The organism is Streptomyces sp. NPDC093586 (assembly GCF_044764905.1).
Classification (GTDB): domain Bacteria; phylum Actinomycetota; class Actinomycetes; order Streptomycetales; family Streptomycetaceae; genus Streptomyces.
In genome coordinates, this window is record NZ_JBIWJA010000029.1 from 1 (window position 1) to 56,807 (window position 56,807).

Below are 56,807 nucleotides of genomic sequence, written 5' to 3' on the forward strand. Positions count from 1 at the left end.
CGACCCGCTGGGCATCGGTCACCGACAACGGCGGAATCTTCGGACCCGGACGACTCATACCGAACCAACGACGAATCTCCGACTCAGGTCACTAGCTCGGCCAGTAGGTCCGGGTCCATGAGGCCGGGCCCGGGTGGGGGAGCCGGGTGGCCGCGATGCGGGACGGGTCGGACCACGCGTCCCGTGGGCCCGGTGCGCCGGACGGCTCGGGGAGTGCCGTCGCGGCGCGGGCTCGGACCACCGCCAGGGCGGCGGCGAGCTCCTCGGGGGTCGGGTTGCCCCGTACGACCTTGATCGTCACAGCGGCTCCTTACAGGGGGATGTTGCCGTGCTTCTTCGGAGGCAGGGATTCCCGCTTGGTGCGCAGCTGACGCAGGCCGCGGACGATGTGGCGGCGGGTGTCGGACGGCATGATCACCGAGTCGACGTAGCCGCGCTCGGCCGCCGTGTAGGGGTTGAGGAGGGTGTCCTCGTACTCCTGGATCAGCCGGGCGCGGTCGGCCTCGGGGTCGTCGCTGTCGGCGATGGCGCGGCGGTGCAGGATGTTGACCGCGCCCTGGGCGCCCATGACGGCGATCTGGGCGGTGGGCCAGGCCAGGTTGAGGTCGGCACCCAGGTGCTTGGAGCCCATGACGTCGTAGGCGCCGCCGAAGGCCTTGCGGGTGATGACCGTGATGAGCGGGACCGTGGCCTCCGCGTAGGCGAAGATCAGCTTGGCGCCGCGGCGGATGATGCCGTCGTGCTCCTGGTCCACGCCGGGCAGGAAGCCCGGGACGTCCACGAAGGTCAGCACGGGCACGTTGAAGGCGTCGCAGGTGCGCACGAAGCGGGCGGCCTTCTCGGACGCGGTGATGTCCAGGCAGCCGGCGAACTGCATCGGCTGGTTGGCGACGATGCCGACGGGCCGGCCCTCGACGCGGCCGAAGCCGGTGAGGATGTTCGGCGCGAACAGCGGCTGCGTCTCGAAGAACTCGGCGTCGTCGAGGACGTGCTCGATCACCGTGTGCATGTCGTAGGGCTGGTTCGCCGAGTCCGGGACGATCACGTCCAGCTCGCGATCCTCGTCGGTGACCGCGAGGTCCGCCTCCTCGGGGAAGGCGGGGGGCTCGGAGAGGTTGTTGGACGGCAGGTACGACAGCAGCTGCTTGACGTACTCGATGGCGTCCTTCTCGTCGCCGGCCATGTGGTGGGCCACGCCGGAGGTGGAGTTGTGGGTGCGGGCGCCGCCCAGCTCCTCGAAGCCGACGTCCTCGCCGGTGACCGTCTTGATGACGTCGGGGCCGGTGATGAACATGTGGCTGGTCTGGTCGACCATGACCGTGAAATCGGTGATGGCGGGGGAGTAGACCGCGCCGCCCGCGCACGGGCCGACGACCAGGCTGATCTGCGGGATCACGCCGGAGGCGTGGGTGTTGCGGCGGAAGATCTCGCCGTACGCCCCGAGGGAGGCCACTCCCTCCTGGATACGGGCGCCGCCGGAGTCGTTGATGCCGATGACCGGGCAGCCGGTCTTCAGCGCGAAGTCCATGACCTTGACGATCTTCTGTCCGTAGACCTCGCCGAGGGCTCCGCCGAAGACGGTGAAGTCCTGGGAGAACACCGCGACGGGGCGGCCGTCGACCGTGCCGTAGCCGGTGACGACGCCGTCGCCGTAGGGGCGGTTCCTGTCCAGGCCGAAGTTGGTGGACCGGTGCCGGGCGAACTCGTCCAGCTCGACGAAGGAACCCTCGTCGAGGAGGAGGTCGATCCGCTCACGCGCCGTCAGTTTGCCCTTGGCGTGCTGCTTCTCGACGGCGCGCTCCGAACCGGCGTGCGTAGCCTCCTGGATACGGCGCTGGAGATCCGCGAGCTTGCCCGCGGTCGTGTGGATGTCAGGCTGCTGCTCTTCCGGCTCGGACATCGGGATGTGGCTCCCTGCCTGCTCAAAAGGGGGGGACGGTTACTCATCCGTAGAGTAGTGGGGGGTCCTCCGATCGGCAGTGCGGTCTTTCCCACACCTAGTGTGGGTTGCATGACTCCCCGAGACGCCTCCGACTCCTCGCACAGCCGGTGGTCCGACCTGGACCGGCCGCCCCTCAACGTCACCGCACTGCGCCGGGGACTGGTACGGGAGGGAGGGCTGTGGCGCCGGGTGGACGTGGTGCAGCGCACCGGCTCCACCAACTCCGACCTGGTGGCCCGCGCCGCCGCGGGCGAGGCGGACGAGGGCGCCGTGCTCGTCGCCGAGGAGCAGACGGCCGCGCGCGGGCGTCTCGACCGGCAGTGGACGGCACCGGCCCGCTCCGGGCTCTTCTTCTCCGTACTGCTGCGGCCCGCCGAGGTGCCCGTGGCCCGCTGGGGCTGGCTGCCCCTGCTCACCGGCGTCGCGGTGGCGACCGGGCTGTCCCGGGCGGCGGGGGTGGACACGGCCCTGAAGTGGCCCAACGACCTCCTTGTCACGGTGGACGGCGAGGAACGCAAGGCCGGCGGGATCCTGGCGGAGCGGGCCGGCGACGACGGAGTGGTCATCGGCGTCGGGATCAACGTCACCCTGCGGGCGGACGAGCTGCCCGTCCCGCGTGCCGGGTCGCTGGCACTGGCGGGGGCCGTGAGCACGGACCGGGACCCGCTGCTGCGGGGGGTGCTGCGGGCGCTGGAGGACTGGTACGGGCGGTGGCGGTCGGCCGGGGGCGACCCGGCGGTGAGCGGGCTGCAGGAGGCGTACGCGGCGGGGTGCGCGACGCTCGGGCGGGTGGTGCGGGCGGAGCTGCCGGGGGACCGGGCGCTGGTGGGGGAGGCGGTGGCCGTGGACGGGGACGGACGGCTGGTGCTGGCCACGGGGGCGGGGGTACAGGAGCCGGTGGGGGCGGGGGACATCGTGCACCTGCGGTTGGCGTGAGGGGGCGGGGGCCTGCGGCGCGTGGGCGGGGTGCCTGCGGCGGCCTGTGCGGGGTGGGTGGGGGTGCGTCATGCCTGCGGCGGCCTGTGGCGGGTTCGGTGGGGGTGCGGGTGGCGCGGTGGGTGGTCTGTGGGGCGGGGCCGCGCCGGGGGGTGTCCGTCCTCGGAACGGCGCGGAATCGGTCGGCCACAGAAGTACCGGCGTCGACGCGCCAACCGCTGCGGGCGGACACCCCCCGACACGTCCCCTTCCCGCCGTACGCGACTGACCGCCGTCACCCCGTCCCGCCGCGCCACGCCGTCCCGCGTAGCTGCGGGCCGCCGCCATGCTGCCCCAGCTGCGGGCAGTCGTGCCGCTGGGGCGGCACGGGTGGGCGCAGCGGCACCCCGGCAGCGCCGGGCCGCGCGAACCCACCCCCGCGCCGGGCGCTCTGTCAGTGCCGGGCCGGGGTACGCGCCCGCCGACGCGGGTCGCCCCCGCGCCCGCGCCGGGAGGCGGCTCGCGGGAGTGAGCTGGGGCACACCTGACGTAAAGTTGGGGCCGGTCGAACCTGACCGCGGCAGATCGGAAGGGCAGCAGGCGTGACCGTCGACGACACGGGCTCCGGCGCGGACGGGGACGGCCGGGTGGACCCCGAGCCCGCCCCGGATCCCGCCGACTCCGGCGAGGACCCGCTCGCGCTGCGCCTCGAAGGACTCATCCTGGGCGCCGAGCGTCGCTACACCCCCTTCCAGGCCGCCCGCAGCGCGGGTGTCTCCATGGAGCTGGCCTCCCGTTTCTGGCGGGCCATGGGCTTCGCCGACATAGGGCAGGCCAAGGCGCTCACCGAAGCCGACGTCCTGGCCCTGCGGCGCCTGGCCGGTCTGGTGGAGGCGGGGCTGCTCAGCGAGGCCATGGCCGTGCAGGTGGCCCGGTCCACCGGGCAGACCACCGCCCGGTTGGCGGAGTGGCAGATCGACTCCTTCCTGGAGGGCCTGACCGAGCCGCCCGAGCCGGGAATGACCCGTACCGAGGTGACGTACCCGCTGATCGAGCTGCTGCTGCCGGAGCTGGAGGAGTTCCTCGTCTACGTCTGGCGCCGTCAGCTCGCCGCCGCGACCGGCCGGGTCGTGCAGGCCGGCGACGACGAGGAGATGGTGGACCGGCGGCTCGCGGTCGGCTTCGCCGATCTGGTCGGCTTCACCCGGCTGACCCGCCGGATGGAGGAGGAGGAGCTCGGCGAGCTGGTCGAGGCGTTCGAGACCACCGCCGCCGACCTGGTGGCCGCCCGTGGCGGACGCCTGATCAAGACCCTCGGCGACGAGGTGCTGTACGCCGCCGACGACGCGGGCACCGCCGCCGAGATCGCGCTGCGCCTCATCGAGACGATGGCGAACGACGAGACCATGCCGGAGCTGCGCGTCGGCCTCGCCTTCGGCACGGTGACCACCCGTATGGGCGATGTCTTCGGTACGACCGTGAACCTGGCCTCCCGGCTGACCTCGATAGCCCCCAAGGACGCCGTGCTCATCGACTCCGCCTTCGCCGAGGAGCTGATCCGCACCCGGGACGCCCCGGCCTCCGAGGCGGAGGCGGCCGAGGAGGCCGCCGCGGCGGAGAAGGAGGGCGAGGAGCCCCCGGCGTACCGCTTCGCGCTCCAGCCGATGTGGCAGCGGCCGGTGCGTGGACTCGGCGTGATCGAGCCGTGGCTGCTCACCCGGCGGGGCGACGGCGGGGAGTAGGGCGCGGAGCGGGGGACGGCGGCGGGCGCGGGCGGGTCTTTCAGCCGTCGCCGTCCAGCAGGTCCACGCACAGGCCGAGCAGCGGCACGCACAGCCCCCGCGCGGGCTCCGGTTCCGGAGCGGGCGGTGTGGTGCGGCTCGGGGCGGACGTGGGTGCGGGGCGCGGTGCGGGAGTACCGGCGTCCGGCGGCCGCGGAGGCTGCGGCGCGGGAGGCGTCGGATCCCCGGTGCCGGTGCCCGGTGTGTGAGGGAGGTCCGGGTCGTCGGGGCGCTCCGGGGCGGTCGTCGAGACCGTCGCCGACGGGTACGGTGCGGCCGGCACCGAAGGGCGGGGCGTCGAGGAGCCGCTCGTGGACGGGGCCGGTATCAGGCCGCCCGGCCGGGGAGACGCGCTCGGGCCGCCCATGACGGACGTCGCCGACGGGCTCGCCCCGGACGTGGCACCGGTGTTCGCGCCGCCTGTCTCCCGCCCCGCCCCGGCGTGGCCCGCGCCGTCCCTGCCCGTCTCCACGCGCGGTGCGGCCTCGGCGCCGGAACCGCCGAGCCCGCCCTCCCCGGGCTCGGGGCCCGGGCGTACGAGGCTGAGGGCGCCGACCGCGAGCGCCAGGCCGCCGGCCGCGAGGAGGACCTTGCGGGGGCGCGGCCGACGGTGACGGCCCCGGATCCGGAGGAACCGCGGTGGCGGTGTGGTCGGCGTGTCCGTCGTCGTCATGGCCCCTCCCCGATGCGCAGGTGCCCCCCGCCGCTGCGCTTGGCGAGCGACCCTAGGCGCTGCCGGGCGCAGGGCGGGCGGCATCGACGGGATGTCACTCGAACGGGTGGACGGAGGCGGGGTGCCGCGGCGGCACGCGCCCGGCCTTTTCCCGCACCGCCGCGCCTGCGATGATCGGGCGGTCGAATTGTTAACCCGCGTTAACCGGAGGGTGTCATGAGCGAGGAGCGGTTCGGAGAGTTCGTCCTGGTGCGGCGGCACGGGGACGGGCACGTCGCGGAGCTCGTCCTCGACCGGCCGAAGGCCATGAACGCCGTCTCGACCGCGATGGCCCGGTCCATCGGCGCGGCGTGCGAGGCGCTGGGCGAGGACCGGGGCGTACGGGTGGTCGTGCTGACCTCGACGCACGAGCGGGCGTTCTGCGTCGGCGCCGACCTGAAGGAGCGCAACTCCTTCTCCGACGCCGACCTGCTGCGCCAGCGGCCGGTGACGCGGGGTGCGTACACCGCGGTGCTGGAGCTGCCGGTGCCGACGATCGCGGCCGTGCACGGGTTCGCGCTGGGCGGCGGCTTCGAGCTGGCGCTGTCGTGCGACGTGATCGTGGCCGACCCCACGGCGGTGGTGGGGTTGCCCGAGGTGTCGGTCGGGGTGATCCCGGGCGGGGGCGGCACACAGCTGCTGCCGCGCCGGGTGGGGGCGGCGCGCGCTGCCGAGCTGGTGTTCACGGCGCGGCGGGTGGAGGCCGCGGAGGCGCGCGAGCTGGGCCTCGTCGACCAGCTGGTGGACGAGGGCCGGGACCGCGAGGAGGCGCTCGCCCTGGCCTCCCGGATGGCCGCGAACTCGCCCGTGGGGCTGCGGGCGGCCAAGCGGGCGCTGCGGCTCGGTCACGGGCTGGACCTGCGGGCCGGCCTCGAGGTCGAGGACGCGGCGTGGCGGACGGTGGCCTTCTCCGGGGACCGGGCGGAGGGCGTCGCGGCGTTCAACGAGAAGCGGGCGCCGCGCTGGCCCGGGGAGTGACGGACGCAGGGGGCGGGGCGGGCCCCGTTCGCGTCACCCATGTCCACTTTTGGGTAGAACGTCCCTAGCCTGGAGTGATGGGTGAGGACAGACGGCTCGCGGCCGTCGTGGCGTTGGCGCAGGGCATGGCCGCCGCGCACAGTTCGCGGGAGGCGTGGCGGGCGGCGGCCGCCGGCGCGTGCCGGGCGCTGGGCGGCAGCTTCGCGGCCCTGTCGGTGTGGGAGCGCGAGCTCGGCCGGCTCCGGGTCCTGGTGAACGTGGGCGAGCGGGCCGAGGATGAGGAGGAGTTCCCCGAGGACGAGTCCTACCCCGTGCACCAGTTCGCGGAGATCACCGAGTTCCTGCACGAGCGCTGGGCCGGCGGCGGTGAGCCCGACGCCTGGGTCGAGACGGCCGCGGGACCCGCGGCGGGGAGCCCCGGGTACGTCCACCAGCGCGTCGCGGCCCTGCGCCGCCGGGGGCGCGGCTGCTGCGTGGTCGCGCCGATCGTGCTGCACGGCCGCGCCTGGGGCGAGCTGTACGTGGCCCGTCCGGTGGGCGAGCCCGTCTTCGCGCGGGGCGACGCCGACTTCGCCACCGTCCTGGCCTCGGTGGTGGCCGCCGGGATCGCGCAGACCGAGCGGCTGGAGGAGGTCCGGCGCCTCGCGTACACCGACGCGCTCACCGGGCTGGCCAACCGCAGGGCGGTCGACTCCCGCCTGGACGAGGCGGTGGAGCGGCACCGCACGGAGGGGGTCGTCGTCAGCCTCGTCGTGTGCGACCTCAACGGGCTGAAGCGGGTGAACGACACCCACGGGCACGCCGTCGGCGACCGGCTCCTGGAGCGCTTCGGGTCGGTGCTGTCGCTGTGCGGGGCCATGCTGCCGGGCGCGCTCGCGGCGCGGCTCGGCGGTGACGAGTTCTGCCTGCTCGCGGTCGGTCCGCCCGCCGACGCGGTGGTCAAGGCGGCCGAGGAGCTGTGCCGCCGGGCGGCCGAGCTGGAACTCGGCGACGGTGTGGCCTGCGGGGTCGCGTCCACCGAGGACCCGGTGGGGCCCGTCCGCTCCGCCCGCCGGCTGTTCCGGCTGGCCGACGCCGCGCAGTACCGGGCCAAGGCCGAGCGGGCCGGCCGGCCGGTCGTGGCCGGCCGCGAGGGACCCGACGACCCCGTCGTCCGGCTGGCGGACGAGCCGTCCCGGGAGGAGGACGGGGAGCGGCGGCGCTTCCGCGGGCGGCATTCGCCGTAGGGCCCGCCGTTCGGATCATCCCGGCCGGCGGCGGCCTGCCCGCCTCGCGCGTCCCGGAGGCGGTCGGCCGGGACGGCGAAGGCGGCGCCGAGGAGCGAGCCGGGCCGTCGGGTCCGGCCGGTCAGCCGTTCTCCACGGGGCCGGGCCCGGAACCGTGGTCCTGCGTCGCGAGCATCAGTGCCGAGTCCGTGTGGAGCGTGATGCGCACCGGTGTGAAGGCGGTGGCGTCCACCGGCGACTCCCCGGTGCCGGGACTGCGGGCGTAGCGCGGATGGGCGCCTCCGCTGATCTGCCAGCGTATGCGGTGACCGATGGCGAACCTGTGGGCGGTCGAGCTCATCGGCACGGTGATCCGCGACGGCTTCTGCCCGTCCGTCCGCAGTCGGCCCAGCCCGTCACAGACGTTGACGGAGCGGCCCTGCGCGTCCACGTCGCACAGGCGGGTGAAGACGTCGGCGTGACCGGTGTCCGTGGAGATGCTCAAGCGCGCCGAGACCGGCCCGAGGACCTCCACGGGCTCGGTCAGCGGGGGACCGGTGAACGTCAGTACGTCTTCCCGGGCCTCCAGGCCGCTGTTGTCGCGCGGTCCGGCGGTACGGGAGAGCAGAGGGCCGCCGAGGGACGGGGTGGGGTCGCCCGGGTCGTAGCAGAAGGACGTCAGTGGTGCGGAGTCCGTGGGGGCCTGCCGGGTGAGATGTCCCTGAGCGGTGGGAAACCACGGGTCGGCGGCCGTGGCCGGCGGCCAGTCGTCGAGGTTCCGCCAGGAGTCTTCGCCGCCGATGTGCACGCGCACCCTGGTGGGACGCAGTCCGGAGGGGTCGGCGTACAGGTGGGCGCGCAGCCAGGCGAGGCTCTCGGCGAACACCTCGGGCCATCCCCGCTGCAGAGCGGAGGTATGGGTCCAGGGGCCGACGAGCAGGGCGGTCTCACAGCCGGCCCGGCGCAGCCGGTCGTACTGCTCGAGGGTCTGGTCGGCCAGCGCGTCGTGCCATCCGGTGATCAGACTCGTGGGCACGCCGAGCCGCTCCGCCGCCTTCGCCGACGACGCGCCGCGCCAGTACGCGTCCTCGGGGTCCGGGTGCGTCATCACGTCGTCCAGCCAGGGCACCTCGCCCCCGAGGGCCGACGCGTACGCCCCGCGCAGCGGCTGCGCGGTGGTGACGTCACGCAGACGGCGTTGCAGGCGCAGCGTCGCCTTCAGGAACGGTGCCATGCCCCGGTGCTGGTAGGTCATGCCCACCCCGACGGCGAGGGCGGTCTCCAGGCGCAGCGCACCGCGCTCGTGGAACAGGGCGTAGGGATCGTGCAGGCCCATCTGCACCACCATCGCCTTCAGTTCCGGCGGTGGGTCCAGGGCGAGGGCCCATTGCACGTAGCCCAGGTAACTGGGGCCGACGGTCCCGAGCGTTCCGTCGAACCAGGGCTGCTCGCGCAGCCAGGACACCGTGGCCCGGCCGTCGGCGGCCTCGTTGCGCCACAGGTCGAACGCGCCCCCCGAACCGCCGGTGCCGCGGCAGCTCTGCAGGACCACGTGGAAGCCCTGTTCGGCGAAGAGCAGGCCGTACATGGGGGACCACGGCAGACCTCGGCCGTAGGGCGAGCGGACCAGGAGGGTGGGGAAGTCGCCCGCCGCGCGCGGGAAGTAGTGGTCCGTGATCAGCGGGCTGCCGTCGGCGGCCGGTACCACCAGCCCCGGCTCCCACCCGACGTCGTACAGCGCGGCCGGGAGGCGGCGCCACGTGGCCCTCATCATTCGTGAGACCAGCGGCGGTTTCCCGGCGGGCGGTACCCGGGCCGGCCTCGGCGCAGGACCGTGTGTGCGTGATGTCATCGTTCCCCTCCTGTATTTACGTACGCTGTACGAGAATAGAGGATGCTTGACTGGAGCCCGCAAGGGCCGCCGATCGAGGAAGGAGCGTGGACCGTGCCCCGTGACGGAGGAACCGGCGCCCCGGGCGTCGACCCTCGGCACCTCTGGCCGGTCTCCGACCAGCCCCGCAGGGGCCGCAAGCCCGCCTACAGCCGAGAGGTGATCACCGCGGCGGCCGTCGCCCTGGCGGACGCCGAGGGGCTCGAAGCGGTCACCATGCGGAAAGTCGCCGCACGGGTCGGAGCCGGCGTCATGTCGCTCTACAGCTACGCCCCCGACAAGGAGGCGTTGCTGAACCTGATGGTCGACCACGTCAGCGGCGAACTGCCGGCCGCGCACCCGCTCACCGGCGACTGGCGCGCCGATCTGAAGGCCATCGCCCACCTCCAGCGCGCCCTCATGCTGCGACACCCCTGGCTGCCCGCCGCCCTGTCCACCCGCCGCATCCCCGGGCCCCGCACCCTGGCCTTCCTGGAACACGCGCTCGCCGCCCTGCGGCCCACCGGACTGGACGGCACGGCGAAGCTGGAGGTCTTCGCCCAACTCACGGCATTCGTGGCCGGACACGTCGCACACGAGATCGCGCAGGCCGCGGCCTCGCAGTCCCCCGACCGGGCCGCGGCCGAAGCCCGCTACCTCGCCGCCGTCGCCGCGGACGGCCGCCACCCGGAACTCGCCGAGGCCCTCTCCGCCCCCGGGCGTCCCCTCGCCCCCGAAGCCACCTTCACCCGCTTCCTCGGCCGCCTGATCGACGGCCTGGACACCGGCTGATCACGCTCCGCCTTCCACCGGGCCCGTTCTCGCGGACGAGCAGGGGCGAGGGTTCCGCGAAAGCCCTCGGAGCGATCACGTTTCCGCACCGACCGCTGCGACGGCCGAACCCGCGGGACCCGTCACGCTGTGACGCGAGGGCCCCCTGTGGCGCGACCGGCACTCCCGCGGGCGCGGCGCACACGCGGGGCGGCGCCCGGCAGGGTCAAGACTGCCAAAAGAACGTCAAGTGTTCTCAAAAACCGAGGCGTTCCCGCCGCATCGAGAACGCGACGAACCCCGCGCCGAGACCGAGGCAGGCGGTGCCGCCGATGACGTACGGAGTGCTGTCGAAGCTTCCGGTGTCGGCCAGCCGGGCGCTCTCGGCACCGGCGGCCCCCGTGTCCGTCGACACGGCTCTGGCCTGCTCGGTGACCTGTGGCGACGGGCTGGCGGAGGTGGTGCCTGCGGCCGGGGTCCCGGGCGTCGCGTTCGCGGACGGGACGAACCACAGGGCACACAGCAGGCCCCCCGCGGCGGCGGCGGTCAGCAACGGACGGCGAGCGGATGACACGGAATATCGATCCCCTTGTGGCGCTGGCGAATTGGCCGTGTGGGCAGATGTTAGTGAAAGGCGCGGGTAACAGGAAAGTCACGGGAGTGTCCGGCCGTACTCTCCGGGCGTGAGCACTCCGGAGACATCACGTTTTGTGCGGCTTCGCGTGGACCTCCCCCTGGCGGTCGGGACGAGGAGGCCGTCACCGGTGCCGCGCTGCGGGCCCTCGCCGGCGGCTCCGGGCTGTCCGACCCGGAACGGGCGCACGCCGAGCGCGCCGTGGCCGAGGACGCCGCCGAGGCCCCGGCCCACCTCGTGGACCCGTTCGACCTGGTCGGCGCGGTGCCCGGGATCGAACTCCGGCAGACCTCCTGGAGCGGTGAGCGGATCGGCCACGACCCCGGTTCGCCCGACTGGGACCCGGGCGAGGATGATGACGGCCAGGACGATCCGGAAGACGGGAAACCGACGGCCGGTTGACGTGGCGTGTGGGTATGTGTGGGGGGAACGGTGATTCCCCGCGGCAACGGCCGTTTGGGGTCTCGCCGTCTCCGGGGACGCACCGACCGGCCCCCGCACCGTCACCGCCCACAGTGGACGTGGTATGTCCCACACTCATCGGCGTTATGGAACGGGACGAACCGGTCGTAGCGTTGGACGTCTTGACGGGGAACCTCGGGGTTTTCGGGATTCGGCAACGATGGAGAAGCGTGTGATGACGGACGGTAAGCGGCGCAAGGGGCTGGCGGCCGCGACCGCACTGCTCGGCGGTGTGCTGGTGCTCTCGGCATGTTCCAGCAATGACGCCGACGCCTCCGGAGGAGGGGACGGCAACACCTCGCAGGCGCAGGTCGACGAGGCGGCGGCCAAGAAGACCTCCGAGGCCCAGATCAAGATCACGCCCGCGAACGGCTCGGACAACGCCTCCATCAACAACTCGGCCACCGTCACCGTGAGCAAGGGCACGCTCACCGACGTCAAGATGACCACGACGGACGGCACCCAGGTCAGCGGCAAGATATCCGCCGACAGGACCAGCTGGAAGCCGGACGCCCAGCTCGAGCGGGCCACCACCTACAAGCTGACGGTCACCGCGCAGGACTCCGAGGGCCGCACCGCCCACGAGAACTCCTCGTTCACCACCGTCTCCAAGAGCAACAGCTTCATCGGCACCTTCACCCCGGACAACGGCTCCACCGTCGGTGTCGGCATGCCCGTGTCGATCAATTTCGACAAGGCGATCACCGACAAGGCCGCCGTCCAGAAGGCGATCACCGTCAACACCACCAGCGGTCAGGAAGTCGCCTGCCACTGGTTCAGCACCCAGCGCATGGACTGCCGGCCCGAGAACTACTGGCAGGAGGGTTCCACCGTCACCCTCAAGCTGGCGCTCGACGGCGTCGAGGGCGCCGACGGCGTCTACGGCGTCCAGCAGAAGACGGTCACCTTCAAGATCGGCCGCAACCAGGTCTCGTACGTCGACGCGCAGACCAAGCAGATGAAGGTCACGCAGGACGGCAAGACCATCCGCACCATCCCGATCTCCGCGGGCTCGCCCGACAACAAGACCTACGAGGGTCAGATGGTGATCTCCGAGAAGTACAAGGAGACCCGGATGGACGGCTCGACGGTCGGCTTCACCGACGACGACGGCAAGGGCGAGTACGACATCAAGGACGTGCCGCACGCCATGCGCCTGAGCACCTCCGGCACCTTCATCCACGGCAACTACTGGGGCAAGGGCATCTTCGGCAGCGCCAACACCAGCCACGGCTGCGTGGGCCTGGAGGACGCCAAGGGCGCCGGCGACCCGAACACGCCGGGTGCCTGGTTCTACAACAACTCCCTCGTCGGTGACGTGGTCGTCGTCCAGAACACCGGCGACAAGACCATCGCCCCGGACAACGGCCTCAACGGCTGGAACATGGACTGGGCCCAGTGGAAGGCGGGTTCGGCGGTCTGACGCCGAACCCCCCGCGGCTCACCGCGACTTCACGGCGGACGCCCGCCGCCCCTCACCGGGGGCGGCGGGCGTCCGCCGTTCCCCCCCCGGGTTCTCATCCTTCTCTTACGCGGGCCTTGTCCCTCCGTCACGGGCCGTCCCTGCCTTGCGGCCATGTTCTTCACGTACCTGAGGCGCGAGTCGCGCCGCCGCAGAAAGACGGACCTCGTCGTCGCCTCCGGCCTGGCGCCGGGCATCGCGCTGGTCACCGTCGTCGGCTCCGTCCCCTCCGGCATGGGCAGGGCCAGGACGAGGTCCTGCAGTCCCCGTACGGCCTGGGCACGGACATGACGGTCACCAAGGCCGCCTCGCCCATCCCCAGCACCTCCGAACGGCCGCGTTTCCGGTCCGACGCGCAGGGCGACGGCGCCGAGGAGGAGCAGAGCACCGACCGCGTCATGGCGCAGGGCTTCCAGACGCTGGCGAGCTCGACCGTCGGCGAGGTCGCCGGACAGAGCGGCGTCGCGGACGCGGCGGGCGGGCCGAGTATGCAAGTCGCTTAGGTCGGCGGCCAGTTGTCGCGCGGTCAGTTCCAGCAGGAGGGCGGCTCCGGCGGCCGGGGCCAGGGGCAGGGCGGTGGTCCGGGCGCGCAGCAGCAGTCGCCCGGGGGTCGCGTCCAGGGCGGCGGCGCCGGCTTCGACGTCAACGGCTGTTCCGTCTACGGCACCGACGTCACCGAGCCCGGTCTCGGCCCGCTGACCTCCTCCACGATCACCAGTGGCCGCACCTTCAGGACGCCCGAGACCAACACCGAGGTCGCCGTCGCCGACGCGGCGGCCGACCTCTACGCGCCGCTCGCCCAGGCCCGGACGCTCGGTGACGCCAAGGCCAAGGTCACTGACCGCGCAGGAGAATGTCGAGACCGCGCCGGCCCCGCTCGGCGTCAAGGCGAAGGACCGGCGCGAGAAGGCCGCCGAGGCGCTGGCGTCCGTCGGGCTCGGCGAGCGGCTCGGTCGTCTGCCCGGCGAGATGTCCGGCGTCCGGCAGCAGCGGGTCGCCATCGCCCGCGCACTGGTCGAGCAGCCGAAGGTGCTGCTCGCCGACGAACCCACCGGAGACCTCGGCGAGTCGACGCACGACGAGATCGAGGACGTGCTCGACCGCATGTGGAAGGAGCTGGGACTCACCTTCGTGATGGTCACCCACGACTCGGCGATCGCGAAGAAGGCCCCGTGCCTGGCGACGATCCGCAAGGGCCGGATCGCCGTCGAGGAGAACGCGGAGCCATGAGACCCGTGTTGCTCGAACCGGCGCACGCGTAACGGAGTTCGCGGAGGCGCGCGACCCCCCACCACAGACGGCCGCGACGGCGGGCAGGCCGCCGCCCTTCTCACCCGGGCTTCTTCACCCGAGCTTCTTCACGCAGTCACGGGCAACGGTGTCGGCGAAGGCCCGGGCGAGTGGAGGCAGCGCGTCCCAACGGCGTACGGCCCAGCCGACGGTCAAGGGCGGCAGCGCCGGAATGGGGACAAGGCGCAAGGGACTGTTCTCGGCCGATGTGGGCCGACCCGGAACTGCGGGGACGACGGCGTGTCCCAGGCCGAGTTCGGTGAGCAGCAGGGCCGTGTCCCAGTCGGCGACGCTGGTGTCGAAGCCGGCCCTGACACCCAGCTCGGCGAAGGCTTCGTCCAGCACACCGCCGGAACTGGAGTCGGGTGGCAGCCGGACGAGGGGGATGTCCGTGAGGTCGGACACGTCGATGTGCGAGCGGCTCGCGAGCGGGTCGTCGGCCCGGGCGGCGAGCACCCAGGGCAGGTCGACGACCGGTCGTTGCTCGATCCCGCGCACCGAGTCGGCGATGGTGATCCAGGCCAGGTCCAGGTCGCTGGAGAGGAGGGCGTCGAAGCAGACGCGGCTGGAGGTCCCGGTCTGGAACTCCAGGCTCACCTTGGGGTAGCGCCGGCGAAAGCGGACGATCGCCTCGGCCATGAAGTGCCGCACGGTCGTCCCGCCGGTCGTGACCCGCACCGATCCGCTGCGGCCGTTGACGAGGTCCCCGAGGCGGCGCAGCGCGAGGTCGAGCCCGGTGATCCCGTCGGCGGCGGCTTCGCACAGGATGCGCCCCGCGGCGGTGGGTACGACTCCGCGGGGTTGGCGCTCCAGCAGGCTCGCACCGATCTCCCGCTCCAGCCGCTTCACGTGCTGGCTCACCGCCGACTGGGTGCAGGCCAGGTCCCGGGCCACGGCGCTGAGACTTCCGGCCCGGCACACCGCCACGAACACGCGCAGGTCATCCAAGGTCACCCGCCCAACATACCCAAGCCATTGCTTGGGGGTTGACGAGTAATCCCCAGGATTGACTGGGGTCGACAGGGCGGTGAGGATCATCGCGTGGCTCAGGCGGCAACCCGTCCGGTGCCTTCGCCGGGATCCGGACCGGGCGGACGCGTCGTACGGGTGCCGACCTGCCACCCGTCGAAAGGACCCCGGGCCTGTGACCACTCACTCCGCTGCCGCCGACCGGACCGTCGCGTTCCTGTGCCGACTCGGCGCCGACGGCATCGCCCATCCCGGAGGGACCCTCCTCGCCCACCTTCAGCGTGTGCGGGCCCGGCTCGCCACGTGGAGAGCGCGCCCCGCCCTCCAACTCGCCGGCCTGTGTCACGCGGTGTACGGCACCGACGGTTTTCCCGCAGCGCTGCTGACTCTCGACCGTCGTACCGACCTGGCAGCCGTGATCGGTACCGAGGCCGAAGCCATCGTGTACCTGTATGCCTCATGCGACCGAGCCGTCACCTACCCGGCCTTCTCCGACGCCGTCTTCCGTGACCGGTTCACCGACCGTACGTACCGGCCGTCCGAGCGACTGCGCCACGACTTCGCCGAGCTGTCGGCCGCCAACGAGATCGACCTCGCCCACACCGACCCCGCCTTCCGTGAGAAGTGGGGGCCCGAACTCATGACCCTGTTCGCCCGGTTGCGGAACCTGCTCAGCGACGCCGCGTGGCTCGACTGCCGCACCGTCCTGGGCACCCCGTCGCAGCCGGCTCCCCGGGAACGAACGCGGCGTACGTGCTGACGTGACATCCGCCCACCGCGTCCCGACCGTCCGAAAGGGCCTTTCACCGTGACCACCCCACCCACCCGGCTCGACGAAGCCTCCCTCCGTCCCTGGACCGTGGCCGTTCTCGGCCCCGGCGGAGTCGGCGGACTGCTGGCCGCGCTGCTGACCCGCGCAGGACACCGGGTGATCTGCCTCGCGGGCACCACCACGGCCACCGCGCTGCGCGGGAAGGGGATCCACGTGCGCAGCGCGCAGTTCGGCGACTTCACCACCCCGGCCGAGGCGGACACCGAACTGCGTGAGCCTGTCGATCTGTGCCTGGTGACGGTCAAGAACACCCACTTGGAGGCGGCCCTGGAGAGGGTCCCCCGCGACCTGCTCGACGGCGGGCTCGTGCTGCCGCTCCTGAACGGCATCGAGCATCCGGCACGGTTGCGCCGGCACTTCGGGGAACGCCGGGTGGTGGCGGGCGCCGTCCGGGTCGAGTCGACTCGGGTCGCCCCGGGGAGCATCGAACACGGCAGCCCGTTCTTCGAGATCGACCTGGCCGGAACGGCCGAACGACTCGGTGGACTGGCCAAGAGGCTCCAGGCCGCAGGCGCCACCACCCGTGTGGTGGCCGACGAGACGACCCTGCTCTGGAGCAAACTCGCCTTCCTGGCCCCCTTCGCATTGCTCACCACGCGCTACGGGCTCCCCATCGGCGGGATCCGCGAGGAGCACGGCGAAGAGCTGGGCGCACTCCTCCAGGAGGCGGCGGCCGTCAGCGAGGCCTGTGGCGCGCCCGTCGACGTCACGAAGGCGGCGGCGCTGTACGAGGCGTTCCCGTCCGGCGCCAGGTCCTCGATGCAGCGGGATGCCGAGGCGGGGCGCCCGCTGGAGCTGGACGCGATCGGCGGCGCACTCCTGCGTGCCGCCCACCGGCACGGCGTGGCCGTCCCCGTCGCGGCCCGGCTCATGGACGATCTCAGGGAGTGAGGGAAGCCGCCGCGTCCGTCCCCCAGCTCGCCAGCAGCCGCAGCGCATCGGCCGACGGCGAGCCCGGCTCGGCGTGGTACGTGATGAACGCCTGCTCGTCGTCGTCGACCAGGCGGAACGTCTCGAAGGACAGGGTCAGGTCGCCGACCAGCGGGTGCCGCATCCGCTTGACGCCGTAGCTCTTCTCCTTGACGTCGTGCGTGGCCCACAGCCGCCGGAACTCCTCGCTCTTCACGGACAGTTCGCCGACCAGGGCGGACAGCCGCGGGTCGTCCGGGTGCCGGCCCGCGTCCATGCGCAGGAAGCTGACCATGTCGTACGCCTTCTGGTCCCAGTCGACGAACAGCTCGCGGTACTCCGGGTTCAGGAAGACCAGCCGCGCCCAGTTCCGCTCCTGGGCCGGCAGCTCGCCCCAGTCGCCGAAGAGGGCGGCGGCCATCCGGTTCCAGGCGAGGATGTCCGACCGGCGGCCCGTCACATAGGCCGGCACCGTGTCGATCGACTCCAGCAGCTGGAGCAGCGCCACCCGCACCGGCTGCTGCGCCCGCGCCGCCGAGCCCCGCCTGCGCTGCTGCTTCGGCCTGGCGAGATGCGTCAGGTGCGCGTGCTCGGCGTCGGTGAGCCTGAGCGCGCGGGCGATGGAGTCCAGCACCTCCGTGGACACGTTCTGCCCGTTGCCCTGCTCGAGCCGTGTGTAGTACGCCACCGACACCCCGGCCAGCTGTGCCAGCTCCTCCCGGCGCAGGCCCGGCACCCGGCGGTGCCGCCCGAAGTCCGGCAGCCCCACGTCCTGCGGCTTCAGCCGGGCCCGCCGGGTCCGCAGGAACTCGCTCAGTTCGGCACGCCGGTCCAGCTGTCCATCCATACCCTCCAGTATTCCCGGTCGTACGCACGGGAGGCTGTCCCCGCTGGTGGTAGGAACGCCGGTCGTAGGCAGAACCGTGGTCTGGGTGAGGCCCGGCGGGAGAGGCAGGGTGGAGACCGAACACCCCTCTACGAGAATTCCGGAGACCCCGGCATGACCACTGTCGCCGCGTACGCCGCACCCGCCGCCAAGGCTCCGCTGGAGCGCACCACCATCGAGCGGCGCGAGGTGGGCGAGCACGACGTCCTGATCGACATCAAGTTCGCCGGCATCTGCCACTCCGACATCCACCAGGCCCGCGAGGGTTGGGGCGAGGCGATCTTCCCGATGGTCCCCGGCCACGAGATCGCGGGCGTCGTCGAGGCCGTCGGCTCCGGCGTCACCAGGTTCAAGGTCGGCGACCGCGTCGGCGTCGGCTGCCTCGTCGACTCCTGCCGCGCGTGCGAGAACTGCGAGGCCGGCATGGAGCAGCACTGCCTCAAGGGCAGCGTCGGCACGTACAATGCCGTCGGCTACGACGGTGAGCCCACCTACGGCGGCTACTCGCAGAAGGTCGTCGTCGCCGAGGCGTTCACCGTCCGCATCCCCGACGGGCTGTCCCTCGACGTGGCCGCGCCGCTGCTGTGCGCGGGCATCACCACGTACTCGCCTCTCAAGCACTGGGGCGCGGGTCCGGGCAAGAAGGTCGCCGTCATCGGCCTGGGCGGTCTCGGCCACATGGGCGTCAAGATCGCCCACGCGATGGGCGCCGAGGTCACCGTCCTGTCGCAGTCGCTGCGCAAGAAGGAGGACGGGCTGAAGCTGGGCGCCGACCACTACCACGCGACCAGCGACGAGAAGACCTTCCAGGAGCTGGCGGGCACCTTCGACCTGATCCTCTCCACGGTCTCCGCGCCGCTCGACTTCGGCGCCTACCTCGGCCTGCTCAGGACCGGCGGCGCCCTGGTGAACGTCGGCGCCCCCGAGGAGCCGATCGCCCTGAACCTGTTCTCGCTCATCGGCGGCAACAAGACCCTCGCCGGCTCCATGATCGGCGGCATCGCCGAGACCCAGGAGATGCTGGACTTCTGTGCGGAGCACGGCATCGGCGCCGAGATCGAGCTGATCGCCGCGTCCGAGATCAACGACGCCTACGAGCGCGTCCTCGCCAGCGACGTCCGCTACCGCTTCGTGATCGACACGGCGACGATCTGACGCCGGGCGCGGTGACGCGCTGCGACGAGGTGCCGAATGCGGCAGGGAGCGCCGTCCACCGGGACCGGTGGGCGGCGCTCGCGGTTCGCGAAGAGACACGTGGGTTCACGCGAACGGGCCGGCCAGGGCGGCCGCCCATGCGTACCGGTGAGGGGGCGCATCGCCGCCACGAGGCGGCCCCGGGCCGCCCAGCCCTTTCCTCCCGGCGCGTGGTCGATGGCTGCAGCGCGTCGAACGGGTGAGGCGGAAACGGTATGCCCGCCTGTACCGATCCGGTCGCGCGACGTGCCGCGATCGGTGCGGCCAGCGGTTCCCCCTCGCTCGGGAGCCGTACTCCGGCCAGGACGGCCCCGGCGGGGAGTTCCGCCGGCCGGCGGTGTTCGTCAGCCCGTCGGCCACCGCGGACAGCGACGGTGGCACGGGCGCGCACGAAGTCTGAGCGAGGCCCCGCGGCAGGTCATACGGCCGGGACGCCCTCGGCCGGCGTGGTGGGGGCGGACAGGTGGGTCCGCCGGGGCAGCAGGAGCGGGGTGGCGAGCAGGAGGACACCCGCGACGGTGATCGCGGCGAGGGGGCCGGTGAGGGTGGCGAGGGCGCCCCAGACCCCCGTGAGCGCGGCCTGGACGAGCCTGCTGCCGACGCTCCACGTGCCGAGGACCCGCGCGGTACGGTCGGCGGGGGTCCGTCGCAGGCGTTCCGTGGCGTGGACCGGGTTGAAGACGCCCATGCAGGTGATCAGCAGGCCCTCGACGACGATCAGGATGAGGAGGCCGGGGACGCCGGGACGGAGGAACGCGAGACCGAGCGGGAAGAGGGACCGCAGCCATCCGAAGACGGCCATCACCCGGTACCGGCCGTGACGCCTCACGAGGCGGGGCGAGAGCCGGGCGCCCGCGAAGCCGCCGAGCGCCGGGACGCCGAAGGCGAGACCGTACTGCCAGGCCGGGACGTGGTACTCGCCCAGCAGGAGGACGGCCAGCAGCGGGGTCGTGGCCGTGATCAGGCCGCTGACCAGGACCGAGTTGAGGAACAGGCGCCGCAGGACGCGGTCGTGGAGGATGAACCGCCCGCCGGCGAGAAGACCGGCTCCGCCCGGTCCGGTGGCCGGCCCGCGGGGTGTCGCGACGTCGCCTCCGCGGATGCGCAGGATGCCGAGCGCGGACAGCAGGTGGCTGAGGGCGTCGGCCATGACCGTGACGACCGGGCCGAGCATCCCGGCGAGCGCGCCGCCGAGGGGCGGTCCGGCCGCGGTCGCCATCCAGGCGGTGCCCTCGAACCGCCCGTTCGCCGTGAGGAGGTCGTCACCGCGGACGAGGTGCTTCAGGTACGCGCCGGACGCGGCGGTGAAGGCGATGCCCGCGGCCCCGGAGACGACCGAGACGACCAGCAGCTGCCCGTAGGTCAGCAGGCCGAGGACGTACGCGGCCGGAACGCTCGCCAGCGCGAGGAACCGGGCCAGGTCCGTCGCGATCATCACCGGACGCTTGGCACGGTGCTCGACCCACGGCCCGAGCGGGAACGCGACGACCGCCGCGACGGCGAGCCCGGCCGCCTCCAGCAGCGAGACCGCGAACGCCGACGCGTCCAGCACGCGTACCGCGATGAGCGGGAACGCGCCGAAGGCCGCCCACGTGCCGTACGTGCTGACGGCGTAGGCCGACCACAGCCGGCGGAAATCGGGTCCCGGACTCACGCGTACACGACTCCTCGGCGACAACCGGTGCTTGGGCCCGGCCATCACACCGGTTGCGGGAGGGCGGAATCAAACAACCGTGTGACGGTGAGCCACAACCATCGGTTGTGCGCGCATAGGCTGGTCCCATGGACACCGAGGCAGTGCGCTCGTTCGTCCGGGCGGCCGAGCTCGGACAGCTGCGGCACGCCGCCGACGAGCTGGGCGTGACCCAGCAGGCGGTCTCGAAGCGGATCGCCGCCCTGGAGCGCGAGCTGGGGGTCCGTCTGTTCACCCGCACCGCCCGCGGGGTCGAACCGACACTGGACGGCCAGGCGATCCTCCCGCACGCGCGGAGCATCGTCGCGGGGGCCGACCGCGCCGTCGCCGCGGTCGGGCCGGTCTCGCGGGCCCTGAGGATCGACGTGCTCGGCCTGCGGAGCGCGCAGGCCGTCGTGCTGCACGACTACTGGCGCGCGCACCCCGGAACCGTCCTCGACGTGGTGACCCTCAGGGTCGACGATCCCCACGTGGCGGCCGCCGCCGTCCAGGCCGGCGAGATCGACGCCTCGTTCCGCAGCGTCACCGACCCGGCCACGCTGCCGCCCGGCGTGCGGATGATCCACGCCTTCGACTCCCCGCTGGAACTCCTCGTCGGCCCCCGGCACCCGCTCGCCGCCGCGCGCACCCTGAACCCGTCCCGGCTGCGCGGGCTGAGGATCTGGGTGCCCGGCATCGCGCCCCGGAGCGAATGGGCGGACTTCTACGACCAGCTCGCCGACGCCTTCGACCTCCGCATCGACGCGGCCGGCCCGCACTTCGGCGACGAGGTGCTCCTCGACACCCTCGCCGACTCCGCCGACGTCGCCACCCTCGTCGGCGCGCGCGACCGGTACGTCTGGCCGGACCGGCACGACCTGCGGCGCATCCCGATCGTGGATCCGACGCTCGCCTACCCGCTCTCCCTCCTGCTCCCGAGGACGGATCCGCACCCGGGACTCCGAGCGGTCATCGACCACGTGGCCGCCCTCGCACCGCCCCCCGGGCCGTCCTGGCGCCCGTCCTGGGCGACGGCACGGTGAACGGACGACGGGCTCGCCCCCGGGGGAGACGGGCGTCCGCCGGGAGCCGCCGGGCGGGCACGGAATCGCCCGGTGCCCTCGCGTGTTGAGGTGAGCGGGCAAGGAATGCCGGTGGTGTGCGAGCCGAGCAGCCCGAGCGACCGACTGAACGATGTGTGGAAGGGGCCGTAATGGCTGCGCAGACGCAGAGGGCCGTACTGGCGGGCGGATGCTTCTGGGGGATGGAGGAGCTGATCCGCCGCCTCCCGGGCGTGACGGCGACCCGGGTCGGCTACACCGGGGGTGACGTGCCGAACGCGACGTACCGCGACCACGGCACGCACGCGGAGGCCATCGAGATCCTCTTCGACCCCGAGCAGACCGACTACCGCACGATCCTGGAGTACTTCTTCCAGATCCACGACCCGAGCACCAAGAACCGCCAGGGCAACGACATCGGCCTCAGCTACCGTTCGGCGATCTACTACGTGGACGACGAGCAGAAGCGGATCGCCGAGGACACGATCGCGGACGTCGACGCCTCCGGACTGTGGCCGGGCAAGGTCGTCACCGAGGTGGAACCGGTCGGCCCCTTCTGGGAGGCCGAGCCCGAGCACCAGGACTACCTGCAGCGCTACCCCGACGGCTACACCTGCCACTTCCCGCGCCCGGGATGGCGGCTGCCCGCCCGCACGGAGGGCTGAGCGCGGGGCGGCCAGGCCGCGGCGGACCGGAACGGGCGGGCGAGGGCGCCCGGCCGCCCGTCGTACCGGCCCGCCCGCCTTGTGCCGCCCGCCTTGTGCGGGCCCTCGTGCGCGCTTCGCCCGCGCCGGAACGCGGCCCGGCCGGAACCCCGGCCGGGCCGTTCGCGCGAAAGCGCCCGCGCGCGGCTCAGTGGGGCAGCGTCGCCGGGCTGCCGCCGTTGGCCTCGTAGCCCGCCACCGCCAGGGCGCGGTAGACCGCGAACTCCGCCGCCGGGTCGGCCGACAGGATCCACGGCAGGGCGCCGACATGGCCGTCGACGACTATCAGCTGGTTCATGGCCTCCGCCCAGCGTTCGGCGCGGACCAGGAAGAACACCAGCAGATGGCGGACGTGCGCCTGCATGGGGTCGTCGGGACGCGCCGAGTGCACCGCGTGCAGGGCGCCGTGGATCGCCTTGGTGACGACCTCGCTCTGGTAGAAGCCGCTGACCAGATTGACCTCGGGCAGGTGCTCGAAGACCGCGAAGAGCGGCATCGCGGCCAGCAACGACCCCTGGGGCGCGCGGGCCGCGGCGGCCTCCGCGAACGAGTACGCCAGCTCGCGCGACCCGTGCCACTTCTCGCACCAGTAGTGCAGGGCCGCCAGATGCGCGCCCATGTGGTTCGGCGCCCGGTCCAGGATCTTCAGCCACAGCTGCTCGAACTCCTCGCGCGGGTAGGCCAGGCCGCGCGCCACCGACAGCTCGATGATGTACGGGACCGGGTCGCCGGGGGCCAGCAGCGCCGCCTGACCGCACGCCGCCCTCGCCTCCTCCATGATGATCCGGAACTCGTCCGTGCCCGGCGTCGCCGTCCGCCACGCCTGCTGCACCAGGAACTCGGCGTGCACGGCCGCGCCGCCCGCGTCCTTGGGGGCCTCCGTCCGCCACACCCGCAGCCACTGCCCGCCCGGCACCTCGCCGACCCCGCCCGGCCGCTGCCGCAGCTCCAGCGACGCGGCGCCCGCGAAGGACTGCACGCGCTGCCAGCGGCGCTCGCCCTCCCTCTCCGTGCCGGCGAGCAGCTGCTGCGCGCCCCGGTAGTCCTGCGTGCGCTGCACCAGGTCCAGGACGTCCAGCAGGTCCTGGTCGGGGCCCGGCATGCGGACGTCCAGCTCCTCCTCGCGGGCGAAGCCGTAGTTCGCGGGGTCCGCGGCGTCCGGGTGGCCGGGCGGCACCAGCCCCACCGCGCTGTGCCGGCGGCGCAGCACGGGAAGCAGCACGAAGCCCAGCACGACCAGGGCGATCAGGACCCAGAGAATCTCCATGCCACCAGCGAACCAGACGCCGCCGACAATTGGCCAACCTGTGCCCCGGCCTGTGGAGAACGCGCGGAGCCGTCCGCGGCACTACGCTCGGTGCCCATGAGCGACAGGCACATCAGTCAGCACTTCGAGACGCTCGCGATTCACGCGGGCAACACCGCCGATCCCCTGACGGGAGCGGTCGTCCCGCCGATCTACCAGGTGTCGACCTACAAGCAGGACGGCGTCGGCGGTCTGCGCGGCGGCTACGAGTACAGCCGCAGCGCGAACCCGACCCGCACCGCGCTGGAGGAGAACCTCGCCGCCCTGGAGGGCGGCCGCCGCGGCCTCGCGTTCGCGTCCGGACTGGCGGCCGAGGACTGCCTGTTGCGTACGCTGCTGCGCCCCGGCGACCACGTGGTCATCCCCAACGACGCCTACGGCGGCACCTTCCGGCTCTTCGCCAAGGTCGCCACCCGGTGGGGCGTGGAGTGGTCGGTGGCCGACAGCGCCGACCCCGCCGCCGTGCGGGCCGCGATCACCGACCGGACCAAGGCCGTGTGGGTGGAGACCCCGTCCAATCCGCTGCTCGGCATCACCGACATCGCGGCCGTCGCCCAGGTCGCCCGGGACGCCGGCGCCCGGCTCGTCGTCGACAACACCTTCGCCACGCCGTACCTCCAGCAGCCGCTGGCGCTCGGCGCGGACGTCGTCGTGCACTCCCTGACCAAGTACATGGGCGGTCACTCGGACGTCGTCGGCGGCGCGCTGATCGTGAACGACCAGGAACTCGGCGAGGAGCTGGCGTTCCACCAGAACGCGATGGGCGCCGTCGCCGGCCCCTTCGACTCCTGGCTGGTGCTGCGCGGCACCAAGACGCTCGCGGTGCGCATGGACCGGCACAGCGAGAACGCCGGCAAGGTCGCCGAGATGCTCACCCGGCACGCGCGCGTGACGAGCGTGCTGTACCCGGGGCTGGAGGACCACCCCGGGCACGAGACCGCCGCCAAGCAGATGAGGGCGTTCGGCGGCATGGTCTCCTTCCGCGTCGAGGGCGGCGAGGAGGCGGCCGTCGAGGTCTGCAACCGCGCGAAGGTGTTCACGCTCGGCGAGTCCCTGGGCGGCGTCGAGTCGCTGATCGAGCACCCCGGCCGGATGACGCACGCCTCCGCGGCCGGTTCGGCCCTGGAGGTCCCCGCCGACCTGGTGCGCCTGTCGGTCGGCATCGAGAACGCCGACGACCTGCTGGAGGACCTCCAGCAGGCGTTGGGCTAGCCTCCGCCCGGTCGGGGGCCGGGGCCCGCCGGGCAGGGGGCCTCCGGGCAGGTGCTCGGCCCGTCTCTGCCTGCCCGGTCGGGGGCCTCCGGGCCGGCCGCTCGGCCCGCCTCCGCCTGCCCGGCAGGGGCCCCGCAGGGCAGCCGCTCGGCTAGCCCCCGTCCGCCCGGCCAGGGCCTCACCAGCCCTCCCAGCCCGTCACGGGCGGGGTCGTCTCCGACGGCGGCTCCGCCCAGGGCCGGGCGGTCAGCGCCCACACCGTGAACGCCACGGCCGCGGCGCACAGCACCAGCCACATCAGACGGCGGGCGGCGGTCCTGCGCCGCAGCATCCGGCTCCCGCGGCGCAGGACGTCCGCGTACAGCTCCGGCGGTACCCGCGGCGGCGACTGCTCCATGATCCGGCGTACGGCGGCCTCCCGTTCGAGCCGGTTCACCGGTGCCCCCCGCAGCCCCGCGCGCGGGCGCCCGACGCGCGCGTGCCGGTCACGGCGTCGCCGCCTTCGCGACCCGCCGGGCGGGCTTCGGCGGCGGGTGCAGCAGGACGGCCACCGCCCGGTCGTGGACCGTCCGCACCCGTTCCACGGGCAGGGCCAGCAGAGCCGCCACCTGTTCCTCGGCGACCCCCTCGTACAGCCTGAGCACCAGGACCAGGCGCTCCTGCGGGGTGAGCCCGCCGAGGACGCCGCCGGGGCGCCGACGGGGCCGGCCGAGGACGGCGCGCTCGCGGTGCCAGACCTCCCGGGCGAACCGGGCGGCCAGGTACTGGCGGGCCCGGTCGTAGGGGTCCTCGCCGCGCAGCCCGTCCCAGCACGCGTACGTGTGGGCCAGGGACAGCGTCAGCAGGCGCCGCGCGCGCGGGTTGCCGTCCGGCGCCTCGGCCGTGAGCAGGGTGGCGGCATGCAGCAGCCGGCCCCCCGCGCCCGCGACGAAGGCCTCGAACTCCCGGGCCCGGCGGGCGCCTCGGACCGCATGCCGTTCTCGCACCGCGCCTCCCGCCTGATGGGCGACACCCGTGACCTCGTCGAGGAGAGGGGGACCCGTCGCGCGCGTGAGCGTGTGCCGGCCGCGTACACCGAGGGTCCGGTCTCATATCAGGCCAGGGGGCGGCCCGCTGGTCAAGAGTGGCGGCGCCGTTCGCCCGGGAAAGCGCGGGGACGGCACGGTGAGGCACCGGAAAACCCGGGACGTGCGGCTCAGGAGACCGACGGCTCCTGGCCCGCCGCGCCCTGCGGGGCCGTACGGGCGGACAGGGCGCTGTTGAAGCGCGCGAGGAGCGTGCAGAACGCCTCGCGCTCCTCCGGCGCCCAGTCGTGGGTCAGCTCGGCCATCAGCCGGCGCCGCGAGGTCCGTACCTCGTCCAGCCGCGCCACACCGCGCGGGGACAGCTGGAGCACCACCGCGCGCCCGTCCTCGGGGTGCGAGGTCCGCTTGACGAGTCCGTTGTCGACGAGCGGGGCCACCTGCCGGGTGACCGTCGAGGAGTCGATCCCCATGCTCGCGGCGAGGGCCTTGACCCCCATCGGGCCCTCTTTGTCGAGGCGGTTGAGGAGCAGATAGGCGGCGCGGTCCATGGAGTTGCGGACCTGCCCGACCCCGCCGAGCCGGGTCTGTTCCGCGCGGCGGGCGAAGAGCGCCACCTCGTGCTGGAGCGTCTCGAGAAGACCGGTGTCACCGGCGGTCGTCATGTCCATCGACATTTCAGGCGTTGTGGGCATGGCCGGGGGCTCACTTCGTGGAGGGCTGCTGATTGGGGGACAGGGTACGCGGCCGGGCGGCGAGACGTACCGGCGCTGCGCAAAGCGGGTCTCGGAGGTTGGTCACAACGGTCGCCCGCGCCCGCGAACTGCGATGCTGGGGGCATGAGCTACAGCACGGCCGCCGCTGTCCGACCCGTCACCCTCGACGACGTGCGCGGAGCCCAGAAGATGCTCTCGGGCGTGGCTCGGGTGACGGCGATGGAGGGCAGCCGGTACCTGTCACGGCTGGTCGGGGCACCGGTGCACCTGAAGTGCGAGAACCTCCAGCGGACGGGGTCGTTCAAGCTGCGCGGCGCGTACATCAGGATCGCCGGACTGCTGCCCGAGGAGCGGGCCGCCGGAGTCGTCGCGGCCAGCGCGGGCAACCACGCGCAGGGCGTCGCCCTGGCGTCGACGCTGCTCGGCGTGCGTTCGACGGTGTTCATGCCCAAGGGCGCCCCGCTGCCGAAGATCAGCGCCACCCGGGACTACGGCGCCGAGGTGCGCCTGCACGGCCAGGTGGTCGACGAGACGCTGGCCGCCGCGCAGGAGTACGCGGAGCGCACGGGCGCGGTCTTCATCCACCCCTTCGACCATCCCGACGTCATCGCGGGTCAGGGAACGGTCGGGTTGGAGATCCTGGAGCAGTGCCCCGAGGTGCGGACCGTGGTGGTCGGCATCGGCGGGGGCGGGCTGGTGGCCGGGACGGCGGTCGCGGTGAAGGGGGTCCGGCCGGACGTGCGGATCGTGGGCGTACAGGCGGAGGGCGCGGCGGCGTATCCGCCGTCGCTGGCCGCGGGGCGGCCGGTGGCCGTCGAGCACCCGGTGACCATGGCCGACGGCATCAAGGTGGGGCGGCCCGGTGACGTGCCGTTCGGGATCGTCGGCGAACTGGTCGACGAGGTCCGCACGGTCTCCGAGGACGAGTTGTCCGCCGCGCTGCTGCTGTGCCTGGAGCGGGCCAAGCTGGTCGTGGAGCCGGCCGGGGCGAGCCCGGTGGCGGCGCTGATGAGCGACCCCGGCGCCTTCGAGGGCCCGGTGGTGGCGGTGCTGTCCGGGGGCAACGTGGACCCGGTGCTGATGCAGGGCGTGCTGCGGCACGGCATGGCCGCGCAGGGCCGCTACCTGGCGGTCCGCCTGCGGCTGACGGACCGGCCGGGCGCCCTCGCCACGCTGCTCGGGGTGCTGTCGGCGGTGGACGCGAACGTGCTGGACGTGAGCCACGTCCGGACCGACCCGCGGCTCGGGCTGACCGAGGCGGAGGTCGAACTGCACCTGGAGACGAAGGGCCCGGAGCACTGCGCCGAGGTCGGCCGTGCGCTGCGGGACGCGGGCTACCCGGTCATCGGCTGAACGGACCGGGCCGGGCCCGGTTCCCCTTCCCCACTCGTTCGGGAAACTGCGTTGTGAGACGCGATACATCGCGTTATCGTGTGTCGTGCGCCACTCGGCCGCTCCGTCGCCCGGTGTCCTCCGGCACGTGCGGAGCGAACCGAGGGTGCCGGACGGACCGGCAAAAGAACAAGCGGAAAAAATCGCACGATCCTAGGCTTTCCGAAGAATCCCCGACGACGTGGAGACACATATGCCAGGCGCCATCTACGCCGAAGGCCTGGTGAAGACCTTCGGTGACGTCAGGGCTCTGGACGGCGTCGACCTCGATGTCCCCGAGGGCACGGTCCTGGGCCTGCTCGGGCCGAACGGCGCGGGCAAGACCACCACCGTCCGCTGTCTGACCACCCTGCTGCGGCCCGACAGCGGCAGGGCCGTCGTCGCCGGCCTCGACGTGCTGAAGCAGCCCGACGCGGTACGCCGCTCGATCGGGCTCTCCGGCCAGTTCGCCGCGGTCGACGAGTACCTGACCGGCCGGGAGAACCTGCAGATGGTCGGTCAGCTGTACCAGATGCGGGCCAAGGAGGCGAAGCGCCGGGCGACCGAGCTGCTGGAGCAGTTCCACCTCGCGGACGCCGGTGACCGCCCCACCAAGACCTACTCCGGAGGCATGCGCCGCCGGCTCGACCTCGCGGCGGCCCTCGTCGTCTCGCCGCCCGTGATGTTCATGGACGAGCCGACGACGGGCCTGGACCCGCGCAACCGCCAGCAGCTGTGGGACGTCATCAAGCAGCTCGTCTCCGGCGGTACGACGCTGCTGCTGACCACCCAGTACCTGGAGGAGGCCGACCACCTCGCGCACGACATCGCGGTGGTCGACCGCGGCCGGGTCATCGCCAAGGGCACCTCCGACCAGCTCAAGGCCCGCACCGGCGGCGAGCGCGTCGAAGTGGTGGTGCACGAGCGCGAGCACATCCGGACCGCGTCACAGGTGCTGCGCGGCTTCGGCAAGGGCGGCACGACGGTCGACGAGCACATGCGCAAGCTCACCGTGCCCGTGACCGGCGGCGCCAAGCTGCTCGCCGAGATCATCCGCGAACTCGACTCCCGCGGCATCGAGATCGACGACATCGGCCTGCGCCGCCCCACCCTCGACGACGTCTTCCTCTCCCTCACCGGCCACGCGGCCGAAGCCGGGGACGAGGCGCAGGAGGACGGCCGTCCGCAGGGGGACGCCGGTCACCAGCAGGAGAAGGAGGTCACCAAGTGAGCATGATGGCCGACTCCCTGGTCATTGCCCGCAGGAATCTGATCCGGATGACCAGGATCCCCGAGATGGTCCTGTTCGGGGTCATCCAGCCGGTGATGTTCGTGATCCTCTTCACGTACGTCTTCGGCGGCTCGATGCAGATCGGCGGTACCACCGACCCGGGCGTCTACAAGGACTTCCTGATGGCCGGCATCTTCGCGCAGACCGTCACCTTCGCCACCGCCGGATCGGCGGCCGGCATCGCCGACGACATGCAGAAGGGGCTGGTCGACCGCTTCCGCTCCCTGCCGATGGCCCGTGGCGCGGTGCTGACCGGCCGTACGGTCGCCGACCTGGTGCAGACGGCGATCACGCTGCTCGTCCTCGCGGTCGTCGCGCTGATCGTGGGATGGCGCACCGGCTCGGCGGAGCCGACCGACGCCGGACGGGTCCTGGCCGGCTTCGGCCTGCTGCTTCTCCTGGGGTACGCCTTCACCTGGATCGGAGCACTGATCGGCCTGTCCGTGCGGACGCCGGAGGCGGCGACCTCGGGCGGGATCATCTGGCTGTTCCCCGTGACGTTCGTGTCGAACGCCTTCGTGGACTCCAGCAAGATGACCCCCTGGCTCCGGCACATCGCCGAGTGGAACCCGTTCAGCGCCACGGTGCAGGCCTGCCGGGAGCTGTTCGGCAATCCGGGCGTCGTGCAGTCCGACGCCTGGCCCATGCAGCACCCCGTCTGGGCCTCGGTGATCTGGTCCGTCCTGATCGTCGCGGTCTTCCGGTCCCTGGCGGTGCGCAAGTACCGCTCGGCCGACGGATAGGCGCCCGCCGGGACGACGGAGCCCCCGGCGTCACCAGGACGCCGGGGGCTCGTCGAGAACGGATGGGGCCGGACACACCGGCCGGCCGGGCCGGGGTCAGCCGTTGTAGGGCTCGGCCTTGAGGATCTTCACGGAGGCCTTCTTGCCGTTCGGCAGCTCGTACTCCGCGTCCTCGCCGACCTTGTGGCCGTTGACACCGGAGCCCAGGGGGGACTGCGGCGAATAGGTCTCGATGTCCGAGCTCGCGTACTCGCGCGAGGCGAGCAGGAAGGTCAGCGTGTCGTCCTCGTCGCCGTCGAAGGCGATCGTGACGACCATGCCGGGTGCCACCACGCCGTCCGCGGCGGGGGCCTCGCCCACCTTGGCGCTCTCGAGGAGCTGGGTCAGCTGGCGCACGCGGAGCTCCTGCTTGCCCTGCTCCTCCTTGGCCGCGTGGTACCCGCCGTTCTCGCGCAGGTCCCCCTCCTCGCGCGCCGCGGCGATCTTGGCAGAGATCTCGGTGCGCGCGGGACCAGTAAGGTACGCAAGCTCCTCCTTGAGCTTGTTGTACGCCTCCTGGGTCAGCCAGGTGACGTTCTCGCTGGTCTGGGTCACAGGTGCTCCTCGTCGGTACTGGGAATACAAAGCAACGCCCTACCCAGAAGGATGTTCCTCCACGGAAGGGCGAAACCACGAGCCTAACAATTCAGTGGCCAAAGAGGGAGGACATAAGCCACCAGATTCTCGTCGGCGCAGGTCGGCGCAGGTCGGCGCAGGCGGCGCAGGTCGGCGCGGACGGATTCCCGGGGATGTCACTCGGGGTGGCAGCCGAGCAGCTCGGCCGACGTGCCGCGGGCCTTCGTGCGCAGCGTGACGACCTTGTCGATGCGCGTGGCGTCGCCGTCGAAGCGGAAGTCGGCCCGGCCGACCTCCTCGCCGTCCTCGGACCGGGAGCGCATCGTGCAGTAGCCGGCGGCCCCGGCGTCCTTGCGGACCTCCAGGTGCACCCTCACGGCATTCTCGGCGGTCTCGAAGCCGATCACCTCGGCGCTGATCTTGTTCTGGACGACGTAGTGGTAGCCGAACCAGCCGATCACCACGAGCAGCACGGCGCCGAGCGCGGCACCGACGACCTTGAGGGTGCGGTCGGACCGTTCGTCCGAGGAGCGGCCGTAACGGCCCTCGGGCGCTCTCGTGGTCGCCGTACTCATGATCGTCCTCTCGGCAGGAGCGGGACGGATGTCCCGAAAAGGGCCCCGGAGCCCGGCTCCGGAATTATTCGCCCTCCGATTCGGTCACTATAGAAGCCGCCGAACGCGCCGAGAGACACCGGGGCGCCGACTTAACCGAGGATCGAGTCTTGACTGACCAGCTGCGACTGATGGCCGTCCACGCCCACCCCGACGACGAGTCGAGCAAGGGCGCGGCCACCATGGCGAAGTACGTGTCCGAAGGGGTGGACGTGCTGGTGGTGACCTGCACGGGCGGGGAGCGCGGCTCCATCCTCAACCCCAAGCTGCAGGGCGACGCGTACATCGAGGAGCACATCCACGAGGTGCGCAGGAAGGAGATGGACGAGGCCCGGGAGATCCTCGGCGTCAAGCAGGAGTGGCTCGGCTTCGTCGACTCCGGCCTGCCCGAGGGCGACCCGCTGCCGCCGCTGCCGGAGGGCTGCTTCGCCCTCGAGGACGTCGACAAGGCGGCCGGTGAGCTGGTGCGGAAGATCCGCTCCTTCCGTCCCCAGGTGATCACCACCTACGACGAGAACGGCGGCTACCCGCACCCCGACCACATCATGACCCACAAGATCACGATGGTGGCCTTCGAGGGCGCGACCGACACCGAGAAGTACCCGGAGAGCGAGTACGGCCCGGCGTACCAGCCGCTGAAGGTGTACTACAACCAGGGCTTCAACCGCCCCCGCACCGAGGCGCTGCACAACGCGCTGCTGGAGCGCGGCCTCGAGTCGCCGTACGGGGACTGGCTCAAGCGCTGGTCGGAGTTCGAGCGCAAGGAGCGCACGCTCACCACGCACGTGCCCTGCGCCGACTTCTTCGAGACCCGGGACAAGGCACTGATCGCGCACGCCACGCAGATCGACCCGGACGGCGGCTGGTTCCGGGTGCCGATGGAGATCCAGAAGGAGGTCTGGCCCACCGAGGAGTACGAGCTCGCGAAGTCCCTCGTGGACACGTCCCTCCCCGAGGACGACCTCTTCGCGGGCATCCGGGACAATGCCTGACATGAGCGCAAGCGCAAGCCTGGCAATGACGCATCTCGTCACTCTCGCCGAGGTCGACGAGAACAAGGTCACCCCCGGCGTCCTCGGCTTCATCGTCTTCGCGGTGATGGCCCTGGCGGTGTGGGGTCTGATGAAGTCCATGAACCGGCACATGGGCAGGGTCGATTTCAAGGAGTCCCAGGACCCGGAGGCCGGCGCCTCCGGCGGCGGGACCGGCAGGACCACCGGCCGGGCCGAGCCCCAGCGGGGCTGACCCGGGGCGCCCGGTCACCGGGCCGGGACGGCGCGACCGCCGCCCCGGCCCGGTGACCGGCGAAGTCCCGGTGCCGCGCGGGGCTCAGTGCTCCGCCGTCACCGCCACGCCCATCACCTCGCGCGCGTGCCGGTCCGGGACCATGCCGAGGCGCCAGGCCTGCCAGCCCGCCTCCAGCCGCACGCCCCGCTCCAGCAGGAGCCGGTACGCCTCCACGCAGTCGTCCAGCTTCGTGTCGCGGGCCGGATGCCGGGCGCGGGCCAGCTGGGCCAGTTCCTCCTGCGCCACCGCCGCACCGACCTCCACCCCGCCGGGGGCGGCGTACGGCAGCAGCGTGCAGCGCAGGAAACGGGCCCAGTCCTCGCCGCGCCGGTCGCCGTACGCCGCGAACAGCGCCGCCGCCTCGTCGCACAGCGCCAGCGCCTGCGGCGTACGGGCGTTGCCGGCGTCCACGACGGCCAGCTCCAGGCACGTCCACGCCTCCCCGTGGCCGACGCCGATGCGCTGGAAGTCGGCGCGCGCGTCGACGAGGAGCTGACGGGCGAACCCCGAGTTCCTGAGCGAGCCCGTCTGGGCGGCCCGCTGGTCGCGGGTCACCCGCGCCGAGTGGTGCCGGGCGCAGGCCAGGCCGTACATGTCCCGCATCCGCGAGAACATCGTGCGCGAGCGTTCCAGCTCCCGGACCGCCCGGTCCAGGGCACCCGTCTCCTCCAGGGCCTGCCCCAGGTAGTAGACGCTCCAGGCCTCGCCGCGCGCGTCCTCGTTGTCGCGGTGGCGCTCCGCCGCCCGCCGCAGCTCCCCGGCCGCCTGAGAGGCGTCGCCGTCCACCAGCCGGGCCCGCGCCAGCTGGGTCAGCGCCCAGGCCTCGCCGCGGGCGTCCTGGGTACGGCCGTACAGCTCCAGGGCGGTGCGCAGCTCGGTCTCCGCCCGCGGTACGTCGCCCATCCGCAGCCGCAGCTGGCCGAGCTGGAAGTGGGCCCACGCCTGGCCGTGCACCGACTCGCCCGCGCGGTGCAGGACCAGGGACTCGGTGAGCAGGTCCAGGGCCTCCGCCAGCCGGGCCCGGTCCCGCTGCACGGCCGCCAGCGCGTGCAGGGTCCACGCCCGGTCCGTGGCCAGCTCCGGCGAGGCCTGGAGGTCCAGCGCCTCCCGCAGCCTCGCCGCCGCCTCGGTCAGACTGCCCTGGTGGTGCAGGGTGATGCCGAGCGAGCACAGGGCCCGCGCCGCCCCCGCGTCGTGATGGGCCTCCCGGTACAGGCCGACCACCGAGGTGAGCGTGGTCCGCGCCTTGTCCAGCTCGCCGAGCTGCCGGGCCGCGATACCGGTGCGCCACTGCACGGAGCGCACCAGCAGCCCCTGGTCCACGGACCGGGCCAGGTCGCTGATCTCACCCAGCCGGTACAGGTCGCCGCGCAGCAGGCAGTAGTCGCACAACGCGCCCAGCAGGTTCAGCACCGCGCCCTGGTCGACGCCCTCCGTATGCCTGAGCGTCGCGGTGATGAAGCTCGACTCGTCGTCCAGCCAGCGCAACGCCTCGTCCAGGGACGTGAAGCCGTGCTGCCCGAACCGGTCCGAGCGGGTCGACACGTTGCCGTCGACCAGGCGCAGCACCGAGTCGGCCAGCTCGGCGTAGTTCGTGATCAGCCGTTCCTGCGCCGCCACGGTCTCCGCGGGCTCCTCCTCGTCGCTCAGACGGGCCCCGGCGAAGGCCCGCACCACGTCGTGCAGCCGGTAACGGCTGCCCCGCACGTGGACGAGCAGCCCCGCGTCCGCCAGGGCCGCCAGCTGCCGTGTCGCCTCCGTCTCGCCGGTGGCCAGCAGCGCGGCGGCAGCGGCGGCGCCCAGCGAGGTGCGCCCGGCCAGCGCGAGGCGCCGCAGCAGCCGCCGGGCCGGTTCCGGCTGGTCGGTGTAGCGCAGCCACAGCGCCCGTTCGACCGGCTCCACCGGGCCGTACGCGCCCAGGTCGCCGGCCAGCCGGCGCGGTGAGCGCGGGCCCAGCGAGGAGCCCGCGACGCGCAGCGCCAGCGGCAGCCCGCCGCACAGCTGCCGGATCCGCTCGGCGGACTCGGCGTCGTAGGGTCCCGACGCGTCCTGGGCGGCGGCGCCGAGCAGTTCCTCCGCGCCGGCCGCGTCCAGCGGCTCCACCGGCAGCCGGAACACCCGCGCGGGCAGGTCGGGCGGCAGGTCCAGCGCCCGGCGCGCGGTGACCAGCACCAGGCTGTCCGACCGCTCGGGCACCAGGGTGCGCACCTGCTCGGGGTCCGAGGCGTCGTCCAGGACGATGGTGACCGGGACGTCCGTCAGATGCCGCTGGTACAGCTCGCTCAACCGCTTGACCTGCTGGTCCGCCGAGGAGCGTTCGCGGAACAGGAGCTGCTCGCGGGGCGCTCCGAGCCGGTTCAGCAGATGCAGCAGGGCGTCCCGGGTGCTCAGCGGCGCCTCGCCGCCCGGCGAGGCGCCGTCCCCGCGCAGATCGACCACGCACGCCCCGCGGAAGTGGTCCCGCAGTTCGTGCGCGGCCCGCACCGCGAGCGTCGTACGGCCGCTGCCGGGCGCCCCGTGCAGCACCACCACCGTCGGTCTGGTCTCCGTGCTCGCGCGGGCCGCCCGCACCCACTGCCGCAGCCGCGCCATCTCCTGCCGGCGGCCCGCGAAGACGTCCTCCGGCTCGGGGAGCTGCCCGAAGGACTGCTCCAGGGCGCTGCGCCCCCGGGCCGCGGCGCTCTTGTCGGCGCCGCGCAGCTTCGGTCCGCTCTTCTTCGGGCCGGTGGACGCGGCGAGCATCCGCTGCTGGTCCAGGAACGGGCGGATGCCGCGCACCTCCAGCGCCGTCAGCCACTGCAGCCGCAGCTGCTCGGGCCCGCCGGGCTGGCCGGCGGCCCCGGCGCGGTGGTGGGCGGCCGGCACATGGGACCCGGCCACCTTCACCACGGTCGCCGCCGCGCCGACGACCCCCACGGCCACTCCCGCGCCCACCGCCGTGCCGGTGCCGGTGCCGAGCGCGACGTCGGCGACGACCGCCGCGACCGCCGCCACGCCGGCCACCAGCAGGGGGGTGCCGCCGCCCTCCTGGGCATAGCGCTGCCGGAAGGTGAGCCGGCCGGCCGACGTCTCGTCGAGTGCGCGGGTGTAGGCCGCGTACTCCTCGGCGGCCGTCTCCGCCATCGCGTCCAGCGCCCCGCGGGCCCGCGACAGCAGCACGTTCCCGTCGGTGCGCCCGCCCGAGCGCCGTACCTCCTCCTCCACGGCCCGCCGCAGCAGCCGCTCCGCCTCCGCCCGATGACCGTCCCGCATGTCGCGTCCCCCTCCGGCGGCAACTCCCTCGGTGACTCCCAGGCCTGCAAGTGTCCTTCGGACGCGGTGCCGGCGCGAGGGGGCGTCGATCACGGAACGCCCGTCGCCCGCACCGGAGTCGTGTCCGCCGGTGAGCGGAACGCCGTATTCGGCCAGAGCCGGACGCGGGTGACGGCGCACTCCCCCGACGCGGGCGGCGCATGACGGGCGGTCATGTCCGGATCGGTGACCGGGAGGGACCGTTCACGACGCGGCGGGCTTCGGCGGCGACGACCTGCGGGACGGCGGGCACCGACGCCGCATCCGCGGGGTGGGCGCGTCGGTGCGGTCCGGCGTGCGCGGGGGCGTGCGCGGGGCCCGGATGCAGGGTGCCGTATAGGCCAGATATAGCCCGCGAACACACGCTCGACGCATCCGAACGGATGGGGGAGAGATGCCGGAGCAAGCAACTCAGGTGGCGCTGGTGACCGGGGGTTCGCGTGGAATCGGGCGTGCGGTGGCCACCCGGCTCGCGCACGACGGTTTCGACGTCGCGATCTGCTACCGGTCCGACGAGAGCGCGGCGGAGCAGGTCGCCAAGGAGATCCTGGCCGCCGGCCGCCGCGTACTGACCCGCCGGGTGGACGTGGCCGACCGGGTCGGGGTGCGGGCCTTCGTCGCCGACGTGGAGTCGGGGCTCGGTCCCGTGTCGGCGGTGGTGACGTCCGCGGGCATCACCCGGGACCGTCCGCTGGCGCTGATGCAGGACGACGAGTGGGACGCCGTGCTGCGCACCAACCTCGACGGGACGTACAACCTGCTGCGGTCCGTGGTGCGGTCGATGATCCGCCGCCGGGAGGGCACCGTGGTGACGCTGTCCTCGGTGGCCGGCGTCGTCGGCAACGCGGGGCAGACCAACTACTCGGCGTCGAAGGCCGGCATCATCGGCCTGACCCAGGCGTTGGCGAAGGAGTTCGGCCGGTACGGGGTGCGGGCGAACGCGGTCGCCCCCGGCTTCATCGACACCGAGATGGTCGCCGGGGTGCCCGAGTCGGTCGCCAAGGACGCGATCGGCCGGATCCCGCTGGCCCGCTTCGGCACCCCCGACGAGGTCGCCGCACTGGTCTCCTACCTGGTCTCGCCGCAGGCCGCGTACATCACCGGCCAGGTGGTGCGGATCGACGGCGGCATGGCGCTGTGACCGGGCCGGGGATCTGGTTCCGCCGCTACCGGGGCGCGGTGGCCCCGCGCGTGCGGCTGGTGTGCTTCCCGCACGCCGGCGGCAACGCCCGGCTCTTCCACGGCTGGGCGTCCCGGCTGCCCGCGGACGTCGAGCTCCTCGCGGTGCGCTACCCGGGCCGCCAGGAGCGGATGGACGAGCCGTGCGTGGAGTCGATGGACGAACTGGCCGACCGGATCTCCGCGGCCCTCGAACCCGAACGGGGCCTGCCGCTGGCCCTCTTCGGCCACAGCATGGGAGCGGCGGTGGCCTACGAGGTCGCGGTACGGCTGGAGGCCCCCGCGGCCGGCGGTCCCGGCCCGGCCCTGCTGATGCTCTCCGGACGGTCCGCGCCGCACCGCACCAGACCCACCGCGCTGCACCGGGCGGCGGACGACGTGCTGGTGGCGGGCGTGACCCGGCTGGGCACCCTCGGCGGTGACGCGTACGCCGTACCGGAGCTGCGGGAGCTGCTGCTGCCGGTGCTGCGGGCGGACTACCGGCTGATCGAGACGTATGCCGGACCGCGGCCGGCGGTGGTGCGGGCACCGATGGTCGCGTACCTGGGGGACCGCGACCCGGGCGTCTCGCGACCGGACGTCGAGGCCTGGGCGGAGCTGACCGAGGGCGACTTCACCGTGCGCTCCTTCCCCGGCGACCACTTCTACCTCGCGCCCCGGGAGGCGGAGCTGACCGCGGACGTCACCGAGCGGCTGGCGCGGCTCCCGGTGGCCCGGCCGGCCTGAGCCGGCGCCCCCGTGCGCACGGCGACGGCGGCACCCGCACACACGGCACCAAGACGACAGCGAAAGGAGAGGTGACATGGCGAGTACCGCGGCCTGGGCACCGACGGAGATCGAGGCGGCCGAGGGCGGTGGCCCCGAGGAGCTGCTGCGGCGCGTGGACGCCCTGGAAGGGGGCCTGACCGGGGCGCTGACCCGTGAGAAGGCCCTGGTGTTCCGAGGGTTCGGCATCACCCCGGACACCCTGGACCCGGTGCTGGACCGGCTGCTGCCGAACCGGCTGGCCTACGTGCACGGCAACTCGCCGCGCACCAAGGTCGGGGGCAACGTCTACACCTCGACGGAGTACCCGCAGGAGTACACCATCTCGATGCACAACGAGATGAGCTACGCCCACGCCTGGCCGTCCCGGCTGGCGTTCTTCTGCCAGATCACCCCCGGCGGCGGCGGTGCCACCCCCGTGCTCGACGCGGCGCTCTGGCTGGCCTCGCTGGACCCGGAGGTGCGGGACGCCTTCGCGGACGGGGTGCGCTACGTGCAGAACCTGCACGACGGCTACGGCCTGGGCAAGAGCTGGCAGGACACCTTCGAGACGTCCGACCGGGGCGAGGTGGAGGCGTTCCTCAAGGGGGCCGGCGCCGAGTGGACCTGGCGGCGCGACGGCAGCCTGCGCGTCGAGTCGCTGCGGCCCGCCACCACCGTCCACCCGGTGACCGGCGCCGAGGTGTGGTTCAACCAGGCCGACCAGTGGCATCCGGCCGGCCTCGGCGACGACACCGCGAAGGAACTCGCGCAGATCCTCTCCGAGGACGAGCTGCCGCAGTCGGTGACCTTCGCGGACGGCGGCGCCATCCCCGCCGAGTACGTGCTCCAGATCCGCGACCGGGGCCTGGACGCCGCGGTCGACGTCGACTGGCACGCCGGCGACCTGCTGCTCATCGACAACGTCCTGCTGGCCCACGGCCGTCGCCCCTACACGGGGGACCGGCGGGTGCTGGTGGCGATGTCCGACTGACCGCCCACGGTCCCCGAACCCGCCTTCCCGGGTCCCGAACGCCGCGACGACCAAGCGAGTTGACCATGACCATCACCTCGGAAGAGACACCCGCCGGCTGGAGGGGAAACGGAACCGTGCCCGGCCTGTGCCGGCCGGACGCCCCCGGAACCGGCATCCAGGCCTACCTGACCGAGCACCGCGCCGAGCTGCGCGCCCTGCTCGCACGACGCGGCGCGCTGCTGCTGCGCGGCTTCGACGTGGGCGGCGTCGACGGCTTCGACCAGACCGTCCGCGCCTTCTCCGGCACGCCCCCGCTGGCCTACGCCGAACGCTCCTCGCCCCGCTCCACCATCAAGGGGCAGGTCTACACGTCGACGGACTACCCGCCCGCCGAGGAGATCTTCCTGCACAACGAGAACTCCTACCAGGCGGTGTGGCCCCGCACGCTGTACTTCTACTGCGTGGAGCCGCCCACCACGCAGGGTGCGACGCCGCTCGCCGACATCCGCCAGGTGCTCGCCGCCGTCGACCCGCAGGTGCGGGCCGAGTTCGAGACCCGCGGCTGGCAGGTGGTGCGCAACTTCCACGCCGGTTTCGGCGTGCCCTGGCAGGAGGCCTTCAACACGTCGGACCGGGACGCCGTGGTCGCGTACTGCGCTCAGCGGCGCATCCGGGCCGAGTGGCGGCCCGACGGAGGACTGCGCACCACCGCGGTCCGCGACGCGGTGCACCGGCACCCGGTCAGCGGAGAGCGGGTCTGGTTCAACCACGTCACGTTCTTCCACGCCAGCACCCTGCCCGAGGAGGTCGGTGCGGGACTGCGCGCGATCTTCGACGACGAGGACCTGCCCACGCACACCTTCTACGGCGACGGCGGGGTCATCCCCGACGACGTGCTGGACCACCTGCGCGGCTGCTACCGGGCGGCGTCCGTCCGCTTCGACTGGCAGCGCGACGACGTCCTGATCGTCGACAACATGCTGGCCGCGCACGCGCGCGAGCCGTTCACCGGGCCCCGGCGGATCGCCGTGGCCATGGCGGAGCCGTCCGAAGTCTGACCCGCCGAAGTCCGACCCGCCGCAGTGCGGGACTCGAACGCGCAGTTGGGAAGAGAGATGCTCACCACACACGGATCACGCATAGCCGCACTGGCTGTCTACCGGCCGGCCCGCCTGGTCGGCAACGAGGAGCTGTCGCAGCGGACGACGGTCTCCCCGGAGTGGATCGAGAGCCGCACCGGCATCAAGACCCGCCACCACGCGGACGAGGAGGAGACCATCGCCGCGATGGCGGCGGCGGCCGGGGAGAAGGCCGTGGTCGAGGCCGACATCGACCCGGCCGAGGTGGACCTGACGATCGTGGCCAGCGCCACCCGCCGCGTCCGCATGCCCGGCGTGGCACCCGAGGTCGCCAGCCGGATCGGTCTGCCGAACTCCGGCGCCTACGACCTGAACGCGGTCTGCGCCGGCTTCACCTACTCCCTGGCCATGGCCTCCAACGCGGTGCGGCTCGGCGAGGCGCGGCACGCGCTGGTCATCGGCGCCGAGCGGACCAGCGAGTGGATCGACCCGAACGACCCGGACACCTTCGTCATCTTCGGTGACGGAGCCGGCGCCGCCGTGGTCTCCCGCTCCGAGACGGCCGGCATCGGCCCGGCGGTGTGGGGCAGCGACGGCGCGCGGCACGAGGTGCTCGGCATCACGGAGAAGTCCGACGGCCGCGAGTACGTCACCATGAACGGCCCCCTGGTCTACAAGTGGTCGACGGCCACCATGCCGGACGTGGCCCTGCGGGCGTGCGCCGCCGCCGGCGTCGCCCTCGAGGACATCGCCTGGTTCGTGCCGCACCAGGCCAACAAGCGGATCATCCGCACCCTGACGGACAACCTGGGGCTGCCGCAGGACCGCGTCGTCAACGACGTCGTCGACACCGGCAACACCTCCGCGGCCTCCGTGCCGCTGGCGCTCAACCGCCTCAAGGAGAGCGGCCGCGCGACCCCCGGCGAGAAGGTCCTGCTGCTCGGCTTCGGCGCGGGCCTGACCTACGCCGGCCAGGTCGTCGACATGCCCTGACCCGGGCCCGCCCGCACCACTCACCACCTTTCACCACCCTCACCACCCTCACAGAGATGGGAACGACCATGACCAGAGACGAAATGATCGTCGAGATCATCAACCTCACCCTGCGCACCGCCCCCGACCTGGAGGCCGAGGTCACCGCCGACTCCAGCTTCGAGGAGCTCGGCATGGACTCCCTGACCCGGATCGACCTGCTGGCGGCCGTGGAAAAAAACTTCGGCCTCTCGGTGCCCGACGAGAAGGTCGGCGACCTGCTGCGGGTCAGTGACGTCGCGGACTTCCTCATGGCGCACAAGGCGGGAGTCTGACCCATGACCCACACGGATCCCGGGAACGGGGCGCTGCCCCTCTCGGTGGGCCAGGAAGGGCTGTGGCTCCTCCACAGCCTGGCCCCCGACAGCTCCACCTACCACCTCGCGGGGGGTGTCCGCATGGAGCCGGCGCCCGACCCCGAGATCCTGGCGCGGGCGGTCGACGCGGTCACCGAGCGGCACCCCATGCTCCGCTCGGTGTACGCGGACACCGAGGCCGGCCCGCGGCGCCGCGTCCTGCCCCCCGGCGCGACGGGCCGCCTCACGGTCCGCGAGGTGCCCGGCGCCGACGACGCCGAACTGCGCCGGACGGTGGACGCGGAGGTCGCCGTGCCGTTCCGCCTCACCGAGGAGGGTCCGCTGCGCGCCGTGCTGCTGCGCCGCGGCCCCGACGCCGTGCTGCTCGTCGTCACCCACCACATCGCCACCGACGCCCTCTCCCAGTGGCTGCTCTGGCGTGACCTGCTCGCCGCCTACGCCGACCTGGCCGCGGGCAGGACCCCCCGGCTGGAGCCGCCGGCCACCGACTTCGACCACTTCGTGGAGGCCGAGCGCACCCTGCTCGACTCCTCGCGCGGCGCCCGTCAGGCCGACTACTGGCGGGAGCAGTGCGCCGGTTCCCAGGCCGCCGAACTCCCCACCGACCGGCCCCGTCCGGCCGGCCCGGCGGGCAAGGGCGCGAGTCTGGTGCGCCGGCTGCCCGACGCGCTCTCGGAACGGATCCGGCGCGGCGCGGCCGAACAGGAGGTCTCCCAGTTCGCCGTGGCGCTCGGTGCGCTGCAGGCCCTGGTGAACCGGTGGACCGGCATGCGGGACTTCCTCATCGCCTGCCCGGCGTCCGTCCGCCGCTCCGCGGCCCGCGAGGTCGTCGGCTACTACGTCAACCCGGTGCTGATCCGCGCGGAGATCACCAGGAACGCCACCCTGCGCGAGGTCGTCGACCGCGCCGCGGACCGGATCCGGCAGGCCACCGCGCGCGCCTCCTACCCCTTCCCGCTGGTCGCGCGGGACGCCGGGGAGGCCGGTCCGCTGTACCGGATCTCCATGACGATGGTCGCCACCGACCGCTTCGACGGCGGCATGGAGGTCGCCGCGGCCGGCGTGCCGATCCAGGTCGGCGACCTCACCGTCACCTACCTGGAGATCTCCCACCTGGAAGGCCAGTGCGACGTGTCGCTGGAGGTCACCCGGGACGCCAACGGCCTGACCATCGCCCTCCGCTACGACACGGAGCTCTTCGAACGGCCCACCATGGAGCGGCTGTTCGATCAGTACATCCGGTTCCTCGCCGCCGCCGTGGACGACGCGGACCGTCCCGTCGGCCGCGTCCCGCTGACCGACGGCGACGACAAGCGCGCCCTGCTGGCCCTCGGCGGCCACCCCGGCGCCGTCTCATGACCGCCCCCGTGCTCCACGGCATCCTCGACGGCGTCGGCAACACGCCGCTGGTGGAACTCACCGGCCTGCTGCCCCGGCTCGGCTCCCGCGTCTTCGCCAAGCTGGAGTCGTACAACCCGGGCGGCAGCGTCAAGGACCGGTCCGCGCTCTCCATGCTGCTGGGCCGGATCCGCAGCGGCGAGCTGGTGCCGGGCCGGTCCACCGTGGTGGAGTCCAGCTCCGGGAACCTCGCCATCGGCATGGCGCAGATCTGCCGCTACTTCGGCATCGACTTCATCTGCGTCGTCGACCCGAAGACCACCGAGCAGAACCTGGCGATCCTGCGGGCCTACCGCGTCACCGTCGACATGGTCACCGAGGTCGACCCCGAGACGCGGGCCTACCTGCCGATGCGTCTCAAGCGGGTGCGGGAACTGGTCGCGTCCATCCCGGGCGCGTACTGGCCCAACCAGTACGCCAACCCCCGCAACCCGCTGGCCCACGAGCGGACCATGCGGGAGATCGCCGACGCCCTGGACGGCCGCGTCGACTACCTGTTCTGCTCCACCGGCACCGGCGGCACCCTCACCGGCTGCGCCCGTCACATCCGCGACCACGGGCTGCCCACCACCCTGGTGGGGGTGGACGCGCTGGGCAGCGTGCTGTTCGGCGGGGTGTCCGCCCCGCGGCTGCTGCCCGGGCACGGCGCCGCGGTGCGGCCCGCCCTCTTCGACCCGACGCTGGCCGACGAGGTCGTGCACGTCTCCGACCTGGACTGCGTGGTGGGCTGCCGCGCGCTCACCGACCGCGAGGCCATCCTCGCGGGCGGCTCCTCGGGCGCGGTCATCGCCGCCCTCGGCAAGTTCGCGGCCCGCATCCCGGCCGGCCGCAACGTCGTCCTGATCTTCCCCGACCGGGGCGACCGGTACCTCGACTCGATCTACTCCGACGACTGGGTGCGCGCCCACTTCGGAGAGGTCTCCCATCTGTGGCAGGAACCCGAACTCTCCCTGGCGGTGAGCACATGCTGATCATCAAACACGGGCAGGTGGCCGGTCTGCTGACCGGACGCGAGAAGGAGATCGTGGACCTCGTCGCCGAGGCCTACGAACGGCACGACGAGGGGCGCACCGTACTGCCGCACTCCGTCTTCCTGCGCTTCCCCGACCGCCCCCGCGACCGCATCATCGGTCTCCCCGGCTACCTCGGCGCGGCCGCCGGGGACGAGTCGCCGGGCGGCGAGGTCGCCGGCATGAAGTGGATCTCGTCCTTCCCGGGCAACCTGGCCACCGGACACGAGCGGGCCAGCGCCGCGATCCTGCTGAACTCGCTGGAGACCGGGCATCCCGAGGCGCTCGTCGAGGGCTCCCTCATCTCCGCCCGGCGTACCGCCGCCTCCGCCGCGCTCGCCTCCCGGTTGCTCCTCGACGGCCGCCGGCCCACCGGCGTCACCCTCGTCGGCACCGGCGTCATCAACCGCGAGGTGCTCCGCTTCCTCGCGGTCGTCCACCCCCACCTCGACTCCCTCGCCGTGTACGACACGGACCCGGAGCGGGCCGCCCGCTTCACCGCCGACCACGCCCGGCTGCTGCCCGGCGCCCGGGTGCGGCACTGCGACAGTCTCGACGAGGCACTGGCCGCACACGATCTGGTGTCCTTCGCGACCACCGCCGCCACCCCGTACACCGGGCTCGACGCCTGCCCGCCGGGCACCGTCGTGCTGCACGTCTCCCTGCGGGACCTCACGGTGCCCGCGATCCTCGGCGCCCACAACGTCGTCGACGACCCGGACCACGTGTGCCGTGAACAGACCTCGCCGCACCTGGCGGAACAGCACACCGGGGGGCGGGACTTCGTCCACGCGTCCATCGGCGCGCTGCTGCGGGGCACCGCCGGCCCCGTGCCGCGGGACGGCCGGCCCGTGGTGTTCTCCCCGTTCGGTCTCGGCGTGCTGGACCTGGCGCTGGCCCGGTTCGTCCGCGACGAGGCGCGCGCCCGCGGCATCGGCACCTCCATCGAGGGCTTCCTGCCCGGCCGCACGCCCTAGGGCCTCGCGTTCGGATCACGCCGAGGACGCGGGCCTGGCACGCCCGTCTGCGGCGTCGTCAGGTCCTGCTGCTCTCCCGCGGCCCGATCCGAACGAGAGGTCCTGGGACGGCCCCCTCCTGACCGAGGGCCGTCCCCGCACCGCAGACCCGCACCTGATCAACACCTCTGGAGAAGAGATGTCTGTCCCGCTGCACGAACTGATCTCCCGCCAAGCCGCCCGTACCCCTCACGCCATCGCGGTCGACGACGCACGGGGGACGATGACGTACGAGCAGCTGGACCGGCACGCCAACCGCGTCGCCCGGCTGCTCCGGGACCGGGGCACCGGCCCCGAGGATCGGGTCGCGGTCTGCCTCCCCCGCGTCCGCGAGCTGCCGGCCGTGCTCCTCGGCGTGTGGAAGGCGGGCGCCGCCTACGTACCGCTGGACACCGCCCACCCCGTCGAGCGGACCGCCTGGACGGTCCGCGACAGCGGCGCCCGGCTGGTCCTGACGGTGCGCGGTTCGGCACCCGAGGACCCGGCCGGCCGCGAGGTGCTGTTCCTGGACGACCCGGCCACCGGCCTCGACGCCCTGCCGGACACCGATCCCGAGCCGCTCGCCGCCGATCCGGCGGGCGCCGCCTACCTCACCTACACCTCCGGTTCCACGGGCCGGCCCAAGGGCGTGCTGGTGGAGCACGCCGGCATCGCCAACCGGGTGTCCTGGACGGTACGGCGCCAGGGCCTCGGCCCGGCCGACCGGATGGTGCAGAAGACGGTGCTCACCTTCGACGCCGCCGCCCTGGAACTGTTCGCGCCGCTCGTCGCCGGCGGCACCGTGGTGATGGCACCGCAGGGCGCCGAGGCCGACCCGGCCCTGCTGGTGCGCACGATCGCCGAACAGCGCGTCACCGTCCTGCAGGGCGTCCCGTCGGTGCTGCGGCTGCTCACCGAGGAACCCGGCTGGAACCGGTGCGACGGGCTGCGGCTGGTGTTCTCCGCCGGCGAGGCCCTCGACGCCGAGCTGTGCCGCCGGCTGAGCGAGCCGACCGGCGCCGTGGTGTGGAACACGTACGGGCCCACCGAGTGCTCCGTCGACGTCACCGCCCAGGAGTTCGACCCGGAACTCCACACGGAGGCCGTACCCATCGGCCGGCCCCTCGACGGGCTGCGGGTCTACGTGCTGGACGAGGAACTCGACCCGGTGCCCATCGGCGTCGTCGGCGAGGTGTACGCCGCGGGGACCGGCCTCGCCCGCGGCTACGCGGGCCGCCCGGCGCAGACCGCCGAACGCTTCCTGCCCGACCCGCACAGCGGCGACGGGAGCCGCATGTACCGCACCGGCGACCTGGCCCGCTGGCGCTCCGACGGCAGCCTCGCCTACCTGGGCCGCGTCGACCACCAGGTCAAGGTGAACGGCGTCCGCATCGAACCGGCCGAGGTGGAGGCCGCCCTGCACGCCCACCCCGACGTGCGGTCGGCCGTCGTCGGGGCGTACACCGCGGTCGGCGGCACCCGGCTCGTGGCGCACCTCGTGGCGGGGCGCCGCATCCCCCGCGACGAGCTGCGCAGCTTCCTGCGGCGCCGGCTGCCCGAGTCGATGATCCCCGCCCAGTTCGTGCCCATGGACACCTTCCCGCTGACCGTCAACGGCAAGGTCGACCGGTCCGCCCTGCCCGACCCGGTGTCCTCCGAGGCCGCCACGACCGGCGACACGCCGTGGGTGGCGCCCCGCACCCCCGCGGAGCGCCTCGTCGCCGACGTGTGGGAGCAGCTCCTGCAGGTGGAGAACGTCGGCGTGCACGACGACTTCTTCGCCCTCGGCGGCTCCTCCCTGGTCCTCACCCGCCTCGCCGTCGCCCTCACCAAGGCCTCCGGCGACGACGTCCAGTTGCGCGGCCTGTTCGGTGCCTCCACGGTGGAGGCCCAGGCCCGCCTCATCGAGCAGTCCCGGCCCGCCGTGCCCGAGGTGGTGCCGGTGGACCGCGGCGCACCGCTGCCGCTCTCCTTCGGCCAGCACCGCCTCTGGTTCCTGGACCGCATGCACCCCGGCAGCCCCGAATGGGTGGCCCCGCTCTTCCTGCGGCTGCCCGCCGGCACCACCGAGGCCACCGTCCGCAGCGCCCTGAACACCCTGGAGCAGCGCCACGAGGCCCTGCGCACCCGCTACGTCCTCCAGGGCGAGGAGCCCCGCCAGGTCGTCGTCGACGCCCAGCCCGTCGAGCTCCGTGTGGAGGACGCCGGGGAGACCGAGCTGGAGCGGCTCTTCGGCGAGCAGTTCCGCCGCGGCTTCGACCTGACGGACGGCCCGCTGTGGCGGGCCCTGCTGGTACGGGTCCCGCTCGGCGGCCCCGTCCTCCTCGTCACCGTCCACCACATCGCCAGCGACGGCTGGTCCACGGTCGTCCTGGAGCGCGAGCTGCGCGAACTGTGCGCCGCGGCCGGTGAGGACCGGGCCCCGGACCTGCCCGCTCCCGCCGTCCAGTACGGCGACTACGCCGCCTGGCAGGCGGCCCGCTCCGACGACGCCGTCCTGGACCGCGAACTCGACTACTGGAAGTCCGCCCTGCGCGGCATGTCCGAGCTCCAGCTGCACACGGACCGGCCCCGCCCGGCCCGTCGCGACGGGCACGGCCAGGGCGTGCGGTTCTCCGTACCCGCAGGCCTCGCCGACGCCCTCAGCGGCATCGGCCGGCAGCACGGGGCCACCCCGTACGCCGCCCTCCTCGCCGCGTTCGCCGCGTTGCTCTCCCGCTACAGCGGTCAGGAGGACTTCGGCGTCGGCAGCCCCGTGACCGGCCGGCTGCGCCCGGAGACGCAGGACACCGTGGGCTTCTTCCTCAACTCCCTCGTCCTGCGCTGCGACCTGACCGGCGACCCCTCCTTCGCCACCCTGCTCGACCGCACCAAGGACACCGTCCTCTCCGGCTTCGCCCACCAGGAGCTGCCCTTCGAGCGGCTGGTGGACGAACTCCAGCCGGTCCGCGACCTGTCCCGCACCCCGCTCTACCAGGTGGCCTTCGACCTGCAGGACGAGGGCGCCACCACGGTGGCCGCCGACGGTGTCCTCATGGACGCCTTCCAGGGAGCCTGGCAGGTCGCCAAGACCGACCTCACCCTGTTCGTCTGGCGGCACGCGGACGGGTCCCTCACGGGTGCCTTCGAGTACGCCACCTCGCTCTTCGAGCACCCCACCGTGGAGCGCATGGCCGACCACTTCGTCCGCCTCGTGCAGGCCGTCGTCGACGCCCCCGACACCCCGCTCTCCGCCATCGACCTCACCACCGTCCACGAACACCGCCTGCTCCGCCTGTGGAACGACTCGGTGGTGTCGGTGCCGGATCGCTCGGTTCCGGAGCTGGTCGCGCGGTGGGTGGCCGAGCGGCCGGATGCGGTGGCGGTCGTGTCGGGTGGTGAGGTCTTGTCGTTCGCGGAGTTGGATGTGCGGGTGAATCGTCTGGCGCATGCGTTGCGCAGGGCGGGTGTGGGCCGTGAGTCGTCGGTGGCGGTGCTGCTGGATCGTTCGGTGGATCTGGTGGTGGCGTTGCTGGCGGTGTGGCGTGCGGGTGCGGGGTATGTGCCGATGGATCCGGTGCTGCCGGTGGGCCGGATCGCGGGGATGGTCGCGGATGCCGGTGTGGCGGTGGCGGTGACCTCGCAGGCGTATGCGGACCGGTTCGAGGTGCCGGTGGTGCGGGTGGACGACCCGGCGCTGTCCGAGTTCCCGGATTCGTCACCCGCTGTGGAGGTGGACCTGGACGGTGTGGCGTACACGGTGTTCACGTCGGGTTCGACGGGCCGGCCCAAGGGGGTGCAGGTGTCGCACCGGAGTCTGGTCAACCATGTGGACTGGGCGGTGCGGGAGCTGGCGTCGGCCGGGTCGGGTGGTGCGCCGGTGTTCTCGTCGGTGGCGTTCGACCTGGTGGTGCCGAACGTGTGGGCGCCGCTGGCGGCCGGACAGCGCACCTGGCTGTTCGACGGTGAACTGACCGGTCTCGGTGAGGCGTTGTCGGAGGCTCGTCCGTTCTCCTTCATGAAGATGACGCCCGGGCATCTGGAAGTCCTCTCGGGTCAGTTGTCGGACGACGAGATCGCGGCGTTGGCGGGCCGGGTGGTGGTGGCGGGTGAGGCGTTGCCGGGTGCTCTGGTGGAGCGGTGGCGTCAGGTCCTGGGGGACGGGGCGGTCCTCAACGAGTACGGGCCGACCGAGACGACGGTGGGCACCTGCGTGTATCCGCTGGTGGAGGCGTTCGAGGGTGTGGTGCCGATCGGGCGTCCGCTGCCGAACATGACCATGCGTGTTCTGGACGGTGGCCTGCGGCCGGTGCCGGTGGGTGCGGTGGGTGAGCTGTTCGTCGGTGGTGCGGGCGTGGCCCGTGGTTATGCGGGGGATCCCGGCCGCACGGCCGAGAAGTTCCTGCCGGATCCGTACGGGCCGGTGGGGAGCCGGATGTACCGTACGGGGGATCTGGCGCGGTGGCGGTCGGACGGTGCGGTGGAGTTCCTGGGCCGGATCGATGATCAGGTCAAGGTCCGTGGTTATCGCATCGAGCTGGGTGAGGTGCGTGCGGCGTTGATCGCGCGTCCGGAGGTGACGGACGCGGCGGTGGTCGTCTCGCAGGACCAGCGGCTGGTCGCCTACGTCGTGGGTGAGGTGCCGGATCTGGCCGAGGTGCTGCCGGAGTACATGATCCCGTCCCTCTACGTGCAGCTGGACGCGCTGCCGCTGACCGCCAACGGCAAGCTGGACCGTCGTGCCCTGCCCGACCCCGACGAGACCGCCGGCGACTCCTACGTCGCCCCGCGCACCCCCACCGAGGAACGCATCGCCGCGGTCTGGAGCGACCTGCTCGGCAAGGACGCCAGTGCGCACGACAGCTTCTTCGACATCGGCGGGCACTCCATCCTCGCGGTGCGCCTCGTCTCGCGGCTGCAGCAGGACTTCGACCTCGACCTGCCGATGCGGGTCGTCTTCGAGCGGCCCACCATCGCCCAGCTGGCCGTGGAGATCGAGGACCGCGTCCGGGCCGAGATCGACGCACAGCTCGCCGAAACCTCCTGACCACCGAGTGAAGGACGTCCGCATGCGCCACCTCATCTCACTGACCGATCTGACCGACGACGATCTGCACGCGCTGGTCGCCCGCGGGGCGGAGTTCGCCGCGGGGGCGGTCGCCAAGCCGCTGCGGGACGAGGTGGTCGGCGTCTACTTCCGCCGTACCTCGACCCGCACCCGTACCGCCTTCACCAGCGGGGCGCTGCGGCTCGGCGCGCAGACGGTGACCTTCGGGCCCGGCGACCTCCAGCTGAACACCGGGGAGACCACCGAGGACACCGGCCGGGTGCTGTCCGGCATGCTGGACCTGCTGGTGGCCAGGACCGCGGACGCCACGGACGAGCTGCGCTCCTGGGCGGCGGCCGGGCCGATGTCCGTGGTGAACGCGATGACCGCGGAGGAGCATCCGACACAGGGGCTCACCGATCTCACCACTCTGCACTGCCGCTTCGGCCGGGTCGAGGGCCTGCGGGTGCTGTACGTGGGTGAGGGCAACAACAGCGCCGCGGCGCTGGCCCTGGCCCTCACCCGCTACCCGGGCACCGAGCTGGAACTGCGCACGCCGCCCGGGTACGGTCTCGCTCCCGGCATCCTCGCGACCGCCGGCGAGCAGGCGGCGCGCAGCGGGGCGAAGGTGTCCGAGCAGCACGACATGGCGGGCCTGCCGTCCGGGTTCGACGTCGTGTACACCACCCGCTGGCAGACCACCGGCACCAGCAAGCCGACCGCGGACTGGCGCACGGTGTTCGCCCCGTTCCAGGTGACCGGCGCCCTGTGGGAGGCCAGCCCGAACGCGGTGTTCCTGCACGACCTGCCCGCCCACCGGGGCGAGGAGGTCACCGCGGACGTCCTCGACGGCCCGGCCAGCCTGGCGTTCACCCAGGCCACGCACAAGCTGCACAGCGCGATGGCGGTCCTCGAATGGTGCCGGGCCGTCCGCTCATGATCCGAAAGCGCAGAGCCCGCCCCGACGGCGAGGACAGGCACAAGCTGCCCTCGCTGCGCAGCTACCGCGACTTCCGGCTGCTGTGGACCGGCTCGGCGATGTCGGTGATGGCCGAACGCTGCTCCGGGATGGCCTTCACACTGCTGGTGCTCTGGCACACCAGGTCGGAGAGCGCCGCGGGCATCGTGGGGTTCGCGGGGCTGCTGCCCGCGCTGCTCGTGCAACTGCCCGCGGGCGTCCTGGTGGACCGGATGAACCGGCGGCGCGTCATGATGACGTGCGTCGTGGTGCGGATGATCGCCGTGGCGACGGTCGCCGTCTCCCTGCTGGGGGACCAGGTGTGGGTGTGGCACATCGCCCTGGTGGCGTTCGTGCAGAGCAGCATGACCGTCTTCTACCAGCTGTCGGAACGGGCCATGGTGCGCAACGTGGTGCCGTCGCAGCAGCTGGGCGCGGCGATGGCCACCAACGAGGCCCGTTCCCGCGGCGTCAACTTCGTCGGCCACCCGGCCAGCGGGGCGATGTTCGGCCTGTCGGCGTGGGTGCCGTTCCTGTCCAGCGTGACGCTCTACCTGGGTTCGCTGATCACCCTGGTACGGCTGCGGGGCGAGCGGCAGCCGCCGCGCCGGCCGCGCGCCGGGCGCCCGATGCGGGCCGATATCGCGGCCGGGTTCGCCTGGGTGTGGGGACGGGCCTACTTCAGGACGGCACTGCTGATCATCTCGGCCAGCAACCTGGTCTTCCAGGGGCTCATCCTGACCGTCGCCGTGGTGATCAGGGAGGACGGGGGCGCCGCCGGCACCATCGGTCTGATCATGGCGGCGGGCGGCATGGGCGGCCTGTGCGGGGCGCTGTCCGGCGGCCGGCTGAACCGGCGGCTGCCGATGCGGCAGATCATGATCCTCGCGCACACCGCCTGGGCCGTGGTGATGCCCACAGCGGTGTTTTTCCGGCAACCCTTGGCACTTGGGGTGCTTTTCTACATAACGTCGTTTATAGGAGCCACTGTTACGGTCTCCGGCATGTCTTACCAGGTGCGCATCACCCCCAACGACATGCAGGGGCGGGTCGGCAGTGTCGTCATGCTCCTGGTGTCCGGGGCGAGTTCGCTCGGCGCGCTCGGTACCGGATACCTGCTGGAGGCGGTCGGCAGCCGCGCCGCCCTGATGGTGCTGTCGGCGGTGATGGCGGCGCTGGCCCTGGTCGCGGCCGTCGTCTTCAGCAGGGACGGAGCGGCCCGGGAGGACCGCGCAGACAGCATCGAACCTCCCGACGCGGAGCACACGCCTCCGGCACCGGCAGCGCTGCCGGCCCCGGACGTGCCCGCGCCGGCCTCCGTCGTGGACGGGACGCCGGCCGATCCCCTCACACACGAAGCGCGGAGAACCGATGGATGACGCAGTGCGGCTGGAGTCGCTCACCAAGACCTACGGGTCCGGCGACAGCGCGGTGAGTGCCTTGCGGGAGACCAGTCTGTCCTTCCCGCGGGGCAGCTTCACCGCGATCATGGGGCCCTCGGGCTCCGGCAAGTCGACCCTGCTGCAGTGCGCGGCCGGGCTGGACCGTCCCACGTCGGGCCGGGTCTTCATCGACGGGCAGGACACCTCCGGCCTGAACGAGACCCGGCTCACCGAACTGCGCCGCGCCTCCACCGGGTTCATCTTCCAGTCGTTCAACCTGCTGCCGTCGCTGACCGCCGAGCAGAACGTGGCCCTGCCGATGCGGCTCGCGGGCCGCAAGCCGCAGCGCGGCGCCGTACGGCAGGCGCTCGCCCAGGTCGGCCTGGAGAAGAAGGCCGGCAGCAGGCCGAGCCAGCTGTCCGGCGGACAGCAGCAGCGGGTGGCCATCGCCCGTGCCCTGGTCGCCCGGCCCGCCGTGCTCTTCGCGGACGAGCCGACCGGTGCTCTCGACATGGCGACCGGACGCGAACTCCTCGTCACCCTGCGGGCACTGGCCGGGCGGGGCGCCGACGCCGACGGCCGGGTGACCACCACCATCGTCATGGTCACCCACGACCCGAACGTCGCCGCCTACGCGGACCGGGTGCTCTTCCTCGCCGACGGCGGCTTCGTCGGAGAGCTCCACCAGCCGACCGCCGAGGACGTCGCCGCCCGCATGACGCATCTGGCGGTGTCCTCGTGATCAGGGTGGCCTTCCAGACCCTGCGGGCCCGCTGGGTGTCGTTCCTCGGCACCGTCGTCGCGCTCGTCCTCGGCGTGGCGCAGATCGCGGCCATGGGGCTGCTGGTGACGACCGCGTTCGACCTGCCCGACCGGCCGGTGGAGCGCTTCGCCGGCGCGGCCACCGTGGTGCGCCCGCCGTCGGACGGCTGGGACACGGCCCACCACGACCTGGGCGTCCGCTCCCCCGAGGCGGCCCGCGGACTGAGCACCGAGCTGCGCGACCAGGTCGCCGCGACCGGCCCGACCGTCGTGGACCGCTCCTTCTACGCCCAGGTGCGCGGCGGCCCCGAGGACCAGGTCGGACACCCGTGGGCGGTGGCGCGCTTCGGCGGCTACCGCCTGACCGACGGCGCCGCCCCCGCCGGGGACGGACAGATCGTCGTCCCCTCCGACCAGGCCCGCACCGGTGAGCGGGTGACCGTGCTGACCGCGTCCACCGTGCGGACGTACACCGTCAGCGGCACCGTCGCCCCCGTCGGCTACGAGGACGCCGTCTTCTTCTCCGAGGCGGAGGCCGCCCGGCTGTCCCCCCGGATCGACTCCCTCGTGGCGCTCGGCCCGGCGGACGCGGTCGAGACCGCCGTCGGCGACCGGGCCGACGTCCTCACCGGCCAGGACCGGCACAAGGCCGACGCCAGCGAGGCCGAGGACCGGGAGACCCTGGACAACACGATCACCCTGGTGCCGGTGATGGCGAGCGTCGCCGGGACCACCGCGGTCTTCGTGGTGGCGTCCACCTTCGCCTTCGCGGTCGTCCAGCGCCGCCGGGAGGTCGCCCTGCTGCGCGCGGTCGGCGCCACGCCCCGGCAGGTGCGCAAGATGGTCCGCAACGAGGCCCTCCTGGTGGGCGGCCTCGCCGCCGCCGCCGGCACCGCCCTCGGCCTGTTCGGGGCACAGCTCCTCGCGGACATGCTGATCTCCGCGGGGGTGTCGCCGGACTGGTTCACCGTCACCCCGTCCCTGCACTGGACGGTGCTGGCACCGCTCGTCGCCGCCTTCCTGGCGGGCCTGCTGGTGTCGGTGGGCGGTGCCGCCGCCGCTGCCCGCCGGGCCGGTTCCATCCAGCCCGTCGAGGCGCTGCGGGAAGCCGCCGTGGACGACACGGGCGTCACCCGGGGCCGCGCCCTGCTCGGCGCCGCCGCCCTGCTCGGGGGCGTCGGCTGGACCGCGTGGATCGCCACCGGCTCCCCGGTGACGGTGCTCTCGCCGACGGTGTACGTGATCTCGCTGATGGTGCCGGTACTGGCGGCCGCGGTCCTCGCGCCGCTGGCCGTGGGCCCGCTGACCCGGCTGCTGATGTGGCCCTGGCGCCACGCCGCCGGCCCCACCGCCCTGCTGGTCCGGGAGAGCGCGCTGACCGCCCGCCGCCGCACCGCGGCGACCGCCGCGCCGATCCTGCTCACCGTCGGCCTGGCGTTCTCGCTGCTCGCCGCCACCGACTCCCTGGGCGCCGCCCGGGACAGCGGCCTGCAGAACCGGGTCGTCTCCCAGTACGCCCTCGCCCCCGACGACACACCCGGCATCAGCACCGAGGTGATCGACCGGGTGGCCGAGGTGCCCGGCGTGAAGATCGCCGCGCCGCTGCTCACCACGGTCTACTGGAAGGACGAGGACCGCTACGACGAGAACGACGGCCTGGTCGTCGACCCCGAGGCGCTGAAGCGGACCATGGACCTGAAGGTCGTCGAGGGTTCCCTGGACGACCTCGACGAGAACAGCATGGCCGTCGCCGACCTGTGGCACATGGACCTGGGCTCCACGCAGACCGTGCTGATGGCCGACGGCAGCACCGCGCGCCTGAAGGTGGCCGCCGTGTACGAGGCGCTGCGCGGCGAGGACGTGGCCTACCTGCCGCCGCGGTTCGCCTCCACCGCGCTGTTCGCGCGCGACGGCCTGGCCCGCCGCGCGTACATCACCCTGGACGAGGGCACCGACCGGGAGGCCGCCACCGCCGCCATCCGCAAGGCGGTCGCCGGCAGCGGCGCCACCCTCATGACGCGGGACGAACTGGTCGCCTCCGAGTCCGCCTACGCCCGCCACCTGACCGAGGTCCGGCAGCGCTCCACCGCCGTGATCATCATGCTGTTCTGCTTCATCGCCATCCTCAACACCCTGCTGATGGCGACCGCGGACCGCCGGCGCGACCTGGCGGTACTGCGCACCGCGGGCGCCACCCCCCGGCAGGTGCTGCGGTTCTTCGTCGCCGAGTCGCTGCTCGTGTCCGCACTCGGCGTGGTCCTGGCGCTGGCCGCCACCGCCGTCAACCTGGCCGGACTCTGGGGAGCGCTGTTCCAGCTCTTCGGCACCACCCCGATCGTCGCGCCGTACGCGGTGGTCGCGGGCGTGGCGGTGGTCTCCACCCTGCTCGCGCTCCTCGGCACGGTCCTGCCGGTCGGCGCGGCGTTGCGGGCCCGTGCCGTGCAGCTGATCGGAGCCCGCGAGTAGGACCCGCCGGACACGACCCCGCACCGCCCCCGGACCCACGCGGCCCGGTCCCGACCCCCCTCGGGACCGGGCCGCGTGCCGTCTTCCGGGGGCGTCGGCGTGCGGTGGGCGACCGGCGCGCGCAGCCGGCGGTGTGCAAGCCCGCAGGGCCCGTAAGAGAGCCGGTAAGAGCCCCGGTATAGGTCGCCGTCGGACGCTGGGCGCGCATCCGACCACCGAAGGGACACCGTCATGGCTGACGAGCAGACCGACCACCGCACCTACCGGGTCGTCCTGAACGACGAGGAGCAGTACTCGATCTGGGACGCGGACCGGGAACTTCCGGCCGGCTGGCACGCCGAGGGCACCGAGGGCTCGCGGCAGGAATGCCTCCAGCGGATCGAAGAGGTCTGGACGGACCTGCGGCCGGCGAGCCTGCGCCGCCGCATGGAGCAGTCCGGCGTCTGACCGCGCCGCACGGCCCGCGGCGCCGACGGCGGCGGCACCACACCGCACATCACCCAGCACCAAGCAGGCACCACACGAGATACGTCGTACGGAACGAAGGTCGGGAGGGGCGCTCAGCATGACTACGGGCGAAGTCCGCACGGGTGGACAGGTCGACGGCACTGGACCGGTCGACGGCACTGGACCGGTCGACAGCACTGGACCGGTCGACGGCAGTGGATCGGTCGACAGCAGGCGCGAGGAACTGGTGCGAGCCAGACTCGCCGGGGGACGCGGCGGCCGGCGGGCCGCCGTCACCCCGGTCGACCGCGACGGGCGGCTGGCCCTCTCCCACGGGCAGCAGCAGATGTGGTTCCTCAGCAGGCTCGACCCGGGCAGCTGGGAGTACAGCGTCCCCGTGGCGCTCCGGCTGCGCGGGCGGCTCTCCGCCGGCCTGCTGCGCCGCGGCTTCGAGGAGCTGGTGGCACGCCACGAGATCCTGCGCACCCGCTACCGCCTGGACGGCACCGAGCCGGTCCAGCTGATCGACCCTCCCGGCCCCTTCGACCTGCCCGTCGACGACCTCACCGGCCACGGCACCGCCGCCGAACGCCAGGAGCGGGCCCGCGAGCTGGCCGAGGCCGAGCCGGGCCGCCCCTTCGACCTGGCCGACGGAGCCCCGCTGCGGGCGCGGCTGATCCGCGTCGAGGAGGACGACCACCTGCTGGTCGTGGTCTTCCACCACGTGGCCTGCGACGAATGGTCCGTCGGCGTGTTCCTCGGCGAACTCGCCGCCCTCTACGAGGCGTTCGGCCACGATGAGCCCTCACCCCTGGCCCCGCTCCCGGTCCAGTACGCCGACTACGCGGCCTGGCAGCGCCGCCGCCTCGACTCCGGGGAACTCGACCGGCAGCTCGACCACTGGCGCGAACGCCTCGCCGGCCTCACCCCGCTGGAGGTGCCCACCGACCGGCGGCGCCCCTCCACCCGCTCCTACGCCGGGGACGCCGTTCCCGTCCACCTGCCGGCGCCGCTCGCCGGCCGGCTGCGCGACCTGGGCGCCGCGCACGGCGCGACCCTCTTCCACACCCTCCTCGCCGGCTACCAGGGCCTGCTCTCCCGCTACACCGGCCGCGACGACATCGCCGTGGGCACCGTGGTCTCCGGCCGCAACCGGCCCGAGCTGGAAGGGCTCATCGGCTACGGCATCAACACCCTGGTCCTGCGCGGCCGGTGGCAGGGCGACCCCACCTTCCGGCAGCTCCTCACCGGCGCCCGGGAAACCGTCCTGGACGCCTTCGACCACCAGGAGTTCCCCTTCGCCCGCCTCGTGGACGAGC

The 56,807-nt window shown here is 73.0% G+C and carries 49 protein-coding genes and 2 pseudogenes (1 of these 51 running past the window's edge); 36 read left to right on the top strand and 15 right to left on the bottom strand.

Annotation, left to right across the window (positions count from 1 at the left end; genetic code table 11):
* Positions 1-91: 91 nt before the first annotated feature.
* Together ACIRFH_RS26075 and ACIRFH_RS26080 are read right to left on the bottom strand one after the other, a co-directional pair.
* A complete protein-coding gene (locus ACIRFH_RS26075; protein WP_403525410.1) occupies positions 92-301 on the bottom strand; it encodes an acyl-CoA carboxylase subunit epsilon in 210 nt (69 codons plus the stop codon).
* A gap of 9 nt (positions 302-310) precedes the next feature.
* Positions 311-1,900: an acyl-CoA carboxylase subunit beta gene (locus ACIRFH_RS26080; protein ID WP_403525413.1), complete on the bottom strand. Its 1,590-nt coding sequence runs from the start codon at positions 1,898-1,900 to the stop codon at positions 311-313.
* Positions 1,901-2,011: 111 nt separating this feature from the next.
* Between ACIRFH_RS26080 and ACIRFH_RS26085 the strand changes: the two genes are divergently transcribed.
* Positions 2,012-2,878: a biotin--[acetyl-CoA-carboxylase] ligase gene (locus tag ACIRFH_RS26085; RefSeq protein WP_403525416.1), complete on the top strand. Its 867-nt coding sequence runs from the start codon at positions 2,012-2,014 to the stop codon at positions 2,876-2,878.
* A 581-nt stretch (positions 2,879-3,459) separates the two neighbouring features.
* Positions 3,460-4,599 carry an adenylate/guanylate cyclase domain-containing protein gene (locus tag ACIRFH_RS26090; protein ID WP_403525419.1) on the top strand — a complete coding sequence of 380 codons (1,140 nt, stop codon included), beginning with the start codon at positions 3,460-3,462 and terminating at the stop codon, positions 4,597-4,599.
* Between the two features lie 40 nt (positions 4,600-4,639).
* Here the strand turns inward: ACIRFH_RS26090 and ACIRFH_RS26095 are convergent, their stop codons facing one another.
* Positions 4,640-5,311 carry a hypothetical protein gene (locus ACIRFH_RS26095; RefSeq protein WP_403525422.1) on the bottom strand — a complete coding sequence of 224 codons (672 nt, stop codon included), beginning with the start codon at positions 5,309-5,311 and terminating at the stop codon, positions 4,640-4,642.
* 216 nt (positions 5,312-5,527) lie between these two features.
* Here ACIRFH_RS26095 and ACIRFH_RS26100 point away from each other — a divergent pair, with 216 nt between their 5' ends.
* Both ACIRFH_RS26100 and ACIRFH_RS26105 read left to right on the top strand, forming a co-directional pair.
* Complete coding sequence (locus ACIRFH_RS26100) at positions 5,528-6,328, top strand: enoyl-CoA hydratase/isomerase family protein (RefSeq protein ID WP_403525425.1); 801 nt, start codon at positions 5,528-5,530, stop codon at positions 6,326-6,328.
* Positions 6,329-6,405: 77 nt separating this feature from the next.
* Positions 6,406-7,554: a diguanylate cyclase domain-containing protein gene (locus ACIRFH_RS26105; protein ID WP_403525428.1), complete on the top strand. Its 1,149-nt coding sequence runs from the start codon at positions 6,406-6,408 to the stop codon at positions 7,552-7,554.
* A 121-nt stretch (positions 7,555-7,675) separates the two neighbouring features.
* Here the strand turns inward: ACIRFH_RS26105 and ACIRFH_RS26110 are convergent, their stop codons facing one another.
* Positions 7,676-9,304, bottom strand: a complete 1,629-nt coding sequence (locus tag ACIRFH_RS26110) for a CocE/NonD family hydrolase (protein WP_403525620.1) — start codon at positions 9,302-9,304, stop codon at positions 7,676-7,678.
* Between the two features lie 123 nt (positions 9,305-9,427).
* Between ACIRFH_RS26110 and ACIRFH_RS26115 the strand changes: the two genes are divergently transcribed.
* Positions 9,428-10,195, top strand: a complete 768-nt coding sequence (locus tag ACIRFH_RS26115; RefSeq protein WP_403525431.1) for a TetR/AcrR family transcriptional regulator — start codon at positions 9,428-9,430, stop codon at positions 10,193-10,195.
* A gap of 235 nt (positions 10,196-10,430) precedes the next feature.
* Here ACIRFH_RS26115 and ACIRFH_RS26120 read toward each other — a convergent pair whose 3' ends face one another.
* Positions 10,431-10,748: an LPXTG cell wall anchor domain-containing protein gene (locus ACIRFH_RS26120; RefSeq protein ID WP_403525433.1), complete on the bottom strand. Its 318-nt coding sequence runs from the start codon at positions 10,746-10,748 to the stop codon at positions 10,431-10,433.
* Positions 10,749-11,009: 261 nt separating this feature from the next.
* On the opposite strand from ACIRFH_RS26120, the gene ACIRFH_RS26125 reads away from it, so the two are divergent.
* The 4 genes and pseudogenes from ACIRFH_RS26125 to ACIRFH_RS26140 all read left to right on the top strand — a co-directional run.
* Entirely contained in the window at positions 11,010-11,210 is a 201-nt protein-coding gene (locus tag ACIRFH_RS26125; protein WP_403525435.1) for a hypothetical protein, read from the top strand.
* Between the two features lie 235 nt (positions 11,211-11,445).
* Complete coding sequence (locus ACIRFH_RS26130; RefSeq protein ID WP_403525438.1) at positions 11,446-12,693, top strand: Ig-like domain-containing protein; 1,248 nt, start codon at positions 11,446-11,448, stop codon at positions 12,691-12,693.
* 153 nt (positions 12,694-12,846) lie between these two features.
* Positions 12,847-13,571 (top strand): annotated as a pseudogene (locus ACIRFH_RS26135) (ABC transporter permease); the annotation flags it as partial.
* A pseudogene (locus ACIRFH_RS26140) lies at positions 13,567-13,962 on the top strand (ATP-binding cassette domain-containing protein); the annotation flags it as partial. The pseudogenes ACIRFH_RS26135 and ACIRFH_RS26140, both read left to right, overlap by 5 nt.
* Before the next feature lie 114 nt (positions 13,963-14,076).
* On the opposite strand, the gene ACIRFH_RS26145 reads toward ACIRFH_RS26140, so the two are convergent.
* Positions 14,077-14,976 carry a LysR family transcriptional regulator gene (locus ACIRFH_RS26145; protein ID WP_403525441.1) on the bottom strand — a complete coding sequence of 300 codons (900 nt, stop codon included), beginning with the start codon at positions 14,974-14,976 and terminating at the stop codon, positions 14,077-14,079.
* Positions 14,977-15,166: 190 nt separating this feature from the next.
* On the opposite strand from ACIRFH_RS26145, the gene ACIRFH_RS26150 reads away from it, so the two are divergent.
* Positions 15,167-15,751, top strand: coding sequence for a DUF6817 domain-containing protein (locus tag ACIRFH_RS26150; RefSeq protein WP_403525444.1), 585 nt, complete (start codon positions 15,167-15,169; stop codon positions 15,749-15,751).
* 48 nt (positions 15,752-15,799) lie between these two features.
* Positions 15,800-16,714 carry a ketopantoate reductase family protein gene (locus tag ACIRFH_RS26155; RefSeq protein WP_403525446.1) on the top strand — a complete coding sequence of 305 codons (915 nt, stop codon included), beginning with the start codon at positions 15,800-15,802 and terminating at the stop codon, positions 16,712-16,714.
* Here ACIRFH_RS26155 and ACIRFH_RS26160 read toward each other — a convergent pair.
* Entirely contained in the window at positions 16,704-17,579 is an 876-nt protein-coding gene (locus ACIRFH_RS26160) for a helix-turn-helix transcriptional regulator (protein WP_403525449.1), read from the bottom strand. The two genes, ACIRFH_RS26155 and ACIRFH_RS26160, sit on opposite strands and share 11 nt — an antisense overlap.
* Before the next feature lie 153 nt (positions 17,580-17,732).
* On the opposite strand from ACIRFH_RS26160, the gene ACIRFH_RS26165 reads away from it, so the two are divergent.
* On the top strand, positions 17,733-18,773 hold the full coding sequence (locus tag ACIRFH_RS26165; RefSeq protein WP_403525452.1) for an NAD(P)-dependent alcohol dehydrogenase: 1,041 nt from the start codon (positions 17,733-17,735) through the stop codon (positions 18,771-18,773).
* 457 nt (positions 18,774-19,230) lie between these two features.
* Here the strand turns inward: ACIRFH_RS26165 and ACIRFH_RS26170 are convergent, their stop codons facing one another.
* A complete protein-coding gene (locus ACIRFH_RS26170) occupies positions 19,231-20,511 on the bottom strand; it encodes an MFS transporter (RefSeq protein WP_403525455.1) in 1,281 nt (426 codons plus the stop codon).
* Between the two features lie 83 nt (positions 20,512-20,594).
* Between ACIRFH_RS26170 and ACIRFH_RS26175 the strand changes: the two genes are divergently transcribed.
* Both ACIRFH_RS26175 and msrA read left to right on the top strand, forming a co-directional pair.
* Positions 20,595-21,527: a LysR family transcriptional regulator gene (locus tag ACIRFH_RS26175; RefSeq protein ID WP_403525458.1), complete on the top strand. Its 933-nt coding sequence runs from the start codon at positions 20,595-20,597 to the stop codon at positions 21,525-21,527.
* A 170-nt stretch (positions 21,528-21,697) separates the two neighbouring features.
* The gene (gene msrA, locus ACIRFH_RS26180; protein ID WP_403525461.1) at positions 21,698-22,210 is read left to right on the top strand and encodes a peptide-methionine (S)-S-oxide reductase MsrA; all 513 of its coding nucleotides are present in this window, start codon (positions 21,698-21,700) and stop codon (positions 22,208-22,210) included.
* A gap of 187 nt (positions 22,211-22,397) precedes the next feature.
* Here msrA and ACIRFH_RS26185 read toward each other — a convergent pair whose 3' ends face one another.
* Complete coding sequence (locus ACIRFH_RS26185) at positions 22,398-23,516, bottom strand: hypothetical protein (RefSeq protein ID WP_403525464.1); 1,119 nt, start codon at positions 23,514-23,516, stop codon at positions 22,398-22,400.
* 96 nt (positions 23,517-23,612) lie between these two features.
* Between ACIRFH_RS26185 and ACIRFH_RS26190 the strand changes: the two genes are divergently transcribed.
* Positions 23,613-24,767, top strand: coding sequence for a cystathionine gamma-synthase (locus ACIRFH_RS26190; RefSeq protein ID WP_403525467.1), 1,155 nt, complete (start codon positions 23,613-23,615; stop codon positions 24,765-24,767).
* Positions 24,768-24,945: 178 nt separating this feature from the next.
* Here ACIRFH_RS26190 and ACIRFH_RS26195 read toward each other — a convergent pair whose 3' ends face one another.
* The 3 genes from ACIRFH_RS26195 to ACIRFH_RS26205 all read right to left on the bottom strand — a co-directional run bounded on the left by ACIRFH_RS26195 (position 24,946) and on the right by ACIRFH_RS26205 (position 26,466).
* On the bottom strand, positions 24,946-25,203 hold the full coding sequence (locus ACIRFH_RS26195; protein ID WP_403525470.1) for a hypothetical protein: 258 nt from the start codon (positions 25,201-25,203) through the stop codon (positions 24,946-24,948).
* 49 nt (positions 25,204-25,252) lie between these two features.
* The gene (locus ACIRFH_RS26200) at positions 25,253-25,753 is read right to left on the bottom strand and encodes a sigma factor-like helix-turn-helix DNA-binding protein (protein ID WP_403525473.1); all 501 of its coding nucleotides are present in this window, start codon (positions 25,751-25,753) and stop codon (positions 25,253-25,255) included.
* 209 nt (positions 25,754-25,962) lie between these two features.
* Positions 25,963-26,466 (bottom strand): MarR family winged helix-turn-helix transcriptional regulator, encoded by a 504-nt coding sequence (locus ACIRFH_RS26205; protein ID WP_403525476.1) that lies wholly within the window; start codon positions 26,464-26,466, stop codon positions 25,963-25,965.
* 162 nt (positions 26,467-26,628) lie between these two features.
* Here ACIRFH_RS26205 and ilvA point away from each other — a divergent pair, with 162 nt between their 5' ends.
* The 3 genes from ilvA (at position 26,629) to ACIRFH_RS26220 (ending at position 29,910) form a co-directional block, all read left to right on the top strand.
* Positions 26,629-27,858, top strand: a complete 1,230-nt coding sequence (gene ilvA / locus ACIRFH_RS26210; RefSeq protein WP_403525478.1) for a threonine ammonia-lyase — start codon at positions 26,629-26,631, stop codon at positions 27,856-27,858.
* A gap of 232 nt (positions 27,859-28,090) precedes the next feature.
* A complete protein-coding gene (locus tag ACIRFH_RS26215) occupies positions 28,091-29,107 on the top strand; it encodes an ATP-binding cassette domain-containing protein (protein ID WP_403525481.1) in 1,017 nt (338 codons plus the stop codon).
* 5 nt (positions 29,108-29,112) lie between these two features.
* Positions 29,113-29,910 (top strand): ABC transporter permease, encoded by a 798-nt coding sequence (locus ACIRFH_RS26220; RefSeq protein WP_403525623.1) that lies wholly within the window; start codon positions 29,113-29,115, stop codon positions 29,908-29,910.
* 96 nt (positions 29,911-30,006) lie between these two features.
* Here ACIRFH_RS26220 and greA read toward each other — a convergent pair whose 3' ends face one another.
* Both greA and ACIRFH_RS26230 read right to left on the bottom strand, forming a co-directional pair.
* On the bottom strand, positions 30,007-30,504 hold the full coding sequence (greA, locus tag ACIRFH_RS26225; protein ID WP_403525484.1) for a transcription elongation factor GreA: 498 nt from the start codon (positions 30,502-30,504) through the stop codon (positions 30,007-30,009).
* Between the two features lie 197 nt (positions 30,505-30,701).
* Complete coding sequence (locus tag ACIRFH_RS26230) at positions 30,702-31,100, bottom strand: DUF4307 domain-containing protein (RefSeq protein ID WP_403525487.1); 399 nt, start codon at positions 31,098-31,100, stop codon at positions 30,702-30,704.
* 149 nt (positions 31,101-31,249) lie between these two features.
* Here ACIRFH_RS26230 and mca point away from each other — a divergent pair, with 149 nt between their 5' ends.
* Together mca and ACIRFH_RS26240 are read left to right on the top strand one after the other, a co-directional pair.
* On the top strand, positions 31,250-32,131 hold the full coding sequence (gene mca, locus ACIRFH_RS26235) for a mycothiol conjugate amidase Mca (RefSeq protein WP_403525490.1): 882 nt from the start codon (positions 31,250-31,252) through the stop codon (positions 32,129-32,131).
* On the top strand, positions 32,124-32,384 hold the full coding sequence (locus ACIRFH_RS26240; RefSeq protein WP_403525493.1) for a hypothetical protein: 261 nt from the start codon (positions 32,124-32,126) through the stop codon (positions 32,382-32,384). Before mca ends, ACIRFH_RS26240 begins: the two co-directional genes overlap by 8 nt.
* Positions 32,385-32,468: 84 nt before the next feature.
* Here the strand turns inward: ACIRFH_RS26240 and ACIRFH_RS26245 are convergent, their stop codons facing one another.
* Positions 32,469-35,678 (bottom strand): tetratricopeptide repeat protein, encoded by a 3,210-nt coding sequence (locus tag ACIRFH_RS26245; protein WP_403525496.1) that lies wholly within the window; start codon positions 35,676-35,678, stop codon positions 32,469-32,471.
* A 433-nt stretch (positions 35,679-36,111) separates the two neighbouring features.
* Here ACIRFH_RS26245 and fabG point away from each other — a divergent pair, with 433 nt between their 5' ends.
* The 16 genes from fabG to ACIRFH_RS26325 form a co-directional block, all read left to right on the top strand.
* Positions 36,112-36,858 carry a 3-oxoacyl-[acyl-carrier-protein] reductase gene (gene fabG / locus ACIRFH_RS26250; RefSeq protein ID WP_403525499.1) on the top strand — a complete coding sequence of 249 codons (747 nt, stop codon included), beginning with the start codon at positions 36,112-36,114 and terminating at the stop codon, positions 36,856-36,858.
* On the top strand, positions 36,855-37,622 hold the full coding sequence (locus tag ACIRFH_RS26255; RefSeq protein WP_403525502.1) for a thioesterase II family protein: 768 nt from the start codon (positions 36,855-36,857) through the stop codon (positions 37,620-37,622). The genes fabG and ACIRFH_RS26255 overlap by 4 nt, the downstream gene beginning before the upstream one ends.
* 76 nt (positions 37,623-37,698) lie before the next feature.
* Positions 37,699-38,634 carry a TauD/TfdA family dioxygenase gene (locus ACIRFH_RS26260; RefSeq protein ID WP_403525505.1) on the top strand — a complete coding sequence of 312 codons (936 nt, stop codon included), beginning with the start codon at positions 37,699-37,701 and terminating at the stop codon, positions 38,632-38,634.
* Positions 38,635-38,699: 65 nt separating this feature from the next.
* Positions 38,700-39,674, top strand: coding sequence for a TauD/TfdA family dioxygenase (locus ACIRFH_RS26265; protein WP_403525508.1), 975 nt, complete (start codon positions 38,700-38,702; stop codon positions 39,672-39,674).
* A gap of 57 nt (positions 39,675-39,731) precedes the next feature.
* Positions 39,732-40,688 (top strand): beta-ketoacyl-ACP synthase 3, encoded by a 957-nt coding sequence (locus ACIRFH_RS26270; protein WP_403525511.1) that lies wholly within the window; start codon positions 39,732-39,734, stop codon positions 40,686-40,688.
* 68 nt (positions 40,689-40,756) lie between these two features.
* Positions 40,757-41,002, top strand: a complete 246-nt coding sequence (locus ACIRFH_RS26275) for an acyl carrier protein (RefSeq protein WP_403525514.1) — start codon at positions 40,757-40,759, stop codon at positions 41,000-41,002.
* A 3-nt stretch (positions 41,003-41,005) separates the two neighbouring features.
* Positions 41,006-42,403, top strand: coding sequence for a condensation domain-containing protein (locus ACIRFH_RS26280; RefSeq protein WP_403525517.1), 1,398 nt, complete (start codon positions 41,006-41,008; stop codon positions 42,401-42,403).
* Positions 42,400-43,413 (top strand): 2,3-diaminopropionate biosynthesis protein SbnA, encoded by a 1,014-nt coding sequence (gene sbnA, locus ACIRFH_RS26285; RefSeq protein ID WP_403525520.1) that lies wholly within the window; start codon positions 42,400-42,402, stop codon positions 43,411-43,413. Before ACIRFH_RS26280 ends, sbnA begins: the two co-directional genes overlap by 4 nt.
* Entirely contained in the window at positions 43,407-44,429 is a 1,023-nt protein-coding gene (sbnB, locus tag ACIRFH_RS26290) for a 2,3-diaminopropionate biosynthesis protein SbnB (protein ID WP_403525523.1), read from the top strand. The genes sbnA and sbnB overlap by 7 nt, the downstream gene beginning before the upstream one ends.
* A gap of 178 nt (positions 44,430-44,607) precedes the next feature.
* Entirely contained in the window at positions 44,608-49,473 is a 4,866-nt protein-coding gene (locus ACIRFH_RS26295; protein ID WP_403525526.1) for an amino acid adenylation domain-containing protein, read from the top strand.
* Positions 49,474-49,495: 22 nt separating this feature from the next.
* Positions 49,496-50,413 (top strand): ornithine carbamoyltransferase, encoded by a 918-nt coding sequence (locus ACIRFH_RS26300; protein ID WP_403525529.1) that lies wholly within the window; start codon positions 49,496-49,498, stop codon positions 50,411-50,413.
* A complete protein-coding gene (locus tag ACIRFH_RS26305) occupies positions 50,410-51,810 on the top strand; it encodes an MFS transporter (protein ID WP_403525532.1) in 1,401 nt (466 codons plus the stop codon). Before ACIRFH_RS26300 ends, ACIRFH_RS26305 begins: the two co-directional genes overlap by 4 nt.
* Entirely contained in the window at positions 51,803-52,555 is a 753-nt protein-coding gene (locus tag ACIRFH_RS26310) for an ABC transporter ATP-binding protein (RefSeq protein WP_403525534.1), read from the top strand. The genes ACIRFH_RS26305 and ACIRFH_RS26310 overlap by 8 nt, the downstream gene beginning before the upstream one ends.
* Complete coding sequence (locus ACIRFH_RS26315) at positions 52,552-55,041, top strand: FtsX-like permease family protein (RefSeq protein ID WP_403525537.1); 2,490 nt, start codon at positions 52,552-52,554, stop codon at positions 55,039-55,041. The genes ACIRFH_RS26310 and ACIRFH_RS26315 overlap by 4 nt, the downstream gene beginning before the upstream one ends.
* 231 nt (positions 55,042-55,272) lie before the next feature.
* Positions 55,273-55,488, top strand: a complete 216-nt coding sequence (locus ACIRFH_RS26320) for an MbtH family protein (protein WP_403525540.1) — start codon at positions 55,273-55,275, stop codon at positions 55,486-55,488.
* A gap of 118 nt (positions 55,489-55,606) precedes the next feature.
* On the top strand, positions 55,607-56,807 hold the 5' end (the start) of the coding sequence (locus tag ACIRFH_RS26325; protein WP_403525543.1) for an amino acid adenylation domain-containing protein. It continues 9,776 nt past the right edge of the window; the window shows 1,201 of its 10,977 coding nt (coding positions 1-1,201); the start codon lies at positions 55,607-55,609; the stop codon falls past the right edge of the window.

Bases quoted from the DNA above. Each gene is read 5' to 3' on its own strand.
- ACIRFH_RS26080 (WP_403525413.1), bottom strand. From the start codon at position 1,900: ATGTCCGAGCCGGAAGAGCAGCAGCCTGACATCCACACGACCGCGGGC.
- ACIRFH_RS26085 (WP_403525416.1), top strand. From the start codon at position 2,012: ATGACTCCCCGAGACGCCTCCGACTCCTCGCACAGCCGGTGGTCCGAC.
- ACIRFH_RS26095 (WP_403525422.1), bottom strand. From the start codon at position 5,311: ATGACGACGACGGACACGCCGACCACACCGCCACCGCGGTTCCTCCGG.
- ACIRFH_RS26100 (WP_403525425.1), top strand. From the start codon at position 5,528: ATGAGCGAGGAGCGGTTCGGAGAGTTCGTCCTGGTGCGGCGGCACGGG.
- ACIRFH_RS26105 (WP_403525428.1), top strand. From the start codon at position 6,406: ATGGGTGAGGACAGACGGCTCGCGGCCGTCGTGGCGTTGGCGCAGGGC.
- ACIRFH_RS26110 (WP_403525620.1), bottom strand. From the start codon at position 9,304: ATGAGGGCCACGTGGCGCCGCCTCCCGGCCGCGCTGTACGACGTCGGG.
- ACIRFH_RS26115 (WP_403525431.1), top strand. From the start codon at position 9,428: ATGCTTGACTGGAGCCCGCAAGGGCCGCCGATCGAGGAAGGAGCGTGG.
- ACIRFH_RS26130 (WP_403525438.1), top strand. From the start codon at position 11,446: ATGACGGACGGTAAGCGGCGCAAGGGGCTGGCGGCCGCGACCGCACTG.
- ACIRFH_RS26160 (WP_403525449.1), bottom strand. From the start codon at position 17,579: ATGGATGGACAGCTGGACCGGCGTGCCGAACTGAGCGAGTTCCTGCGG.
- ACIRFH_RS26165 (WP_403525452.1), top strand. From the start codon at position 17,733: ATGACCACTGTCGCCGCGTACGCCGCACCCGCCGCCAAGGCTCCGCTG.
- ACIRFH_RS26170 (WP_403525455.1), bottom strand. From the start codon at position 20,511: ATGGCCGGGCCCAAGCACCGGTTGTCGCCGAGGAGTCGTGTACGCGTG.
- ACIRFH_RS26175 (WP_403525458.1), top strand. From the start codon at position 20,595: ATGGACACCGAGGCAGTGCGCTCGTTCGTCCGGGCGGCCGAGCTCGGA.
- msrA (WP_403525461.1), top strand. From the start codon at position 21,698: ATGGCTGCGCAGACGCAGAGGGCCGTACTGGCGGGCGGATGCTTCTGG.
- ACIRFH_RS26185 (WP_403525464.1), bottom strand. From the start codon at position 23,516: ATGGAGATTCTCTGGGTCCTGATCGCCCTGGTCGTGCTGGGCTTCGTG.
- ACIRFH_RS26190 (WP_403525467.1), top strand. From the start codon at position 23,613: ATGAGCGACAGGCACATCAGTCAGCACTTCGAGACGCTCGCGATTCAC.
- ACIRFH_RS26205 (WP_403525476.1), bottom strand. From the start codon at position 26,466: ATGTCGATGGACATGACGACCGCCGGTGACACCGGTCTTCTCGAGACG.
- ilvA (WP_403525478.1), top strand. From the start codon at position 26,629: ATGAGCTACAGCACGGCCGCCGCTGTCCGACCCGTCACCCTCGACGAC.
- ACIRFH_RS26215 (WP_403525481.1), top strand. From the start codon at position 28,091: ATGCCAGGCGCCATCTACGCCGAAGGCCTGGTGAAGACCTTCGGTGAC.
- ACIRFH_RS26220 (WP_403525623.1), top strand. From the start codon at position 29,113: ATGGCCGACTCCCTGGTCATTGCCCGCAGGAATCTGATCCGGATGACC.
- ACIRFH_RS26230 (WP_403525487.1), bottom strand. From the start codon at position 31,100: ATGAGTACGGCGACCACGAGAGCGCCCGAGGGCCGTTACGGCCGCTCC.
- ACIRFH_RS26240 (WP_403525493.1), top strand. From the start codon at position 32,124: ATGCCTGACATGAGCGCAAGCGCAAGCCTGGCAATGACGCATCTCGTC.
- ACIRFH_RS26245 (WP_403525496.1), bottom strand. From the start codon at position 35,678: ATGCGGGACGGTCATCGGGCGGAGGCGGAGCGGCTGCTGCGGCGGGCC.
- fabG (WP_403525499.1), top strand. From the start codon at position 36,112: ATGCCGGAGCAAGCAACTCAGGTGGCGCTGGTGACCGGGGGTTCGCGT.
- ACIRFH_RS26260 (WP_403525505.1), top strand. From the start codon at position 37,699: ATGGCGAGTACCGCGGCCTGGGCACCGACGGAGATCGAGGCGGCCGAG.
- ACIRFH_RS26265 (WP_403525508.1), top strand. From the start codon at position 38,700: ATGACCATCACCTCGGAAGAGACACCCGCCGGCTGGAGGGGAAACGGA.
- ACIRFH_RS26270 (WP_403525511.1), top strand. From the start codon at position 39,732: ATGCTCACCACACACGGATCACGCATAGCCGCACTGGCTGTCTACCGG.
- ACIRFH_RS26275 (WP_403525514.1), top strand. From the start codon at position 40,757: ATGACCAGAGACGAAATGATCGTCGAGATCATCAACCTCACCCTGCGC.
- ACIRFH_RS26280 (WP_403525517.1), top strand. From the start codon at position 41,006: ATGACCCACACGGATCCCGGGAACGGGGCGCTGCCCCTCTCGGTGGGC.
- sbnA (WP_403525520.1), top strand. From the start codon at position 42,400: ATGACCGCCCCCGTGCTCCACGGCATCCTCGACGGCGTCGGCAACACG.
- sbnB (WP_403525523.1), top strand. From the start codon at position 43,407: ATGCTGATCATCAAACACGGGCAGGTGGCCGGTCTGCTGACCGGACGC.
- ACIRFH_RS26295 (WP_403525526.1), top strand. From the start codon at position 44,608: ATGTCTGTCCCGCTGCACGAACTGATCTCCCGCCAAGCCGCCCGTACC.
- ACIRFH_RS26300 (WP_403525529.1), top strand. From the start codon at position 49,496: ATGCGCCACCTCATCTCACTGACCGATCTGACCGACGACGATCTGCAC.
- ACIRFH_RS26305 (WP_403525532.1), top strand. From the start codon at position 50,410: ATGATCCGAAAGCGCAGAGCCCGCCCCGACGGCGAGGACAGGCACAAG.
- ACIRFH_RS26310 (WP_403525534.1), top strand. From the start codon at position 51,803: ATGGATGACGCAGTGCGGCTGGAGTCGCTCACCAAGACCTACGGGTCC.
- ACIRFH_RS26320 (WP_403525540.1), top strand. From the start codon at position 55,273: ATGGCTGACGAGCAGACCGACCACCGCACCTACCGGGTCGTCCTGAAC.